44 protein-coding genes (2 of these 44 running past the window's edge) are annotated in these 57671 nt (G+C 70.5%); 23 read left to right on the top strand and 21 right to left on the bottom strand.

Annotation, left to right across the window (positions count from 1 at the left end; genetic code table 11):
- The 3 genes from AB0E24_RS37905 to AB0E24_RS37895 all read right to left on the bottom strand — a co-directional run.
- Positions 1 to 9436 carry part of the coding region annotated (locus tag AB0E24_RS37905) for an SDR family NAD(P)-dependent oxidoreductase (RefSeq protein ID WP_359384096.1) on the bottom strand (this coding region is incomplete at its 3' end). 1072 nt of the annotated region lie to the left of the window's left edge, so 9436 of the 10508 annotated nt are shown.
- A gap of 53 nt (positions 9437 to 9489) precedes the next feature.
- Positions 9490 to 14262 (bottom strand): non-ribosomal peptide synthetase, encoded by a 4773-nt coding sequence (locus AB0E24_RS37900; RefSeq protein ID WP_359384093.1) that lies wholly within the window; start codon positions 14260 to 14262, stop codon positions 9490 to 9492.
- A 185-nt stretch (positions 14263 to 14447) separates the two neighbouring features.
- Positions 14448 to 14894 (bottom strand): hypothetical protein, encoded by a 447-nt coding sequence (locus AB0E24_RS37895; RefSeq protein WP_359384090.1) that lies wholly within the window; start codon positions 14892 to 14894, stop codon positions 14448 to 14450.
- A 394-nt stretch (positions 14895 to 15288) separates the two neighbouring features.
- Between AB0E24_RS37895 and AB0E24_RS37890 the strand changes: the two genes are divergently transcribed.
- The 7 genes from AB0E24_RS37890 (at position 15289) to argG (ending at position 25241) form a co-directional block, all read left to right on the top strand.
- Entirely contained in the window at positions 15289 to 16299 is a 1011-nt protein-coding gene (locus AB0E24_RS37890; protein ID WP_359384087.1) for a LacI family DNA-binding transcriptional regulator, read from the top strand.
- Positions 16300 to 16524: 225 nt separating this feature from the next.
- Positions 16525 to 17868, top strand: coding sequence for an ABC transporter substrate-binding protein (locus AB0E24_RS37885; RefSeq protein ID WP_100808174.1), 1344 nt, complete (start codon positions 16525 to 16527; stop codon positions 17866 to 17868).
- A gap of 4 nt (positions 17869 to 17872) precedes the next feature.
- Positions 17873 to 18829, top strand: a complete 957-nt coding sequence (locus AB0E24_RS37880; protein WP_069873051.1) for a carbohydrate ABC transporter permease — start codon at positions 17873 to 17875, stop codon at positions 18827 to 18829.
- Positions 18826 to 19701, top strand: coding sequence for a carbohydrate ABC transporter permease (locus AB0E24_RS37875; RefSeq protein ID WP_359384082.1), 876 nt, complete (start codon positions 18826 to 18828; stop codon positions 19699 to 19701). Before AB0E24_RS37880 ends, AB0E24_RS37875 begins: the two co-directional genes overlap by 4 nt.
- 31 nt (positions 19702 to 19732) lie before the next feature.
- Entirely contained in the window at positions 19733 to 21331 is a 1599-nt protein-coding gene (locus AB0E24_RS37870; RefSeq protein WP_359384079.1) for a glycoside hydrolase family 13 protein, read from the top strand.
- Between the two features lie 75 nt (positions 21332 to 21406).
- Entirely contained in the window at positions 21407 to 23602 is a 2196-nt protein-coding gene (locus tag AB0E24_RS37865; RefSeq protein ID WP_359384076.1) for a discoidin domain-containing protein, read from the top strand.
- A gap of 190 nt (positions 23603 to 23792) precedes the next feature.
- A complete protein-coding gene (gene argG / locus AB0E24_RS37860; RefSeq protein ID WP_069873042.1) occupies positions 23793 to 25241 on the top strand; it encodes an argininosuccinate synthase in 1449 nt (482 codons plus the stop codon).
- Between the two features lie 162 nt (positions 25242 to 25403).
- Here argG and AB0E24_RS37855 read toward each other — a convergent pair whose 3' ends face one another.
- The 3 genes from AB0E24_RS37855 to AB0E24_RS37845 form a co-directional block, all read right to left on the bottom strand.
- Positions 25404 to 27278 carry a glycoside hydrolase family 9 protein gene (locus tag AB0E24_RS37855; RefSeq protein WP_359384116.1) on the bottom strand — a complete coding sequence of 625 codons (1875 nt, stop codon included), beginning with the start codon at positions 27276 to 27278 and terminating at the stop codon, positions 25404 to 25406.
- A 226-nt stretch (positions 27279 to 27504) separates the two neighbouring features.
- Positions 27505 to 28779 (bottom strand): glucarate dehydratase family protein, encoded by a 1275-nt coding sequence (locus AB0E24_RS37850; RefSeq protein WP_359384073.1) that lies wholly within the window; start codon positions 28777 to 28779, stop codon positions 27505 to 27507.
- 230 nt (positions 28780 to 29009) lie between these two features.
- Entirely contained in the window at positions 29010 to 29978 is a 969-nt protein-coding gene (locus tag AB0E24_RS37845) for an NADP-dependent oxidoreductase (protein WP_435865366.1), read from the bottom strand.
- 132 nt (positions 29979 to 30110) lie between these two features.
- Between AB0E24_RS37845 and AB0E24_RS37840 the strand changes: the two genes are divergently transcribed.
- Positions 30111 to 30485: a winged helix-turn-helix transcriptional regulator gene (locus AB0E24_RS37840; protein ID WP_093702624.1), complete on the top strand. Its 375-nt coding sequence runs from the start codon at positions 30111 to 30113 to the stop codon at positions 30483 to 30485.
- A gap of 106 nt (positions 30486 to 30591) precedes the next feature.
- Here the strand turns inward: AB0E24_RS37840 and AB0E24_RS37835 are convergent, their stop codons facing one another.
- Positions 30592 to 31251: a YceI family protein gene (locus AB0E24_RS37835; RefSeq protein ID WP_093702625.1), complete on the bottom strand. Its 660-nt coding sequence runs from the start codon at positions 31249 to 31251 to the stop codon at positions 30592 to 30594.
- 68 nt (positions 31252 to 31319) lie between these two features.
- Here AB0E24_RS37835 and AB0E24_RS37830 point away from each other — a divergent pair, with 68 nt between their 5' ends.
- The 3 genes from AB0E24_RS37830 to AB0E24_RS37820 all read left to right on the top strand — a co-directional run bounded on the left by AB0E24_RS37830 (position 31320) and on the right by AB0E24_RS37820 (position 33864).
- Positions 31320 to 31442 carry a hypothetical protein gene (locus AB0E24_RS37830; RefSeq protein ID WP_257788910.1) on the top strand — a complete coding sequence of 41 codons (123 nt, stop codon included), beginning with the start codon at positions 31320 to 31322 and terminating at the stop codon, positions 31440 to 31442.
- Between the two features lie 34 nt (positions 31443 to 31476).
- Positions 31477 to 32268, top strand: coding sequence for a thioesterase family protein (locus tag AB0E24_RS37825; protein WP_359384068.1), 792 nt, complete (start codon positions 31477 to 31479; stop codon positions 32266 to 32268).
- A gap of 237 nt (positions 32269 to 32505) precedes the next feature.
- Positions 32506 to 33864: an MFS transporter gene (locus AB0E24_RS37820; RefSeq protein ID WP_435865365.1), complete on the top strand. Its 1359-nt coding sequence runs from the start codon at positions 32506 to 32508 to the stop codon at positions 33862 to 33864.
- Positions 33865 to 33984: 120 nt separating this feature from the next.
- Here the strand turns inward: AB0E24_RS37820 and AB0E24_RS37815 are convergent, their stop codons facing one another.
- The gene (locus tag AB0E24_RS37815) at positions 33985 to 34353 is read right to left on the bottom strand and encodes an FAD-binding oxidoreductase (RefSeq protein ID WP_359384066.1); all 369 of its coding nucleotides are present in this window, start codon (positions 34351 to 34353) and stop codon (positions 33985 to 33987) included.
- Between the two features lie 222 nt (positions 34354 to 34575).
- Here AB0E24_RS37815 and AB0E24_RS37810 point away from each other — a divergent pair, with 222 nt between their 5' ends.
- Together AB0E24_RS37810 and AB0E24_RS37805 are read left to right on the top strand one after the other, a co-directional pair.
- On the top strand, positions 34576 to 35049 hold the full coding sequence (locus AB0E24_RS37810) for a nuclear transport factor 2 family protein (RefSeq protein WP_069873026.1): 474 nt from the start codon (positions 34576 to 34578) through the stop codon (positions 35047 to 35049).
- Positions 35050 to 35111: 62 nt separating this feature from the next.
- On the top strand, positions 35112 to 35666 hold the full coding sequence (locus tag AB0E24_RS37805; RefSeq protein ID WP_079256442.1) for a TetR/AcrR family transcriptional regulator: 555 nt from the start codon (positions 35112 to 35114) through the stop codon (positions 35664 to 35666).
- 137 nt (positions 35667 to 35803) lie between these two features.
- Here AB0E24_RS37805 and AB0E24_RS37800 read toward each other — a convergent pair whose 3' ends face one another.
- The 6 genes from AB0E24_RS37800 to AB0E24_RS37775 all read right to left on the bottom strand — a co-directional run bounded on the left by AB0E24_RS37800 (position 35804) and on the right by AB0E24_RS37775 (position 42557).
- Positions 35804 to 38335, bottom strand: coding sequence for an ABC transporter permease (locus AB0E24_RS37800; RefSeq protein WP_359384062.1), 2532 nt, complete (start codon positions 38333 to 38335; stop codon positions 35804 to 35806).
- A gap of 54 nt (positions 38336 to 38389) precedes the next feature.
- Positions 38390 to 39157, bottom strand: a complete 768-nt coding sequence (locus AB0E24_RS37795; protein WP_147966791.1) for an ABC transporter ATP-binding protein — start codon at positions 39155 to 39157, stop codon at positions 38390 to 38392.
- A gap of 156 nt (positions 39158 to 39313) precedes the next feature.
- On the bottom strand, positions 39314 to 39964 hold the full coding sequence (locus AB0E24_RS37790; RefSeq protein ID WP_069873017.1) for a response regulator: 651 nt from the start codon (positions 39962 to 39964) through the stop codon (positions 39314 to 39316).
- Complete coding sequence (locus AB0E24_RS37785) at positions 39961 to 41256, bottom strand: sensor histidine kinase (protein WP_141729740.1); 1296 nt, start codon at positions 41254 to 41256, stop codon at positions 39961 to 39963. The genes AB0E24_RS37790 and AB0E24_RS37785 overlap by 4 nt, the downstream gene beginning before the upstream one ends.
- Positions 41257 to 41274: 18 nt before the next feature.
- Complete coding sequence (locus tag AB0E24_RS37780) at positions 41275 to 41517, bottom strand: hypothetical protein (RefSeq protein ID WP_102933676.1); 243 nt, start codon at positions 41515 to 41517, stop codon at positions 41275 to 41277.
- Between the two features lie 68 nt (positions 41518 to 41585).
- Positions 41586 to 42557 (bottom strand): trypsin-like serine peptidase, encoded by a 972-nt coding sequence (locus tag AB0E24_RS37775; protein ID WP_141729741.1) that lies wholly within the window; start codon positions 42555 to 42557, stop codon positions 41586 to 41588.
- Between the two features lie 567 nt (positions 42558 to 43124).
- Between AB0E24_RS37775 and AB0E24_RS37770 the strand changes: the two genes are divergently transcribed.
- The 3 genes from AB0E24_RS37770 to AB0E24_RS37760 all read left to right on the top strand — a co-directional run bounded on the left by AB0E24_RS37770 (position 43125) and on the right by AB0E24_RS37760 (position 46245).
- Complete coding sequence (locus tag AB0E24_RS37770; RefSeq protein WP_359384056.1) at positions 43125 to 44411, top strand: cytochrome P450; 1287 nt, start codon at positions 43125 to 43127, stop codon at positions 44409 to 44411.
- An 80-nt stretch (positions 44412 to 44491) separates the two neighbouring features.
- Positions 44492 to 45607 carry an LLM class flavin-dependent oxidoreductase gene (locus AB0E24_RS37765; protein ID WP_359384053.1) on the top strand — a complete coding sequence of 372 codons (1116 nt, stop codon included), beginning with the start codon at positions 44492 to 44494 and terminating at the stop codon, positions 45605 to 45607.
- Positions 45604 to 46245: an FMN reductase gene (locus tag AB0E24_RS37760; RefSeq protein ID WP_102933679.1), complete on the top strand. Its 642-nt coding sequence runs from the start codon at positions 45604 to 45606 to the stop codon at positions 46243 to 46245. Before AB0E24_RS37765 ends, AB0E24_RS37760 begins: the two co-directional genes overlap by 4 nt.
- A gap of 8 nt (positions 46246 to 46253) precedes the next feature.
- Here AB0E24_RS37760 and AB0E24_RS37755 read toward each other — a convergent pair whose 3' ends face one another.
- Together AB0E24_RS37755 and AB0E24_RS37750 are read right to left on the bottom strand one after the other, a co-directional pair.
- On the bottom strand, positions 46254 to 46469 hold the full coding sequence (locus AB0E24_RS37755) for a tautomerase family protein (protein WP_069873003.1): 216 nt from the start codon (positions 46467 to 46469) through the stop codon (positions 46254 to 46256).
- Positions 46470 to 46505: 36 nt separating this feature from the next.
- Positions 46506 to 47273, bottom strand: a complete 768-nt coding sequence (locus AB0E24_RS37750) for an SDR family oxidoreductase (RefSeq protein ID WP_359384048.1) — start codon at positions 47271 to 47273, stop codon at positions 46506 to 46508.
- A 211-nt stretch (positions 47274 to 47484) separates the two neighbouring features.
- On the opposite strand from AB0E24_RS37750, the gene AB0E24_RS37745 reads away from it, so the two are divergent.
- Positions 47485 to 48348, top strand: coding sequence for a helix-turn-helix transcriptional regulator (locus tag AB0E24_RS37745; protein WP_069872999.1), 864 nt, complete (start codon positions 47485 to 47487; stop codon positions 48346 to 48348).
- A gap of 207 nt (positions 48349 to 48555) precedes the next feature.
- Positions 48556 to 49437 (top strand): aldo/keto reductase, encoded by an 882-nt coding sequence (locus AB0E24_RS37740; protein ID WP_079256450.1) that lies wholly within the window; start codon positions 48556 to 48558, stop codon positions 49435 to 49437.
- A 64-nt stretch (positions 49438 to 49501) separates the two neighbouring features.
- On the opposite strand, the gene AB0E24_RS37735 is transcribed toward AB0E24_RS37740, so the two are convergent.
- Together AB0E24_RS37735 and AB0E24_RS37730 are read right to left on the bottom strand one after the other, a co-directional pair.
- Positions 49502 to 50167: an SDR family NAD(P)-dependent oxidoreductase gene (locus AB0E24_RS37735; RefSeq protein WP_069872995.1), complete on the bottom strand. Its 666-nt coding sequence runs from the start codon at positions 50165 to 50167 to the stop codon at positions 49502 to 49504.
- Positions 50168 to 50197: 30 nt separating this feature from the next.
- Positions 50198 to 50575, bottom strand: a complete 378-nt coding sequence (locus AB0E24_RS37730; protein ID WP_079256451.1) for a DUF2255 family protein — start codon at positions 50573 to 50575, stop codon at positions 50198 to 50200.
- 300 nt (positions 50576 to 50875) lie between these two features.
- Here AB0E24_RS37730 and AB0E24_RS37725 point away from each other — a divergent pair, with 300 nt between their 5' ends.
- The 3 genes from AB0E24_RS37725 to AB0E24_RS37715 all read left to right on the top strand — a co-directional run bounded on the left by AB0E24_RS37725 (position 50876) and on the right by AB0E24_RS37715 (position 53509).
- On the top strand, positions 50876 to 51646 hold the full coding sequence (locus AB0E24_RS37725; protein ID WP_359384043.1) for an SDR family NAD(P)-dependent oxidoreductase: 771 nt from the start codon (positions 50876 to 50878) through the stop codon (positions 51644 to 51646).
- A 319-nt stretch (positions 51647 to 51965) separates the two neighbouring features.
- Positions 51966 to 52574: an exonuclease domain-containing protein gene (locus AB0E24_RS37720; protein WP_359384108.1), complete on the top strand. Its 609-nt coding sequence runs from the start codon at positions 51966 to 51968 to the stop codon at positions 52572 to 52574.
- 179 nt (positions 52575 to 52753) lie between these two features.
- The gene (locus AB0E24_RS37715) at positions 52754 to 53509 is read left to right on the top strand and encodes a dienelactone hydrolase family protein (protein WP_099012658.1); all 756 of its coding nucleotides are present in this window, start codon (positions 52754 to 52756) and stop codon (positions 53507 to 53509) included.
- 49 nt (positions 53510 to 53558) lie between these two features.
- Here AB0E24_RS37715 and AB0E24_RS37710 read toward each other — a convergent pair whose 3' ends face one another.
- Both AB0E24_RS37710 and AB0E24_RS37705 read right to left on the bottom strand, forming a co-directional pair.
- On the bottom strand, positions 53559 to 54461 hold the full coding sequence (locus tag AB0E24_RS37710; RefSeq protein ID WP_069872986.1) for a serine hydrolase: 903 nt from the start codon (positions 54459 to 54461) through the stop codon (positions 53559 to 53561).
- Positions 54458 to 55360, bottom strand: coding sequence for a LysR family transcriptional regulator (locus tag AB0E24_RS37705; protein ID WP_079256456.1), 903 nt, complete (start codon positions 55358 to 55360; stop codon positions 54458 to 54460). The genes AB0E24_RS37710 and AB0E24_RS37705 overlap by 4 nt, the downstream gene beginning before the upstream one ends.
- Before the next feature lie 168 nt (positions 55361 to 55528).
- Between AB0E24_RS37705 and bla the strand changes: the two genes are divergently transcribed.
- Entirely contained in the window at positions 55529 to 56494 is a 966-nt protein-coding gene (gene bla / locus AB0E24_RS37700) for a class A beta-lactamase (RefSeq protein ID WP_093701158.1), read from the top strand.
- 66 nt (positions 56495 to 56560) lie between these two features.
- Here bla and AB0E24_RS37695 read toward each other — a convergent pair whose 3' ends face one another.
- Positions 56561 to 57322 carry a sulfite exporter TauE/SafE family protein gene (locus tag AB0E24_RS37695; protein WP_283887769.1) on the bottom strand — a complete coding sequence of 254 codons (762 nt, stop codon included), beginning with the start codon at positions 57320 to 57322 and terminating at the stop codon, positions 56561 to 56563.
- Positions 57323 to 57406: 84 nt separating this feature from the next.
- Here AB0E24_RS37695 and AB0E24_RS37690 point away from each other — a divergent pair, with 84 nt between their 5' ends.
- Positions 57407 to 57671, top strand: partial view of a LysR family transcriptional regulator gene (locus AB0E24_RS37690; protein ID WP_079256459.1) — the beginning only. The gene runs 659 nt beyond the window's last position; 265 of the gene's 924 nt are visible here — the first part of the coding sequence; the start codon lies at positions 57407 to 57409; its stop codon lies off the right edge, out of view.

The raw sequence follows: 57671 nt of genomic DNA, 5'->3' as shown, positions 1-57671 counted from the left end.
ACGCCTTGCTCCGCAAGGCCACCACCCGCGCCCCATCCTCCAACGACAACGCACCCGCCACACACGCCGCCGCAATCTCACCCTGCGAATGCCCCACCACCGCCGACGGCACCACACCAAACGAACGCCACAACTCCGCCAACGACACCATCACCGCCCACAACACCGGCTGCACCACATCAACCCGCCCCAACGCCACCTCATCACCCAACACATCCCACAACGACCACTCAACAAACGGCCCCAACACATCCGCACACTCACCCAACCGCCCCGCAAACACCGAAGACGACTCCACCAACTCCAACGCCATCCCCACCCACTGCGACCCCTGACCCGGGAACACCAAAACCGCACCACGGTCCGGCTCGGCCGCGCCCACGACCTCCGCCGTGTCCAGCCCATGGCGCAGCTCGGCGAGGTCCGCGCCCACGACGACGGTGCGATACGGCAGAAGCGCACGCGTGGACGTCAGCGACCAGCCCACGTCCACTGGATCAAGGGTGGGGTTGTCGTCGACAAAGGCCCGCAACCGTTCGATCTGGCCGCGCAGAGCCGCCTCGTTCGCGCCCGACAGCACCCACGGCACCGCCACCGGCTCGTCACGCCCCTGCCGTCGCTGGGCCGCCACCTCCGGTGCCTGCTCCAGAATCACATGGGCGTTGGTGCCGCTCACCCCGAAAGCCGACACCCCGGCTCGACGCGGCCGGCCCTCCTGCGGCCACTCGGCCGGCTCTGTGAGCAATTCCACCGCGCCGGTGGTCCAATCCACCTTCGGTGTCGGCTCATCCACATGCAGCGTTCGCGGCAGCACCCCGTGCCGCATGGCCATCACCATCTTGATCACACCGGCCACACCCGCCGCAGCCTGCGTATGACCAATATTCGACTTCAGGGACCCCAACCACAGCGGCCGATCCGCATCCCGGTCCTGACCGTAGGTGGCCAACAACGCCTGCGCCTCGATCGGATCACCCAGCGTCGTACCCGTACCGTGCGCCTCTACCACATCCACGTCGACCGTGGACAACCGTGCGTTCGCCAGCGCCTGGCGAATCACCCGCTGCTGCGACGGACCGTTCGGTGCCGTCAAACCATTCGACGCACCATCCTGATTCACCGCACTACCCCGCACCACCGCCAACACCCGATGGCCGTTCCGCTCAGCATCGGACAACCGCTCCAACAGCAGCATGCCCACGCCCTCGCCCCACCCCGTGCCGTCCGCCGCCCCGGCGAACGCCTTGCAGCGCCCGTCCGGGGCCAGCCCGCGCTGGCGCGAGAACTCCACGAAGGTGCTGGGCGTCGCCATCACCGTCACGCCGCCCGCGAGCGCCAACGAGCACTCGCCCCGCCGTAGCGCCTCGCTCGCCAGATGCAGCGCCACCAGCGAGGACGAACATGCCGTGTCCACGGTCAGGGCGGGGCCCTCCAGCCCCAGCGCATAGGCGATACGACCGGACATCACGCTGGTCGCGGCGCCGGTCAGGGCATACCCCTCGTCCGATGCCGAGGGATAGCCCTGGGCCCAGCCACCGATGAAGACGCCGGTCCTACTGGACCGCACGGATGTCGGCGCCATCCTGGCGCGCTCCAACACCTGCCACGCCGACTCCAGCAGCAGCCGCTGCTGAGGGTCCATCGCCAGCGCCTCACGCGGGGAGATTCCGAAGAGTTCCGGGTCGAACTCCGCGGCGTCGTGGAGGAATGCGCCAGTACGCACATAGCTGGTGCGGGGCCGGTCCGGATCCGGGTCGTACAGCGCTTCCACGTCCCAGCCACGGTCGTCGGGGAAGTCGGAGAGCACTTCCCGGCCCTCGCTGACCACCCGCCACAAGTCCTCGGGGGATTCGATGCCTCCCGGGAAGCGGCAGCTCATCGCGACGATGGCGATCGGCTCGTCGGAGGCCACCGCGCCGACGGGGGCGGCCTCCGTGGCAGACGGCACCGCGAGGGGGCCCGAGCGGTCGCCGAGCAGTTCCGAGCGCAGCAAGTCGGCGACCGCCCGGCAGCTCGGGTGGTCGAACAGCAAGGTGGCCGGGAGACGCAGTCCGGTAGCCGCGTTCAGCCGGGTCCGCAGCTCGACCGCCGTCAGCGAGTCGAAGCCCAGTCGCCGGAATGGCACCGTGGGGTCGATCGCCGCCGAGCCGTGGTGTCCCAGGAGCTCGGCCGCATGCTCACGTACCAGATCCACCAGTGTCCGGTCCTGGTCGGCCGTGGACACTTCAGCCAGTCGCCTCCGCAGCCCGGAGCGTTCACCGGCCATGGCCATGGTGTCGGAGCTGTTTCGCAGCCGCGGCAGTGCGCTGAGCAGGGGGCTGGGCCGACCGGCCGTGAAGGCCGGGCCGAAGGTCTCCCAGTCGACGTCCGCGATGGCCGGGCAGGGCTCGGCCGACCCGACGACGTGGCGCAGCGCGGTCACGGCCACCTCCGGCCGCATCGGGCGCAGGCCGATACGGCTCAGCCGCTGCTCGTCCTCGGGCGCGAGGCTGCCGCCCCAGGTGCCCCATCCGATCGAGGTGGTCGGCAGACCGCGTGCCCGACGCCGCTGTGCCACCGCGTCGAGCAGGGCGTTCGCCGCCGCGTAACCGGCCTGGCCGACGCCGCCCCAGACGGCCGCTGCCGAGGAGAAGAGGACGAACGCCTCCAGTGACGCGTGGTCGAGAAGCTCGTCCAGGTGCAGGGCACCGGTGACCTTGGCGTCGAAGACGGCGGCGTACTCGTCGAGGTCCGCGTCGAGGGAACCCCCGAATCGCACGGTCCCCGCGAGATGGATCACGGCGGTGAGGTCCGGCACCGACGCCAGCACCCCGGCGAGAGCGGCCCGGTCGGTCACATCGCAGGCCGTCATGGTCACTCGTACGCCGAGCGCGGTCAGTTCGTCCTCGAGCGCGGCGGCCCCCGGAGCCTTCTGGCCACGGCGGCCGAGCAGCACCAGGTGTTCCGCGCCGGACTGCGCCAGCCACCGTGCCACATGTGCGCCCAGCGCGCCGGTGCCACCGGTGATCAGCACCGTGCCGTGTGGGCGCCATGCGTCGGCCGGTCCGGTCCTGGGCGCCGGTTCCAACCGTCGGCCCAGGACCGCCGATGGCCGTACCGCCACCTGGTCCTCACCGGTTGCCTGCGCGAGTACGGCGACGAACCGCCGCAGCACCTGTGCGTCGCAGTGAACGGGCAGGTCGATCAGGCCGCCCCAGCGCTCGGATCGTTCCAGCCCGGCCACCCGCCCGAACCCCCATACGGCTGCCTGGGCGGGGCTCGGCGCCGAGTCCGTCGGAAGTGCCATGACGGCCGCTCGGGTGACACACCACAGCGGGGCCTCGACATCAGCGGTGGTGAGCGCGCACAACAGCTCGACCGTGTGCGCCATCCCCCGGGACAGCGCGGGGTGAGTCGGATGCGCACCCTCGTCGGCGGCCAGGAACGAGACGACACCGGCGATGTCGTCGGATCCCGCCACATCCATCAGCAGCCCGGCCAGGGTCCGGCGGTCCGTGTCGCAGGGCACCTGGAGGGTACGGACGCTGGCCCTGCCCGGCTCGGCCAGCGCCCGTGCCCCCGCCATGGCCCACTCGTCGTCCCCTTCGGGGACCACAGCCAGCCATGTCCCGGAGAGGTCCGGGGTGTCCAGGTCCGGCAGCCGATTCCAGGAGATCTGGTATCGCCACGTGTCCACGGCGGACTCGGCGGTGTCCGCCCCAAGCCAGAACCGTTCCCGTTGGAAGGCATACGTTGGCAGCTCGACGGGCGAGACACCGGCGAAGAGCGGGCCCCAGTCGATCCGGACACCGCGCACGTGGAGCTCGGCCAGGGAGGTCAGAAACCGCTGAACAGTGCCATCGTCACGACGCAGCGACCCGGTGACGAGGATGTCGGTGTCAGTGTCGGTGGCGTCGGCGGTGTCCTGGATGCCGACGGTCAGCACCGGATGCGGACTGGCCTCGACAAACACCGTATGCCCCTCGCGCATAAGGTGTTCGACGGTGCTCTGGAACTCCACCGTCTCACGCAGATTCCGATACCAGTACTCCGCGTCCAGCTCGCTGGTGTCCATCAGCCGGCCGGTCACCGTCGAGTAGAAGGGCACCTCACCCGTACGCGGCCGGACCGACGCCAACGCCTCCGCCAGCCCCTCCCGGATCTCCTCCACCTGCACCGAATGCGAGGCATAGTCCACAGGGATCCGCTTGGCCTCCGGGAACTCCTCCAACACCGCATCCAGCACCTCAACCGGCCCGGACACCACCGTCGACACCGGACCATTCACCGCCGCCACCGACAGTCCGGGGCGGTCGCGGAGCCGGTCGGCGGACACCGGAACGGACACCATCCCGCCGCGGCCCGACAGAGCCAGCAACGCCTTGCTCCGCAACGCCACCACCCGCGCCCCATCCTCCAACGACAACGCACCCGCCACACACGCCGCCGCAATCTCACCCTGCGAATGCCCCACCACCACCGACGGCACCACACCAAACGAACGCCACAACTCCGCCAACGACACCATCACCGCCCACAACACCGGCTGCACCACATCCACCCGCCCCAACGCCACCTCATCACCCAACACATCCCACAACGACCACTCCACCAACGGCCCTAGCGCCTCCGCACACTCACCCAACCGCCCCGCAAACACCGAAGACGACTCCACCAACTCCAACGCCATCCCCACCCACTGCGACCCCTGACCAGGGAAAACGAACACCACGTCCCCGGGGGCTCCGGTGCCCCGTACCACTCCCGGAGCGGCCATCCCGTTCGCCACAGCGTCCACACCACGTAGCAACTCGTCGCGTCCAGCGCCCACGACCACCGCTCGGTGCGACAACGTCGTACGTGTCGATGCCAGTGACCATCCCACCTCCGCCGGGGCGGGACAGGGGCTTGCCGCCGTGAAGGCGCGCAGCCGCTCGGCCTGGGCCCGCAGCCCAGCCTCGCCCTGTCCCGACAGCACCCAGGCAACGGCCGCCACTTCGGTGTCGCCTTCCCCGATGGGCCTGGTCGGCTGGGCCGTCTCCGGGGCCTGTTCCAGGATGATGTGAGCGTTGGTGCCGCTCACTCCGAACGATGAGACGCCCGCTCTGCGCAGGCCGCCGGTCATGGGCCATGGCGTTGTCTCGGTGAGCAACTCCACCCGGCCGCCGGACCAGTCGACGTGGGGCGACGGCTCATCCACGTGCAGGGTTCGCGGCAGCACCCCATGCCGCATCGCCATCACCATCTTGATCACACCGGCCACACCCGCCGCGGCCTGCGTATGACCGATGTTCGACTTCACGGAGCCCAGCCACAGCGGCCGATCCGCATCCCGGTCCTGACCATAGGTGGCCAACAACGCCTGCGCCTCGATCGGATCACCCAACGTGGTCCCCGTACCGTGCGCCTCCACCGCATCCACATCCGACGCCATAAGACCCGCACTCACCAGCGCCTGGCGGATGACACGCTGCTGCGACGGACCATTCGGCGCCGTCAACCCATTCGACGCACCATCCTGATTCACCGCACTACCCCGCACCACCGCCAACACCCGATGCCCATTCCGCACAGCATCCGACAACCGCTCCACCACCAGCACCCCGACGCCTTCGGCCCACCCCGTGCCGTCCGCCGCCGCCGAGAACGCCTTGCACCGGCCGTCCGTGGCAAGCCCCCGCTGACGCGAGAACTCCACGAACATCGCCGGTGTGGCCATCACGGTCACACCGCCCGCCAATGCCAGCGAGCACTCGCCCGCCCTCAGCGACTGCACGGCCAAATGCAATGCCACCAGCGAGGACGAGCAGGCCGTGTCCACGGTGACCGCCGGGCCTTCGAGACCCAGCGTGTAGGACACCCGGCCCGAGGCCACGCTCGCGGCGGTGCCGGTCAGCTGATAGCCCTCGGCCTCCTCTCCGGCGTCCGCCGCGTAGCCGACCGACGCGGCGCCGATGAACACACCCGTGCTACTGCCCTTGATGTGCTCCGCGGGGATCCCCGCCCGTTCCAACGCCTCCCACGACGTTTCCAACAGCAGCCGCTGCTGCGGGTCCATCGCCGCGGCTTCCCGCGGCGAGATCCCGAAGAACCCCGCGTCGAACTCGGCCGCGTCGTACAGGAATCCGCCGTCGCGCGCGTATGACGTGCCGGAGCGGTCGGGGTCGGGGTGGTAGAGGCCATCGAGGTCCCAGCCCCGGTCGGACGGAAAGCCGGAGATGGCGTCCTCGCCGTCGACCACGATCCGCCAAAGGTCCTCCGGCGAATGCGCCCGGCCGGGGAACCGGCAGCCCATCCCCACGATCACCACCGGGTCGCCGCCGTCGGGTGTCGGCACGGTCGCGGGCACGGCCTGCTCATCCGTCCGGCCGTGGAGCCTGCGGTGCAGATGCTCGGCGAGCGCAGTGGGCGTCGGATAGTCGAACAGCAAGGTGCCGGGCAGCGGAAGGGCGGTCGCCTCACCGAGCCGTTCACACAGTTCGACGGCGGTGATCGAGTCGAACCCGAGTTGTTTGAAGGTGTGCTCGGCTCCGATGGCGTTCGCCGTTTCGTATCCGAGCACGACGGCCGCGTGCGCCCGGACCATGCCGAGCACCTCGCCGCCACTCAGGCCGGTGTCGAGCACCTCGCTGTTGCCCGGGTCCTCGTCGAGCGCCTCATCGGGGCTCAGGCCGGTGTCCGTGCGCTCGGGCCCTGATGTGACCCCATGGGCAGACGTGTCCCCGCCCTCGGGCCCGGGAGCGGAGAACCAGTACCGCTGCCGCTGGAAGGCATACGTGGGCAGTGGAATCCGCCGCCCACCGGACACCAGCGGGTCCCATGCCACCTCGACACCCGAGACATACAGCTCGGCCAGTGCGGTGACCAGGGCCTGTGGCTCGGGCCGGTCGCGACGGAGTGTGCCCACCAGCGTCCCGGGCCCGGTCAGGCAGTCGCGGGCCAGGGTGCTGAGCGCCTTGTCCGGGCCCAGTTCCACGATGGTGGTGACGCCTTCGCCCTCCAGACAGCGGACGCCGTCCAGGAACCGTACGGTCCGGCGGACATGCCGTACCCAGTACTCCGGGGAACACAGCTCTTCCGCCGTGGCACGTCGGCCGGTCACATTCGACACCAGCGGGATCCGGGGCGCCCGGTACGTGAGGCTCTCGGCGATGTGCCGAAGCTCGTCCAGTACGGGGTCCAGATGGGGCGAATGGAACGCGTGGCTCGTCCGGAGCCGCTTCGTCCGACGCCCGCGGCGGGTCCACTCCGCCGCCAGGTCGAGTACGGCGCGCTCATCCCCCGAGATCACCGTGGCGGTGGGGCCGTTGACCGCCGCCACACAGACCCGGACACCGTCGTCCGATGCCCCGCCCGCCATGAGCGTCCGGGTGACCTCGTCCTCGGTGGCTTCGAGCGACACCATGGCGCCCGGCTCCGTCACGGCCTGCATCAGCCGCCCACGGGCGGCGACGAAAGCGGCGGCGTCCGCCAACGACAGCACACCGGCGACATGGGCGGCGCTCACCTCGCCGAGGGAGTGGCCGATCAGCAGGTCCGGTACGAGGCCGAAGTCCTCCAGCAGCCGGAACAGCGCCACCTCCACCGCGAACAGTCCGGCCTGGGTGTACACCGTCCGGTCGAGCAGTTCGGCGTCGTCACCGTGGATCACGTCCCGAAGGGGCCGGTCCAAGTGTGCGTCCAGCGCCGTGCACACCACGTCGAAGGCTTGGGCGAACACGGGGAAGGCGGCACTAAGTTCACCTCCCATGCCGAGACGCTGTGAGCCCTGGCCCGCGAAGGCGAAGGCGAGCTTTCCCGCCGCCCGCGCCGTGCCCGTCACCAGACCCGCCGCCGTGCCACCTTCGGCGAACGTGTCCAGGCCATGTGCCGCGTCAGTCGCATGCCCGGTGATCAGCACCGCGCGGTGGTCGAAGGAGGTTCGTGTGGTGGCGAGGGAGAAGGCGAGGTCGGTGAGGTTCGGCGATCGCTCCAGATACGGCCGTAGCCGCATCGCCTGGCCGCGGAGCGCGGCAGCGGACGCCCCGGACAGCGGAAGCGGAAGCGGGGCCGGGGCGAGGGTCGGGGCCGGTACGGCCTCAGGCTCAGGGTGGTGTGCGGAGGCGTGGGAGGAGGCCCAGGCGGGTGGTTCGGCGAGTACGACGTGGCAGTTGGTGCCGCCCATCCCGAACGAGCTGACACCGGCGACCAGGCGGTTGTCCGGCTTCGGCCACTCCCCCGGGGCCAGGCGCATCTCCAGGTTGAGCTCGCCCATGGGGATACGGGGATTCGGCGTACGGTAATTGAGACCGGCCGGCAGCTGCCGGTGGTGGATGGCCAGCGCGGTCTTCAGAAGTCCGGCGATACCGGCGGCGGCTTCGAGGTGGCCGATGTTGGTCTTCACCGACCCCAGCTGCACCGGCCCCGCTCCGCTCCGGCCGAAGACCGCGCCCAGGGCCGCCGCTTCCGCCGGGTCGCCGAGTGCCGTTCCGGTGCCGTGCAGTTCCACGTACTGAACGGCAGCGGGGGAGATCGCGGCCCGCCGCTGGGCGAGCCGGAGCACCCGTCGCTGGCCGTCCGGGTCGGGTGCGGTGAGCGATACACCGCCGCCGTCGTTGTTGACCGCGCTGCCCTCGATCACGCAGTAGACGGTGTCGCCGTCGGCGAGTGCGTCGGAGAGCGGTTTCAGGACGACGAGTCCGCCGCCCTCACCCCGCACATAGCCATTGGCGCGGGCGTCGAAGGTGAAGCAGCGGCCGTCCGGGGAGAGCGCGCCGAACGCGGCGATATCGGCGGCGGTCTCCGCCGAGAGGTTCAGGTTGACCCCGCCCGCCAGCGCGAGCCGTGACTCGCCGCGGCGCAGGCTCTCCACGGCCATGTGCACCGCGACCAGGGAGGACGCCTGGGCCGCGTCCACGGTCAGGCTCGGGCCGCTCAGGCCGAACACATGGGAGAGCCGGTTCGCGAGCATGCCCCGCTGGGTGCCGGTCAGCGTGTGGTGTGAACGGCCGCGGGCGCGGATCAGCGAGGCGTAGTCGTCGGACCCGGCGCCGATGAACGCTCCGACCGTGGCGCCCCGCAGGGTGGCGGGCACGATGCCCGCGTCCTCCAGCCCTTCCCAGGCCAGCTCGAGTAGCAGCCGCTGCTGGGGGTCCATCGCCACGGCTTCCCGCGGTGAGATGCCGAAGAACGCCGGGTCGAAGCGGTCGACGTCGTCAATGAAGCCGCCGTGACGGACGGCGGGCGGCGTGGACGGGGCGTCGGCCGCAAGCGACGTGGACGGGGCATCGGTCCCGGGCGGCGTGGACGGGGCGTCGGTCCCGGGCGGCGTGGGCCGGTCGTCGGTCCACCGGCCCGCGGGCACCTCGCTGATGGCCGAGATGCCCTCGTTCAGCAGCCGCCAGAACGCCTCGGGGTCGGGTGCCTGCGGAAAGCGGCAGGACATTCCGACAACGGCGATGGCCTCGTCCGGTTCCATGCGTTTCCTCGGGGCGGGATCGTCTGCGGGACCGTTCTCGGGGTCGGGATGGTTCACTGGTCGCGACCTCGGCCCTGCCACACCTGTGAGACCGGCCGTCCGGGATCCGCGGCGGCTGCGGAGACGACCGCCACCACGTCGTCACAGAACCGCTCGATCGTGGCACGGTCGAAGAGGGACTTGCTGTACAGCACGGTGCCGGCGAGACCGCCGTCCTCCGCGCTCTCGTACAGGTCGATCTCCATGTCCACGTTGACGGTCACCGGCGGGTGGGTCATCAGGAACGGCTCGGCCGTCAGTCCGGTGAGCCGGAGTGGCCGCGGCGGGGTGTTGACGATCTGAAAGATCACCTTCACCGGTGGATCGTCCGACAGCCGCGTCCCGGCCCGGCCGCCGACGCGGTCATCGGTGTGCTCACCAGCGGGGCCGCCGACGAGGCCACCGGTGTGTTCGCCGATGTGCTTCAGAACGGACACGAAGGGCACGTCCTGGTGTGTATGGGCGTCGGACATCGCATCGCGCACCGTGGCCAGCAGCGTGCCGAAGTCCGTGGTGCCGGACACTTCGGTGCGCAGCGCGAGCATCTTGGAGACGAGGCCCACCGTGTTCTCCAGTTCGTCCCGGCCCCGGTTGGCCGTGGGCACACCGACGAGGACGTCCTGGTTGTCCGAGCGGGCGGACATGACCACCTTCAGGGCGGTCAGCAGCGTCATGTACAAGGTGGCGTTGGACGATTCGCCCAGCCGTCGGGCGGTCTCGACTGCGTCCTTCGGCAGTCGCCAGCGGAAGATGTCGCTCTCGTAGCGGGCCGATGCGGCGCGGGGCCGGTCGGTGGGCAGTTCGGCGGGGGCCATGCCCTCGAAATGCCGCTTCCAGAAGTCGAGTTGGCGTCGCAGCAGCGGACCGTGCAACCACTTCCGCTCCCAGCTCGCGACATCGGCGTACTGGACGGGTACGGGTGGCAGATCGGGTTCGCTGCCGCGCAGCAGTGCCGCGTACACGATGGACAGGTCGCGGACCAGCACTCCCTGGGACCAGCCGTCGGTGACCAGGTGGTGCAGGGTGAGCACCAGCACATGGTCGGACTCGGCCAGCCGCAGCACGCGCAGTCTCGCCAGCGGGCCGCGGGTGAGGTCGAAGGGGCGGGCCGCCTCCTGACCGGCCAGTACCGCGGCTTCGGCCTCGTCCCGCGCCTCGGCCACCTCCACCTGGACCGGCGCGCTCGGCCGGATCACCTGGACGTATCCGTCGGCTTCCCTGACGAAGGCGGTGCGCAGGGCCTCGTGGCGGTCGATCAGCAGGTCCATCGCCCGGCGCAGGCAGTCGAGGTCCAGTTCGCCCGACACCCGCACCGCCATGGGGATGTTCCAGTGCCCGGCGTCCAGGACATCGCCGAAGAAGAGGTCCGTCTGCTGCTGTGCGAAAGTGAGGGGGATGGGCCGGTCGCGCCGCGTGGGAATCAGCGGCGGCAGCTCGGGTTCGGGACCGGAGCGGGCCGCGGCGGTGAGCGTGGCCGCCAGCTGTCGGGGGGTGCGCTGCTGGAAGACGGCCTTCAGCGGTACGGCGATGCCGAGGGCGGACCTGAGCCTGGCGACCACCCTGGTGGCGATGAGGGAATGGCCGCCCAGTGCGAAGAAGTCGTCGTCGATGCCGACCCTGGTGGCGCCGAGCAGATCCGCGTAGACCCGACAGACGGCCTCTTCCTCGGGGGTGCGGGGGGCGACGTAGCCGACCTCGAGCACGGTGCGCAGATCGGGAGCGGGCAGCGCCTTCCGGTCGATCTTTCCGCCGGAGGTCACGGGCATGGTGTCCAGCAGCACGAACGCCGAGGGCACCATGTATTCGGGCACCGCGGACTCGACGTACCGACGCAGGTTCTCGGTCAGCCGGCCGGGCCGGTCCGCGGCGGTGGCGTCGGCCACCACATAGGCCACCAGCCTCTTGTCGGCGGGGGTGTCCTCGCGCACCATCACGGCCGTGTGCAGAACGTCCTGGTGGCGGGCGAGGATCGCCTCGATCTCGCCCGGTTCGATCCGGAAGCCACGAATCTTCACCTGGTCGTCGATCCGGCCGAGGAATTCCAGGTTGCCGTCGGGCAGCCAGCGCACCAGATCGCCGGAGCGGTACATACGCGATCCATCGCCGCGGAACGGGTCGGCCACGAACCGGGCGGCGGTCAGATCCGGGCGGCCGAGATAGCCCCTGGCCAGACCCTCTCCGGCCACGCACAGCTCGCCGGGCACCCCCACCGGGACGGGCCGGAGCCGTCGGTCGACCACATACACCCGGGTGTTGCCGATCGGGCGGCCGATGGGTGCGGTGAGCGGCCACTCGGCCACCTCGGCGGGGAGCGAGTACGACGTCACCACATGGGCTTCGCTGGGGCCGTAGTGGTTGTGCAGCCGCAGCTCGGGGCGGTGGGCGCACAGCTCGCGCAGATCGTGGTGGAGGGAGAGGGGTTCGCCTGCCTGTGAGAGGTGGCGCAGTGCGGCCAGCTCGGTGCCGTGCGGATCCACCTCCTCGGAGATCGCCCGCAGCATCACATTCGGGACGAAGAGCTGGTCGATCTCGTTGGTGTGGACCCATGTGGCGAACTCGACGGGGTCCATGCGCAGTTCCTCGCCGGGGACGACGATCGTCTCGCCGTACAGCAGCGCGGAGAAGATCTCCTGCAACGAGATGTCGAAGGTCAGCGTGGCGAACTGTGCCGTCTTGGCGTCGGGACCGATCGGCAGGGCCTTCTTCTGCCAGGCCACCAGGTTGAGCACACAGGTGGCGGGCATGAGGATGCCCTTGGGGACTCCGGTGGAGCCGGAGGTGTAAATGACATAGGCGAGGTTCTGGGCGCTGGGCCGTGCCATGGGCGGGGTCCGGTGCTGCCCGGCGAGCGGTTCGCGCTCGGCGTCGAGCAGGATGAGCCGGATCCCGGGCGCCCTGGGCGCATCGGGCGTCCCGGATGCCTCGGGCGCGTCGGGCGCCCCGGGTGCTGCTCCAGGCACCCCATGTGTCCCGGATACTTCCGGCTTCCCAGGTGCCTCCGGCGTTTCGAGCAGGCCGGTGAAGCGCTGCTGGGTGACGGCGACGGTCACCCCGGCGTCGGCCAGGACGAACTGGACACGGTCCCGGGGGTGGTTGGGATCGATCGGCACATAGGCCGCTCCCAGCTTGAGGATCGCGAGGATCGCCACGATCATCTCGATGCCGCGATCGACGCAGAGCCCGACCAGGGTCTCGGGGCCGACCCCCCGTCCCTCCAGCAGATGGGCGAGCTGGTTCGCCCGCTGATCCAGCTCGGCGTAGGTCACCCGGTCACCACCGCTGATCACGGCCACCGCATCGGGGCGGCGCTCGACCTGGGCGGTGAAGAGCGCGGGCAGGGATCCGGCGGGTACGGGGCCCGTGGTCGCGTTGAACTCCTCCAGGACCTTCGTCCGCTCCGCCTCGTCGAGCAGCGAGATCTCGGAGATGCGCCGGTCCGGCTCGGCCAGGACGCCCCGGAGGACGACGGTGACGTGGTGCAGCAGCCGTTCAATGGTGCTCGTGTCGAACAGGGCCTTGCTGAAGACGATGTGTCCGAGAACTCCGTCCTCGATCTCGACGAGATGGACCTCAAGATCCATTCGCGTGAGGATGCCGCCGTGGTCGTAGGGCTCGGTCCGCGCGCCGGGCAGGGCGAGCCGCTCCGCCGGTACGTTGATCATCTGGAAGAGCACCTGGACCAGCGGGTTGCGCGACAGGTCCCGCTCGGGGTGCACCTGCTCCACCAGATATTCGAAGGGCAGGTCGCCATGGGCGAAGGCACCGGCCGCCATGTCGCGGACCCGGCCCAGCAGTTGGCGGAAGGTGGGGTCGCCGGACAGATCGGTCCGCAGCACCACGGTGTTGACGAAGAACCCGATGAGGCCCTCGACCTCGGCGCGGCCCCGGTTGGCCACGGGGGTGCCCACCGTGATGTCGTCGCTGTCCACGTACCGGCCCAGCACCAGCTGGAAGGCGGCCAGCAGGGTCATATAGAGGGTCGCGTTCTCCCCGGCGCCCAGTCGGCGAGCCGCCCGGATCAGTTCGGCCGGCAACTCCCAGCGCACCGCGTCGCCTTCCTGGCGGGCGACCGAGGGCCTGGGTCGGTCGGTGGGCAGCTCCAGCGCGGGCGCCATGCCGTCCAGCCGCTTCGTCCAGTAGTCCAGCTGGCGGCGCAGGGTCGGGCCGGACAGCCAGTCGCGCTCCCACTCCGCATAGTCGGCGTACTGCACGGGCAGCGGGGGCAGTACCGGCTCGCGCCCGGCGTCCAGCGCCTCGTACGCGGCGGACAGCTCACGCACCACAATGCCCTGTGACCAGGCGTCGGTCGCCACATGGTGCAACGTCAGCAGCAGGACGTGGTCGTGTTCGTCCAGTCGCAGCGCCTTGGCTCGCAGCAGGGGTCCGGTGCTCAGGTCGAAGGGCTCGGTGATCTCGGCTCCGGCCAGCCGCCGGACCTCCGCCAGCCGCTCCTCCTCGGAGTCGCCGGGCACCGGTTCGAGGCGCACCGGGACGGGGGCGGGGGGCTGGATCCGCTGCACCGGCTGACCGCCGGCCTCGCCGAAGGTGGTGCGCAGCGCCTCGTGCCGGGCGACCACGAGCGAAAGGGCCCGGGAGAGATGAGGGATGTCCAGGCGGCCGCGCACCCGCACCGCGAAGGGGAGGTTGTACGAGGCGTTGCCGGGTTCCAACTGGTCGAGAAACCACAGCCGTTGCTGGGCGAACGACGCCCTCAGCTCCCGGCCCCGGTCGACCGGCACAATGCCGGTGGATTCGTTTCTCCTGGTCCGCTCGAAGAGATTGCTCATGGCCGCGCTGAGACCACGGGATTTGGGCGCGCCTGAATGCCCCACAACACAGCCTTCCCCGACGACTGATGGAAATTGCTTTTCGCGGTTATTGCGCTGGTGCTGTCGCTGTCGCTCGCCGACCGATGACGTAAGCCCACACGGCGGAGAGCCGCATATGGACACTTCTTAAAAGGCGGTACGGCTTAAAGGGTGATACAGCCGGGATTGCGTTCGGTGGCGGATCCGGGAAAGAGATCGAATGCGATGTGGTCTTCGAGTGTGAATCCCATGGCGGCGGTGGAGCCGAGAGAGTCGAGGGACTTGAATACGGTGGACTCGGCCGACTGTCGGCGCTCGCCCTCGACACGGGCCTGTTCGTTCCATGGCCCGAGGAAGCCCGCCCACTCACCGAGACTCGCCGTGTGACCGGCGCGGGCCTTATGACCGGCGTCGACCGCGGCGTCGGCTGTGCGTTGGGCGTCGATTTCGCCGATAAATCCGCCACGCCACGCCGGGTGGTCGTTTTCCCCGCGGCCCGAGGCGGCAATCCCGGAGGTCAACCGGGCGATGGTTCGGTCCGTTAACGCAGCACATCCGACCAGCCGCGCCGTCCGGGTGATATCGGACGCACGCAACTCCGAAACACTCACTACAGCCCCCGTCCCCCGTCCAACGAGCCCCCTCGAAGGGAACCTAGATCGTTGGCTGATCCGCTGTCAACCCATACTTTTGGGGCGGCAATTAGGGCGAGTTGCCGACCTGCGCGAACTCACCAGCCCACCTGATCCGCACGTCAGCGGCGCCGCGGCGATTTTCCACTCGGCCCGCCCGTACGCGATGGGCGGCCCTCCGTACGCGGTGGGCCACCGCCTCGCCAAGGCCATACCCGCCGACGTCGGCGGGCATGGGCATCCCATCGGTCCGGCATCATCGACGCCCAGCACCCGGGCAACGGCGATGAGGCCGGGGGCCAGCCGCCGGAGTCACACGTTCTACACCCCTCTTACGCAAGCCACTTGCAGTACTTGCGCTACGCTTGCGTGCATGACGCGACGACTTGCTGAAGTGGCCAAGAAGGTCGGTGTCAGCGAGGCCACGGTCAGCCGGGTACTCAACGGCAAGCCCGGGGTCTCCGAAGCCACCCGGCAGGCGGTGCTGTCCGCGCTGGACGTCCTCGGCTACGAGCGGCCCACACAGCTGCGGGGCAACCGGGCCCGGCTGGTGGGGCTGGTCCTGCCCGAGTTGCAGAACCCCATATTCCCGGCCTTCGCCGAGGTCATCGGCGGGGCGCTGGCACAGCTGGGGCTGACTCCGGTGCTGTGCACCCAGACCAAGGGCGGGGTATCCGAGGCCGATTACGTGGCACTGCTGCTGCAACAGCAGGTCTCCGGGGTGGTGTTCGCGGGCGGGCTGTACGCGCAGGCCGACGCGCCGCATGAGCACTACCGGCTGCTCGCCGAGCGCAACATTCCGGTGGTGCTGGTCAACGCGGCCATCGAACATCTCGGCTTCCCCGGCGTCTCCTGTGACGACGCCGTGGCCCTGGAGCAGGCGTGGCGGCATCTGGCCTCGCTGGGCCATGAGCGGATCGGGCTGGTGCTCGGGCCCGGTGACCATATGCCGTCGGCACGCAAGCTGGCCGCCGCGCGGGCGGTCGCAGGCGATCTCCCGGACGAGTGCGTGGCCCGGGCGATCTTCTCCATCGAGGGCGGTCACGCCGCGGCCTCCCGGCTGATCGACCGGGGGGTCACGGGGATCATCTGCGCCAGCGACCCACTAGCTCTGGGGGCGATCCGGGCGGCGCGCCGCAAGGGGTTCGGCGTGCCGTCGCGGGTGTCCGTGGTCGGCTACGACGACTCCGCGTTCATGAACTGCACCGAGCCGCCGCTGACCACCGTCAGGCAGCCCATCGAGGCCATGGGCCGGGCGGCGGTCGAGCTGCTGAACGCGCAGATCGGCGGGGCGGCCGTACCGGCCGAGGAGCTGCTGTTCGAACCGGAGCTGGTGGTGCGCGGCTCCACCGCCCAGGCGCCCCGGGGTGGGACAGGGGAGTGAGAGCGGGCCCGTCGGGAGGCGGCCGCCGGGCGGTCGACGCACCGGCCGAAAGGCAGCCGACGGGCTCAATCCACGGGATTCACAGCGCAGTTGAATAATTACAGAATCTACGCGACATCTTGCGACCTCATGTCGACGGTGCTTGAGTGTGCGGCGCACTCACGGTTGTGTGCGCCCCGCTCGCGGCCGTGGGGCTTCCCTGCTCCTGTACAGAGGGGTCCACCCATGAGAAGCACCGGGTTCCGCCGTTCTCTCATCGCGCTCAGCGCCTGTTCCCTCGTCCTCACCGCGTGCGGCGGGTCGAACGACGGCTCATCGGGCGGCAAGACGCGTATCACGGTCAACTGCATGCCGCCCAAGAGCGCCAAGGTCGACCGCGAGTTCTTCGAGGAGGACATCGCCTCCTTCGAGAAGCAGAACCCGGACATCGACGTCGTCGCGCATGACGCGTTCCCCTGCCAGGACCCGAAGACCTTCGACGCCAAGCTGGCCGGCGGCCAGATGGAGAACGTCTTCTACACGTACTTCACCGACGCCAGGCACGTCGTCGACATCAACCAGGCGGCCGATCTCACTCCGTACATCAAGGAGCTGAAGAGCTACTCCACCCTCCAGAAGCAGCTACGCGACATCTACACGGCCGACGGCAAGGTCTACGGCATCCCGCGCACCGGCTACTCGATGGGCCTGATCTACAACCGCAAGCTCTTCGAGAAGGCCGGACTCGACCCCGACAAGCCGCCGCTGACCTGGGAGGAGGTCCGCGCCGACGCCAAGAGGATCGCCGCGCTGGGCGGCGGCACGGTCGGCTACGCGGACTACAGCGCACAGAACCAGGGCGGCTGGCACTTCACGGCCGAGCTGTACTCACAGGGCGGCGACGTGGTCGGCCCCGACGGCAAGAAGGCCACCATCGACACCCCCGAGGCGCGCGCCGTCCTGCGGAACCTGCACGACATGCGCTGGACGGACAACTCGATGGGCAGCAAGCAGCTCCTCGTCATCAACGACGCCCAGCAGATGATGGGTTCGGGCAAGCTGGGCATGTACCTCGCCGCGCCCGACAACCTCCCGATCCTGGTGAAGGAGAAGGGCGGCAACTACAAGGACCTCGCCATCGCCCCCATGCCCGGTGGCGAGGGCACGCTCATCGGCGGCGACGGCTATATGTTCCACAAGAACGACACGCCCGCCCAGATCCGGGCCGGCCTCAAGTGGCTCGACCACATGTTCCTCACCCCGGGCAAGGGTTTCCTGGGCGACTACGTCCGCGCCAAGAAGAAGGACGCCCCGGTGGGCCTGCCCGAGCCGCGGCTGTTCACCGGCGCCGCCGACGCCAAGGACCAGCAGATCAAGAAGGCCAACGCCAATGTCCCGGTGGACAACTACCAGACCTTCCTGGACGGCAACCAGAAGCTGCGGATGAAGATCGAGCCGCCGCATGCCCAGCAGATCTACTCCGTGCTCGACGGAGCCGTCTCCGCCGTCCTGACCAAGAAGGACGCCGATATCGACAAGCTCATCGAGGAAGCCTCCGACAAGATCGACAACATCCTGGCCCGGGGCTGACCCGATGACCGAAACCACTGCGCGGCCGCCCGCCGAGGCGATCGCCGTGCCCCCGGTACAGGCGCCGCCCCCGGCGGGGGGTCGGGGGCGGCGCCGCCTCGCCGACCAGGCCCGTGCCTATGGCTTCCTCCTCGGCGGCCTGCTCTGCTTCGCGCTGTTCTCCTGGTATCCGGCGATCCGCGCGGTGGTGATCGCCTTCCAGAAGTACACCCCCGGCTCCTCACCCGAATGGGTCGGCACCGCCAACTTCACCCGGGTGCTGGACGATCCGGAGTTCACCGCGGCCTGGCGGAACACCCTCACCTTCACCCTGCTGGCGCTGCTCATCGGCTTCGCGATCCCGTTCCTGCTCGCGCTCGTGCTCAATGAACTCCGGCACGCCAAGGCGTTCTTCAGGGTCGTGGTCTATCTGCCGGTGATGATCCCGCCGGTGGTCAGCGCCCTGCTGTGGAAGTGGTTCTACGACCCCGGTGCCGGGCTGGCCAACGAGGCGCTGCGCTTTGCCCATCTGCCCACCTCGAACTGGTCCAACGGCGCCGACACCGCCCTGATCTCCCTCGTCATCGTCGCCACCTGGGCCAATATGGGCGGCACCGTCCTGATCTATCTGGCGGCGCTCCAGTCCATCCCCGGTGAGCTGTACGAGGCGGCCGAACTGGACGGCGCGGGACTGCTCCAGCGCATCCGGCATGTCACGATCCCCCAGACCCGGTTCGTGATCCTCATGCTGATGCTGTTGCAGATCATCGCGACCATGCAGGTCTTCACCGAGCCCTTCGTGATCACCGGCGGTGGCCCGGAAAACGCCACGGTCACCGTCCTGTACCTGATCTACAAGTACGCCTTCCTCTACAACGACTTCGGTGGCGCCTGTGCGCTGAGCGTCATGCTGCTCGTGCTGCTCGGTGCCTTCTCCGCCCTCTATCTGTGGCTGACCCGCTCCGGGGAGGACGACGTATGAGCACCCGGACCCTCGTCTCCCCCGCCGCCCTGGCCCGCCCCCGCGGCAGGGCCGTCTACTGGACGGTCTTCACCGCCGTGCTGGTGCTGTTCGTGATCGCCTTCCTCTTCCCGGTCTACTGGATGGTGACCGGTGCGATGAAGTCGCCGGACGAGGTGGCGAAGACCCCGCCCACCCTCGTCCCCGAGCAGTGGCGCTTCAGCGGCTACACCGACGCCTGGGACCTGATGCAGCTTCCGCAGCATCTGTGGAACACGGTGGTCCAGGCGGCCGGCGCCTGGCTGTTCCAGCTGGTCCTCTGCACGGCCGCCGCCTACGCCCTGTCCAAGCTGAGGCCCGCCTTCGGCAAGGTGATCCTCGGCGGCATCCTGGCCACGCTGATGGTCCCGGCCCAGGCGCTGGTCGTGCCGAAGTACCTGACCGTCGCCGACCTGCCGCTGATCCACACCAGTCTGCTCAACGACCCGCTCGCGATCTGGCTGCCGGCCGTCGCCAACGCCTTCAACCTCTATCTCCTCAAGCGGTTCTTCGACCAGATCCCGCGCGATGTCCTGGAGGCCGCCGAGATCGACGGCGCCGGGAAGCTGCGCACCCTGTGGTCGATCGTGCTGCCCATGTCGCGTCCGGTGCTCGGCGTTGTGTCGATCTTCGCGCTGGTCGCGGTGTGGCAGGACTTCCTGTGGCCGCTGATGGTCTTCTCCGACACCGGCAAGCAGCCGATCAGCGTGGCACTCGTCCAGCTGTCGCAGAACATCCAGCTGACCGTGCTCATCGCCGCGATGGTCATCGCCAGCATCCCGATGGTCGCGCTGTTCCTCCTCTTCCAGCGGCACATCATCGCCGGGATCAGCGCGGGCAGCACAAAGGGCTGACACCGCTCCCCTCGACAGAAAGGCACCCACCGTGGCCCAGCGCACCCCTGCCCGGACACCCCACGACTGGTGGCGCTCCGCCGTCATCTACCAGGTGTATGTGCGCAGCTTCGCCGACGGGGACGGCGATGGCACCGGCGACCTCGCGGGCGTCCGCGCCAGGCTGCCGTACCTCGCCGAACTCGGCGTCCACGCACTGTGGTTCAGCCCCTGGTACCAGTCGCCCATGAAGGACGGCGGCTATGACGTCGCCGACTACCGTGCCATCGACCCGGCCTTCGGCACCCTGGCCGAGGCGGAGAAGGTCATCGCCGAGGCCCGGGAGCTGGGCATCCGCACGATCGTCGACATCGTGCCCAACCATGTCTCCGATCAGCACCCGTGGTGGCGCGCCGCGCTCACCGGCGGCCCCGAGCGCGAGCTCTTCCACTTCCGTCCGGGCCGCGGCGACCACGGTGAACTGCCCCCCAACGACTGGAAGTCGGAGTTCGGCGGCCCGGCGTGGTCCCGGCTGCCCGACGGCGACTGGTATCTGCATCTGTTCGCCCCCGAACAGCCGGACCTCAACTGGGCCCATCCGGCGGTGCGCCAGGAGCACGAGGACATCCTGCGCTTCTGGTTCGAGCGGGGTGTCGCGGGCGTCCGCATCGACTCGGCCGCCCTGCTGGCCAAGGACCCCCGGCTGCCCGACTTCGTCGAGGGCCGCGATCCGCATCCGTACGTCGACCGCGATGAGCTCCATGACGTCTACCGCTCCTGGCGCGGAGTGGCCGATGAGTACGGCGGCGTCTTCGTGGGCGAGGTGTGGCTGCCCGACAGCGAGCGCTTCGCCCGCTATCTGCGCCCCGACGAGCTGCACACCGCCTTCAACTTCTCCTTTCTGGCCTGCCCCTGGGACGCCCGGCGGCTGCGGACATCGATCGACGAGACGCTCGCCGAACACGCCCCCGTGGGCGCGCCCGCCACCTGGGTGCTGTGCAACCACGATGTGACCCGCACCGTGACCCGCTACGGGCGCGAGGACACCGGGTTCGACTTCGCCACCAAGGTCTTCGGCACCCCCACCGACCTCGCCCTGGGCACCCGGCGGGCGCGGGCCGCCGCGCTGCTGTCGCTGGCCCTGCCCGGCGCCGTCTACGTCTACCAGGGGGAGGAGCTGGGCCTGCCCGAGGCCGATATCCCGCGCGACCGTATCGAGGACCCGATGCACTTCCGCTCCGGCGGCACCGACCCGGGCCGCGACGGCTGCCGGGTGCCGCTGCCGTGGGTGGCGGAGGCGCCGTACGCCGGATTCGGCTCGCGGGAGGAGCCGTGGCTGCCGCAGCCCGCGGACTGGCCGGCGTACGCGGCCGGTCTCCAGGCGGAGGACCCGGGTTCGATGCTCAGCCTCTACCGCGAGGCCATTCGCATCCGCCGCACCACCCCCGGTTTCGGCGACGGGGCGCTGACCTGGCTCCCCTCGGCCGACGGTGTTCTGGCCTTCGCCCGTACCGAGGGCCTGGTCTGCATGGTCAACCTCGCGGAGACCCCCGCCGAGCTGCACCGCGACTCCCGGCTCCTGCTCAGCAGCGGCCCCCTGGACGACCATGGCCGACTTCCCCAGGACACGGCGGCCTGGCTGCGCATCTGAGCCGCCACCACCGCACCGCACCACCCCCCACCGCACCGCGCTATCCCACCACCCCCACCACGAAGGGATCAGCACATGCACAGCAACAGCACGGCATCGGCATCGGCATCGGCCAGGCGCTTGTCCGCGATCGGCGTGGCCGTCGCCCTGGCCGCCGGCATGCTCGTGACCCTGACCCCCACGGCCGCCCACGCGGCGGCGGGCGCCTCCCTCCCGTTCACCTCGGTGGAGGCCGAGTCGGCCACCACCACGGGTACGAAGATCGGCCCCGACTTCACCCAGGGCACACTCGCCTCCGAGGCGTCCGGTCGCCAGGCCGTCCGCCTCGCCTCGGGCCAGCGCGTCGAGTTCACCGCACCGCGCGCCGCCAACGCGGTGAACGTCGCCTACAGCGTGCCCGACGGCCAGTCGGGCACCCTCAACGTCTATGTCAACGGCACCAAGCTGGCCAAGACCCTCGCGGTCACGTCCAAGTACTCGTATGTGGACACCGGCTGGATCATGGGGTCGAAGACCCACCACCTCTACGACAACGCCCGGCTGCTGCTCGGCCAGAACGTCCAGGCCGGTGACAAGATCGCCTTTGAGGCGGCGAACACCCAGGTCGCCGTCGATGTGGCCGATTTCGAGCAGGTGGCGGCGGCCGCCACCCAGCCGTCCGGATCGGTCTCCGTCACCTCCAAGGGCGCCGACCCCAGCGGGCAGGGCGACTCCACCCAGGCGTTCCGGGACGCCATCTCCGCCGCCCAGGGCGGAGTGGTCTGGATCCCGCCGGGTGACTACAAGCTGACCTCCTCCCTGAGCGGTGTCCAGAACGTCACCCTCCAGGGCGCCGGCGGCTGGCACTCCGTCGTGCACACCTCGCGGTTCATCGACCAGACCGGCTCCTCAGGCAACGTCCACATCAAGGACTTCGCGGTCATCGGCGAGGTCACCGAGCGTGTCGACTCCAACCCCGACAACTTCGTCAACGGCTCGCTCGGCCCGGGCTCCAGCGTGTCGGGCATGTGGATCCAGCATCTGAAGGTCGGTCTCTGGCTGACCGGCAACAACGACAACCTCGTGATCGAGAACAACCGCATCCTCGACACCACCGCCGACGGCCTCAACCTCAACGGCTCCGCCAAGGGCGTACGGGTCCGCGAAAACTTCCTGCGCAACCAGGGCGACGACTCGCTCGCCATGTGGTCGCTGAACTCCCCGGACACCAACAGCAGCTTCGAGAACAACACCATCTCGCAGCCGAACCTCGCCAATGGCATCGCGATCTACGGCGGTACGGACATCACGGTCAAGAACAACCTGATCTCCGACACCAACGCCCTCGGCAGCGGTATCGCCATCTCCAACCAGAAGTTCCTCGACCCGTTCCATCCGCTGGCCGGCACGATCACGGTCGACGGCAACACGCTCGTCCGCGCGGGGGCCATGAACCCCAACTGGAGCCATCCGATGGGCGCCCTGCGCGTCGACTCCTACGACAGCGCCATCGAGGCCACCGTCAACATCACCAACACGACCATCACGGACAGCCCGTACAGCGCCTTCGAGTTCGTCTCCGGCGGCGGCAGGGGCTACGCGGTCAAAAACGTCAATGTGACCGGCGCGACCGTGACCAACCCCGGAACGGTCGTCGTCCAGGCCGAGGCGCAGGGGGCCGCGAAGTTCAGCAATGTCACCGCCTCCAGCGTCGGCGTCGCGGGCATCTACAACTGCCCCTTCCCGGCCGGCTCGGGCACCTTCAGCCTCAGCGAAGGCGGCGGCAACTCCGGCTGGAGCAGCACCTGGTCGGACTGTTCCGCCTGGCCCCAGCCCGGCCAGGGCAACCCGGAGCCCGACCCGGGCCGCAACCTCGCCAAGGGCCGTCCGGCCACCGCGACCGGCTCACAGGACGTCTACACCCCCGGCAAGGCGGTCGACGGCGATGCCAACACCTACTGGGAGTCGGCCAACAATGCCTTTCCGCAGGCCCTGACCGTGGACCTGGGCTCCAGTCAGGCCGTGCGCCGGCTGGTGCTGAAGCTGCCGCCCTCCGCGGCCTGGGGCGCCCGTACCCAGACCCTGTCGGTACTGGGCAGCACCGACGGCTCGTCGTACTCGACGGTGGTGGGCTCGCAGGGCTACCGCTTCGACCCGGCGAGCGGCAACAAGGTCACCGTCACCCTGCCCGGCGGCACCAATGTGCGCTACCTGAGGCTGAATGTCACCGGGAACACGGGCTGGCCGGCGGCCCAGGTCAGTGAGGTGGAGGCGTATCTGACCTCCTCATGATCCCCACCCCCCGCGCTTCGCCGTCGCCCCGGACCAAGCGGACACCTCGGGTCCCCGGCCCGGCGGAGCGCGGGACGGGATGTGGTCCGGAGCCGGTACGGATCGGACGGGTGCGGACCGCATGAGGGGCTCGTCAAGGCCACCACCAGCAAGCCTTGCATGATCATGCGGAAGACTGCATACTCCTGCTGTGTCCAAAGTTCTCACCTCCCTCCCTGTCGGCGAACGCGTCGGGATCGCCTTCTCCGGCGGCCTCGACACCTCGGTAGCGGTCGCGTGGATGCGCGACAAGGGCGCTGTGCCCTGCACCTACACCGCCGACATCGGCCAGTACGACGAGCCCGATATCGCCTCGGTCCCCGGGCGCGCCACGACGTACGGCGCGGAGGTCGCCCGCCTGGTGGACTGCCGGGCGGCCCTGGTGGAGGAGGGGCTCGCGGCCCTGTCCTGCGGGGCGTTCCACATCCGCTCCGGCGGCCGCAGCTACTTCAACACCACCCCGCTCGGGCGGGCGGTCACCGGCACCCTGCTGGTGCGCGCCATGCTCGAGGACAATGTGCAGATCTGGGGCGACGGCTCCACCTTCAAGGGCAATGACATCGAGCGGTTCTACCGCTACGGCCTGCTGGCCAACCCCTCCCTGCGGATCTACAAGCCCTGGCTGGACGCCGACTTCGTCAGCGAGCTCGGCGGCCGCAAGGAGATGTCGGAGTGGCTGGTCGCCCATGACCTGCCCTACCGGGACAGCACGGAGAAGGCGTACTCCACCGACGCCAACATCTGGGGCGCGACCCATGAGGCCAAGTCGCTCGAGCACCTCGACACGGGCATCGAGATCGTCGAGCCGATCATGGGCGTGCGGTTCTGGGACCCGACGGTCGAGATAGCGGCCGAGGATGTCACGGTCGGCTTCGAGCAGGGCCGGCCGGTGACGATCAACGGCAAGGAGTTCGCCTCCGCCGTCGATCTGGTGCTGGAGGCCAATGCCATCGGCGGCCGCCACGGCATGGGCATGTCCGACCAGATCGAGAACCGCGTCATCGAGGCCAAGAGCCGGGGCATCTACGAGGCGCCGGGCATGGCGCTGCTGCACGCGGCGTACGAGCGGCTGGTCAACGCGATCCACAACGAGGACACCCTCGCCACCTACCACAACGAGGGGCGGCGGCTCGGCCGGCTGATGTACGAGGGCCGCTGGCTGGACCCGCAGGCGCTGATGGTGCGCGAGTCGCTCCAGCGCTGGGTGGGCGCGGCGATCACCGGCGAGGTGACCCTGCGGCTGCGGCGCGGTGAGGACTACTCCATCCTGGACACCTCCGGACCGGCGTTCAGCTACCACCCGGACAAGCTCTCGATGGAGCGGACCGAGGACTCCGCCTTCGGGCCGGTGGACCGGATCGGCCAGCTGACCATGCGCAACCTCGACATCGCCGACTCGCGCGCCAAGCTGGAGCAGTACGCCGGTCTCGGCATGGTCGGCAGTTCGCATCCGGCGCTGATCGGCGCCGCGCAGGCGGCCTCCACCGGGCTGATCGGCGCGATGCCGCAGGGTGCCTCCGAGGCGATCGCCTCGGGCGGCCAGGCGTCGGGGGAGGACACGCTGCTCGACCGGGCCGCGATGGAGTTCGGCGCCGACTGACGCTCCGTCCGACCCGTGACAACGGCCAGGGTGCCCCGCTCCGGGGCGCCCTGGCCGTACCCGTTCGACGTCACCCGTCGACCGCCCCTGACGCCAAGCGGCGCGGCACCCCCATGCGGGGGCGCCGCGCCGCCGTGCGGACCGGGCAGCGGCCGGGCCGGGTCAGCCCGCGGGCCGCCCTGCCGTGCCGCCGCCCAGGCCGTCGACGTAGGTGGCGATCCAGGCCAGCGGCGCGTTCCAGTTGATGGTGATCTCGTTGGTGGAGAACGCCATGATGTCGTCGATGTAGCACATCGCCGGGGCGCAGCCGTTCAGCTTCTCCTTGGCGACCGGGTCCTGGAGCCCGGAGTTCGGGCCGCCCGCCAGCGAACCGGGTGCCGGATGCGGCAGCTTGTGGTCGAGCTGGTGGGCCCAGAAGCGGTGGTGCTGGTTGTGCGAGTTCCGTTCGCCGTAGCCGGTGACGTAGGACTGGTTGAGCGGATTCGCGCCCAGCAGGTAGTCCATGCCGCGGAGCACCGCGTCGCGGTAGCGGGGCTTGTCCGTCAGGTCGTGCGCGGTGGCGAGCACGATCATGTTGTTCAGCACCTGGCTGTTGGAGCCCCATTCGTATTTGCCGTCCTTCGGCGCGTACGGAACGCCGTAGGCCGACTTCGCGGAGTCCGCGGCGTAGCGGTCGGCGGCCTTCGTCACCATCGAGCGCACCTCGGCGCGCTGCTGTGCGGTGAGCTTGTTGGGGACGGTGGCCAGGTCCAGCGCTCCCAGCCCCGCGGTCGAGGCCCAGGACATGCCGCCGCCGCGCGGGAAGAGCGCGCCGACGTCGCGGTGCAGCGGCGAGTCGAACACCGCCTTGGCGTAGGTGTGGTCGCCGGTGGTGATGAACAGCTCGGCCGCGGCCCAGTAGAACTCGTCACCGACGGACTGGTCGCCGTAGGCGCCGCCGCCCGTGGAGTCGCTGTCACTCGCGAGGATCTTCGGATGTGCCTTGGCCGCGGCCCACGCGGTCCGGGCCGCGTGCAGCGAGCGGGCGGCGAACTCCGGGTCGTAGGACTTGAACAGGCGGGCGCTCTGCGCGGCGGCGGCCGCCAGGTTGAGCGTGGCAGCGGTGGACGGCTTATGCAGCTCACGCTGTTGCTGGTCCTGGTCCGGCCGGGTCGGGAAGCCGGTCCACTCCTTGTCGTGCACCTTATGGAAGGCCATACCGGCGAGCGGCTTGCCCTTGGGCACCTGCATGCGCAGCAGGAACTCCATCTCCCAGCGGGCCTCGTCCAGGATGTCCGGGACGCCGTTGCCGCGCTCGGGCACCCGGAGCCGGCCGTCGCCCAGCGACGCGCCGTCGGCGCCCTTGGTGGTGCGGGTGCGCTCGTACGCGGACATCAGCTGGGCCACGGAGATACCGCCGTTGACGACGTACTTGCCCTGGTCACCGGCGTCGTACCAGCCACCGGAGACATCGCGGCGGTAGTCGCACACACCGTCCTGGCACGGGACGTCGGTGTCGCCCCGGTGCGGGGCGGCCTTGTCATGGCCCGCGGGACGGGCGTACTTCGGCCCCACGAGATCCGCGTCGATCTTGATGCCGCTGCGGTTGTGGTAGAAGTACGCCAGCGCGTCGCTCCGCAGTGAGCTGTAGAGGTGGTCACCAATGGTGAACGGCTCGCTCTTCTTGCCGTCGACGGTGACGGTGTACCCCTTGCCCTCGTTTGTGACCTTGCTGAAGTCGAAGGTCTGGACGTTCTGCCGGGAGCTCGGGTCGACACCGGCGGGGGTGGTGGTCCCGCTCGCCCGCTCGGTGCCGTCGGCGGCCCGGAGCGTCCAGGTCAGGGGCTTGGTGGCGCTGGTGACGACCGTGCCCTTCTTGGGGCCGTCGGTCAGATAGCCGACCTGGTTCACCCGCACCGGCGAGCCGGTGTCGGGCTTGGGAGCGGCCTGGGGCAGGGTCGTCCCGGCGCCGTGCCGTGCGTGGTGGCCCACGGCACCCGCGGCGGGTGCGGTCAGGGCGCCGAGGGTCAGCCCGGCGGCGACCGCCGCGCACACCATGCGCCGGCGGCGGCGGTCGGTCCGGTCAGGGGCGGTCCGTACACGAGGAGCAGGAGACACGACTCAGCACTTCCGGGGTTCGGCGTCTTTTCCGTCCCCCAGAGGCTATGAACCCGCCCTGGCCTGCGGCTTCGTACGCTTAGCCGAAATCCGGGTACACCAGGTGACCGAGGCCGGCCTCCTTCGATCGAGGTATCGCGCGAGGTGAGGGGCGGTGGCGGCGGGGCTACCAGCGGGCGAGGTCCGGCTGGAAGGACGGGTCGAAGCGCCGCATGTACCCGGTGTCATCGCGGTTGCGCTGTCCGCAGCGCACGTACTGCTCATGCAGGCGCGCCAGCGCGTCGGGGTCCAGCTCCACACCGAGGCCGGGGGCGCCCGGGACGGGCACCGCGCCGTCCGTGAAGGCCAGCGCGCCGTCCACGATCACGTCCTCGGTCTTCCACGGCCAGTGGGTGTCACAGGCGTAGCTGAGATTCGGGGTGGCCGCGGCCAGGTGGACCATCGCGGCCAGGCTGATCCCCAGATGCGAGTTCGAGTGCATGGACAGGCCCATGCCGAAGGTGTCGCAGATGCCGGAGAGCAGCTTGGAGCGGCGCAGTCCGCCCCAGTAGTGGTGATCGGAGAGGACGACCTGGACGGCGTCGGCGGCCACCGCGGGGGCCAGCTCGTCGAAGGCCACCACACACATGTTGGTGGCCAGCGGCATGGGGACCTCGCGGGCGACCGCGGCCATGCCCTCGATCCCGGGGGTGGGGTCTTCCAGGTACTCCAGCACACCGTCGAGCGCGCGCCCGACCTTCACCGATGTCCGCGTCGTCCAGACGGCATTGGGGTCCAGGCGCAGCGGATGGTCGGGGAAGGCGCGGCGCAGCGCCCGTATCGCCTCGATCTCCTCCTCCGGGGGCCTGACGCCGCCCTTCAGCTTGATCGCGGTGAAGCCGTAGTCGTCCACCATCCGCCGGGCCTGCGCCACGATGGCATCGGGGTCGAGGGCCTCGCCCCAGGAGTCCGGCTCCCGGCCGGGGTGACCGGCCCACTTGTAGAAGAGGTACGCGCTGAACGGGACCGCGGACCGCACGGCGCCGCCGAGGAGGTCGCAGACCGGGCGTCCGATGGCCTTGCCCTGGATGTCCAGCAGCGCCACCTCGAACGGGGAGGCGACGCGGTCGACGGTGCTGCTGGTGGTGATCATGCCGGTGAGCCCGGAGCCGCCCGCGCCGCCCACGCGGTCGATGACCCGCTGGACGCGCTGGTTCAGTTCCTCGGTGGCGAAGGCGTCCAGCCCGACGATCTCGTGTCCGACGGCCGTGAGGCGCTCCAGGTGGAGTTCGTCCGCGTAGGTCTCGCCGAGCCCGGTCGGACCCGCGTCGGTGTGGATCTGCACGATCGAGCGGAGCGCGAAGGGCTCATGGACGCCGACGGAGTTGAGCAGGGCCGGGTCGTGGAAGGCGACGGGGGTGATGGTGACATCCGTGATGCGCGGGGCTGCTCCGTCAGACATCGACGTCCATTCATATGATTGAACGGGTGGTAGATGGGTGAACCATACCAAGGTGCCGCCCCGACGAGGAGGGGGCGAACACACCCGTCGCAACTCATGTGATTCCGCATGGAATTATCGCTTCCGGAGCCATTGACCTGGGCGAACGGGCGATCGTAAGGTCTGCGCACACCCAGCCCCGCATTCATGTGTGTGAACTCTGTGCGCGTACGCCGTCCGCGCGGAGCGGATCAGGCGCCGACGCGGAGGACCAGCTTGCCGCGGGTGTGGCCGTCCTCGCCCTTGCGGTGGGCGCGGGCGGCCTCCTCCAGCGGGAAGACCTCCTCGACCTCGACCACGACCTCCCCCTTGTCGATCAGCCCGGCGATCGTGGTGAGGGCGGCGCCGTCCGGCTCGACGAGGAAGCCAGTGGTACGCATCCCGGCGGCGTCCGCGGCCTGTCGCACCTCGGGGGCGACGCCACCGGGGACGGCCACCAGCAGTCCCCCCTTCTTCAGCACCTTCAGGGAACGGCTGCTGGTGGCGTCGTGGTCCTCGCCCAGAAGGTCGATCACCACATCGATGTCCTCGACCACGTCCTCGAAGCGCCGCTCGGTGTAGTCGACCAGCTCCGCCGCTCCGAGCCGGCCGAGCCATTCGTGCCGGCTCCCCCGGGCGGTCCCCACCACCCGCGCCCCCAGGTGCCGGGCGAACTGGACGGCGAAGTGCCCGACACCGCCCGCGGCGGCGTGCACGAGAACCCGCTGACCCGCCGTCACCCGTGCGGTGTCCACGATGATCTGCCAGGCCGTCAGCGCCGCCAGCGGCACGGCTGCCGCCTCCTCATGGCTCAAGGTGCCGGGCTTGCGGGCGAACTGACGAGAGGGAGCCGTGACGAACTCGGCGTAGCCGCCGGCCTGGCGGGGGAACCACGGCATGCCGTACACCTCGTCGCCGGGGGCCAGGGTGGTCACCCCGAACCCGACCTCCTCGACCACGCCGGAGACATCCCAGCCCAGGGTGAACGGCGGGTCGCCGAGCACACCGGCCATACCGCCGCCCTGGCGGGTCTTCCAGTCGACCGGGTTGACACCGGCGGCGCGCACCCGCACCAGCACCTCGGTGGGCAGCGGCTCCGGCCGCGGGACCTCCGCGACGCGCAGCACCTCCGGGCCGCCGAGCGCATCCTGCACCACCGCACGCATCATGGACCTGGCCACGTGTGCCTCCTGAGCTCATCCGTTCTCTCGCGCCCGCTCTCCGGACGCGTTCGCACGCTATCCGCCGGGCTCTGGTTACCCACAAGGGACACTGCTACCTTTTGGGTAGTACCAGCATTCGGAGGTCGCTCCATGAGCACGCGATGTCACACCGGCCAGCACGACCATCATGATGTGTACGAGGCCCAGTGCCCGTGCCGCGCCATGCTGGACCTGCTGGCGAACAAATGGTCGGCGCTCGCCATCGGGGCCCTGGAGGACGGCCCGCTGCGGTTCGGCGCGCTCCAGCGCCGCCTTCAGGGCATCAGCCCGAAGGTGCTCACCCAGACGCTGCGCCGCATCGAGGGCGCCGGGCTCGTCGAGCGCACCGTTTACCCGGCCGTCCCGCTCCATGTGGAGTACGAACTCACTCCCCTGGGCCGCAGCGCGTCCATCCCGCTGCGGAATCTGCGCATATGGGTCGAGGACAACCTGGACCTCACCACCGCGCCCGCGACGCCCGCGTGACGGCGCCGGTCCCCCGTCACCGCCGCCCGTCCCCCGCAGCACCCTCCCCACGGACGAGAGGGCGCCCTTTTCGAACCCCGCGGCTCCCTGCGAGCCCGGGGCCCCGTCAGAACGCGGGGGCGGTGCGGATGGCCGCGATGTCGAACTGGAGGCGGACCTTCTCACTCACCAGGGCGCCGCCCTCGGCCAGTCTGGCGTTGTAGGTCAGGCCCCATTCGGAGCGGTTGATGGTGGTCGTACCGTCGAAGCCCGCCCGCTGGTAGCCGAAGGGGTCCGTGACCTGCCCGATATAGGTGAGCTCCAGGATCACGGGGCGGGTGATGTCTCTGATCGTGAGGTCCCCGGTCATCCGGTAGACGTCCGTGCCCACGACCTCCACGGCGGTGCTGGCGAACCGGATGTGCGGGTAGGTTCTGGCGTCCAGGAAATCCCGGCCCATCAGGTGGTCGTCGCGCTGCTCGACACCGGTCTGGACACTCGCGGTGGACATCAGGACCTCGGCCCGGGAGCGGCGCGGATCGCGGCCGTCGAAGTAGAGGCGGCTCTGGAACTCCGCGAAGGCGCCACGCACCGTGGTCACCATGGCGTGCCGGACGGAGAAACCGATCCGGCTGTGCGCCGGGTCGACGATCCACTCTCCGGTGAGAGCCGCGAGATCGGGATCCGGCAGAGCGACGGCACCGGCGGACGTCGCCCGGGTAGGGGGGACCGCCGGCGCGGCGTTGGGGACCGCACGACGGGGGGTACTGCGGCTGAACAGGTTCATGCCACCCGTTGTTACTTTCAACCTAGGGGGTGACGCAACCCTTGATCAAGAGCAGATACACAAGAATCTTGAGTAAGTGCCTCCGGGACCCCGCGAGCATGCCCGCCGGTGCCCGCCCACACGCCTGGCGCGACCAAGGTGCGGGCGGCGTGCGCACCGCCGGATACGTCATCCTGGTCAACGCCCTTTGATCACCGCGATGTTCCCGCCGAGGAGAAGCACCCGTTGACGACCGACAGCTACTACGAGCCGATCGACGAACACCGCTACAAGCCCACCCCCCACGTCAGTGGCGCCTGGAGCACCGATGAGCAGCACTTCAGCCCGCTCGGCGGTCTCATCGTCCATGCCATCGACCGCCATCTCGCCACCCGTCCGGACACCGGACTGCTCCTCAGCCGGATCAGCTTCGACATCCTCGGGCGCCTCGCCCTCGACGAGTGCGAGATCCGAGTGGAGACCATCCGGCCCGGCCGCACCATCGAGCTCCTCGAAGCCGTCGTGCTCATCGCCGACCGCCCGGTGGTCCGGGCCCGAGCCTGGCTCCTCGCCGCCGTGGACACCGCCGCCGTCGCCGGTGGCGCCGGGGACCGGCTCACCCCTCCCGAGCGGCTCGCCCCCTGGGCGATGGCCTCGCTGTGGCCCGGCGGGTACATCGCCTCCCTGGACTCCCGTCCGCTCGCACCGCCCCGGCCGGGCCGCGCCACCGTATGGGTCTCCACCCCGCTCGACCTCGTGGCCGGGCAGACCAGCACCCCGCTGGCCTCGTACATCACGCTGATCGACACCGCCAACGGCATCGCCGTACGGCAGTCGCCCACCGCCTGGATGTTCCCCAACGTCGATCTGACCATCCACCTCCACCGCCGGCCGGAGGGCCGCTGGGCCGGGCTGGACACCACGGTCACCTTCGGCGACACCGGCCAGGGCATCACCAGCACCGTGCTGCACGATCTGCGCGGTCCGGTCGGCCACGCCCAGCAGATCCTCACCGTCCGCCCCCTGCCCGGCACCTGACCGCGTACGGGACCCGCCGCCACCGGTGGGGTGGCGGCTCGCCTGTACGATGACGCCGCAAGCAACGAACCACTCTGCCTGACGCAGAGCTGGCGCGACCGCTCGGCGGCCGCGGTCTTCTGCCCCCTGCTCGGCGCGGACCCGGTATCTACCCCGGTCCAGCGCGAGAGGACAGCTCTCGGCGCACTCCGCCATGCCGGCCCGGGTGCGCTACCAGGCGGCGGAAAGGCGTCGGCCGTGGCATCCGCGGTCTCCAGCACCACCCCTCCTCCCGTAGAGCCCCCTCCCGCACCGCGCGCGGGCTACGGGCAACTGCTCCGCACACCGGGCGCGTGGAGCTTCCTGCTGCCCGGTTTCGCCGCCCGGCAGCCGTTCGCGATGCTGACGATCAGCATCGTGCTGCTGCTGCGCCACACCACCGGGTCGTACGGTGTCGCCGGTGTGGTCGCGGCCGTCACCGGCGTCTCCATGGCGCTGTTCGCGCCGCGGAGCGGCAAGCTGGCCGACCGCCACGGGCAGAGCGCGGTTCTGGTGCCGGGGGTGCTGATCCACGCGGCGGCCGCGGCCCTGCTGACCGCGCTCGCGCTGGTGCACGCGCCCCTGTGGGCGCTGATCGCCGCCGCGGTGCCGACGGGCGCCTCCGTCCCGCAGGTCGGACCCATGGTGCGGGCCCGCTGGGCGGCCGTACTCGGGGACGGCGCCGCGGGCGGACCCGGCCCGCGTTCGGGGCGCCATCCGCTGCCGGCGACCGCGGCCGCGTTCGAGTCCGTGACGGACGAGCTCACATTTGTCATCGGCCCCGTGCTCGCGACCGGTCTGAGCACCGGTGTGCACCCGGCCTCCGGCCTGATCGCGGAGGCGGCGCTGACCCTCGCGGGCGGACTGCTCTTCGCGGCCCAGCGCCGTACCGCGCCGCGGCCGGGCCCCGCTCGGGCAGACACGCGGGAGCGGCACGCCTCGGCCCTGTCGGTGCCGGGTGTGCGTGTCCTGGCCGTGGCCTTCCTGGGCATCGGTTCGGTCTTCGGCGGTATGCAGGTGGCACTGACCGCCTTCACCCAGGAGCACGGTCAGCCCGGCCTGAACGGTGTGCTGTACGGCGTCTTCGCGGCGGGCAACATGTTCGCGGGCGTGGCCTGCGGCGCCATCGCCTGGCGCACCTCCCCGCGGCGGCGGCTGCTGACCTCCTACGCCGCGCTGACCCTGGTCTGCTCGACGCTGTGGGCGGTGCCCACGCCACTGCCGCTGGGCGGGCTTGGACTGCTCGCGGGGCTGTGCGTCGCACCGGCGCTGATCACCGGCTACACCCTGGTGGAGGCCCTGGTCCCGGCCACGTCCCGGACGGAGGCGTTCACCTGGCTGACCGGCTCGGTCGCGCTGGGGCAGGCCGCGGCGGTGACGGCGGGCGGACAGCTGGCGGACGGCTTCGGCGCGAGCGCCGCCTTCACGGTGCCGCTCATGGGCACGGCCCTCGCTTTGCTGACGGTGGTGTCCCTGCGCGCCCGGATCGCACCGCGCGGCGCCACGAAAGAGATACGCCACGAGCGGGGCCCCGCCGCCCCTCGCCCCGAGTCGCTCCGGGCGGCGGACACCTCCTGAGCGACATTCCGCTCCGGGGGCGGCACCGAGCCGGGCGGCGGCCGTACGGTCGCCGCCCGGCTCGGTGCTCCGAACGCGGGGTCCGGGGTGTGAGCAGCCATGCCCCGGAGCAGGTCCCGGTCAGCCGCGGGCGATGACCTTGCCCGGGTTGAGGATCCCGTGCGGGTCGAGGGCCGCCTTGACGGCGCGGTGCATGTCCAGGACGGCCGGTGTGAGCTCCCGCTCCAGACCGTCCCGCTTCAGCAGCCCCACACCGTGTTCGCCACCGGAGAGGCCGGTGCCGGCGCCCCGGGTGACCAGCGGCACGCCGTGCCGTACACAGGCACGCACCACCGAGCGCACCTCCCGCGCCGTCCGTGGCCGCACCACGACGCGAGGGGTGCCGTAGGGCGCCCACTCCGCCTCGTCGTGGACGAAACCGGCGGCGACGTCGGGGTCCTCGACCAGCCGGCCGTCCGGCAGCGCCTGCCGCAGATCGTCGATCAACACGTGCGGTCCCCTGCCTTGTCGTCGAGCACGGTGCTTTCCGTTCGCACGGTACCCATCGCCAGGAGAAAGCAAGCTCGTCGCCCCCTGCCGCCGCTGCCGCCCCCTGTCACCCGGAAGGCGGCCCTGCCGCACTTGCGCGAGAACCGCCGTTCTCCTACCGTCGTACCCGACGCGGAGAATACCCGTTCTCCCCGCCCCCTCCCCCATGCTCAAGGAGACGACGTGGCCGACGCTCCCCGCCCTCCCTTCCCGCCGTTCACCCGCGAGACCGCGATCCAGAAGGTCCGGCTGGCCGAAGACGGCTGGAACTCCCGTGACCCGGAGAAGGTCGCCCTGGCCTACACCGTCGACTCGCGCTGGCGGAACCGCGCGGAGTTCGCCACCGGACGCGACGAGATCGTCGCCTTCCTCACCCGCAAATGGGCGAGGGAGCTGGACTACCGGCTCATCAAGGAGCTGTGGGCCTTCGACGGCAACCGCATCGCCGTGCGCTTCGCCTACGAAAGCCACGACGACTCCGGCAACTGGTTCCGCTCCTACGGCAACGAGAACTGGGAGTTCGACGACAACGGCCTGATGCGCCTGCGCTACGCCTGCATCAACGACCTCCCCATCAAGGAGTCGGAGCGCCTGTACCACTGGCCGCTCGGGCGCCGCCCCGATGACCACCCCGGGCTGAGCGACCTCGGCCTCTGACCGACCGGCGCCACCCCACCGACCGGCACCATCCGACCGACCGGCACCAGGAGATCGGCGAAATGATCAGTCCAGAAACCGCGGAGCTCCGGATCCTCGACGCGGCCGAGAGCCTTTTCTACGGACGGGGGCTCCAAGCGGTGGGCATGGACGAGATCCGCTCCGCGTCAGGCGTCTCCCTCAAAAGGCTCTACCAGCTCTTCCCCTCCAAGGGCGAGCTGATACAGGCGTATCTGCGGCGGCGCGACGTCCGCTGGCGCCAGAAGCTGGCCGCGTACGCCGATGCCCGGACCACACCCGAGGAGAGCATCCTGGCGGTCTTCGACTGGCTCTACGAGTGGTTCGGCGAGCCGGACTACCGCGGCTGCGCGTTCAGCAACTCCTTCGGAGAGCTCGGCGCCACCTCGTCGGCCGTCGCCGAGACGGCACGCGCCCACAAGGAGGCGTTCTTCGGATACCTCACCGATCTGACGGCGGCCGCGGGCAAACCGGCCCCGCTGGCCGACCACTTGGCCCTCCTGGCCGAAGGAGCCATCACCACCGCGGCGATCACCGGCAGCGCCGAACCCGCGCACCAGGCCAAAGAGGCCGCACGCGTCCTGCTGGCGGCGGCGTAGCGATCACCGTCCTGTCCCGTACGGGGTGGCGGGAGCGGGGCCGGGCGCCGGGAGCAGCCCGGACGATGCGGCCGGACGAGGGCAGGACCGGTCCGCCTCATGTGTCACCGCCCCCGCCCCGCCACCCGTGACGCTGCTCAGTCCGCCTTGAGGGCCGTGAGGATGTTCAGCCGGGCCGCCCGGCGGGCGGGCCAGAGTCCGGCGACCACCCCGACCAGCACGGCGCCCGCAAGGGCCACGGCGATGCGGCCCCAGGGGATGACCATCTCGTACCCCTGGATGCTGTCGGAGGCCAGCCGGCCCGCGGCCCAGCCGAGGAAGATGCCCGCGCTGATGCCCAGCACGGCCCCGAACAGCGAGATGAGGACGGACTCCAGACGGATCATCCGCTTGGTCTGCTCGGGCTGGAGCCCCACCGCGCGCAGCATCCCGATCTCACGGGTGCGCTCGAACACGGACATCGCGAGGGTGTTGACGACTCCCAGGACGGCGATCACCACCGCCATGGCCAGCAGCCCGTAGAGGACATTGACGAGCAGTGTGATGGACTCGCCACCGGCCGCCTCGGCCAGGTCGTCGGTGTTCCGCACCCGGATGAGCGGGTTCTGGTCGAGGGCGCGCTCGAGGGAGTGCCGTGCCGTCTCGCCGTCACCGGCCTTGGTGCGCACCAGGACCGAGGCGTCCTCGATCTCCTTCAGATGGGGCTGGAGGGTGGCCAGCGGCATCATGGTGGGCGGCAGGAATTCGTCGTCGTGGTAGATGCCGCCGATCCGCAGGGTGGCGCGGGCGCCGTCGTCGTAGACCACCGGGACACGCTGCCCCATGGTCCATCCGTAGATGTCGGCGGTGGAGGTGTCGATCAGCAGGTCCTTGCCCCCACCCGCGCCCAGTGCCGCGAGCGACCCGGAGACGAAGCCGGGGTCGAGGAGGTCGCCGATGGTGCGGGGGTCCACACCGGTCAGGGTGACTTCGTCGCCGCCGATCCGCACGGCGCTCTGGCGCCGCGGGCTGGAGGAGGTCACGTCCGCGGACTTCGCCAGGGTGCGGTGGACCGACGCGGGCAGGCCGCCGCCGTTCTTCGACGTGATCTCGAAGTCGGCCCTGACGGTGTTCTCGGCCCGCTGGTGCAGCGCCGTCGTGGCGGACACCGCGACCACCGTGAGGCCGGTGACCAGGGACAGCCCGATCATCAGGGCCGAGGCCGTGGAGGCGGTGCGCCGGGGGTTGCGGCGGGCGTTGCGCGGGGCCAGTGTGCCGGGGACGCCGAAGCGGCGCAGCAGGGGTGAGGCGAGCGCGATGGCCGGGCCGGAGAGCGCCGGTGTCACCACGATGATGCCGATGAGCAGCAGGGCGGCCGGGAGGAGCACGATGGTGCTGCCCGACTCGCCGCTGGACGCCGTGAGCACCACGCCGAGCACACCGATCGCGATCAGGGCGACGCCGATCGCGTTGCGCCTGCGGAGGCTGCGGGCCGGCGGGGGCGTGTGGACCGCGGACATGGCCGCCACCGGAGGCACGGCGGCGGCGCGGCGGGCGGGCAGATAGGCGGCGAGCATGGTGACGACGACGCCCACCAGGAACGAGATCAGTACGGTGCCGGGCGAGATGACCAGCGGCCCGTCGGGGAGGCCGGATCCGGTGGACGCGAACAGCTGCCGGATGCCCATGGCCACGCCGATGCCGAGGAGGAACCCCGCGACGCCCGCGCACAGCCCCAGCAGACCGGCCTCGACGAGCACGGAGCGGGTCACCTGGCGGCGTTCGGCGCCGACGGCCCGCATCAGGGCCATCTCCTGCGAACGCTGGGTGACGAGCATGGTGAAGGTGTTGCCGATGACGAAGACACCGACGAACAGGGCGATGGCCGCGAAGACGAGCAGCACCTGGCTGAGCCCCCTCGTCCCCTCGGCGGCGTCCGCCCGCTCCCGTTCGCGCAACTGCGCGCCCGTGCTGATCTCGGAGTCCTCGGGCAGCAGTTCGCGTGCCTCGGCCGCGAGCCGCTCCTCGGAGGTGCCGCGGTCGGCCTCGAGGGTGATCCCGTCGTACTGGCCGGGCTTCAGGAGCAGCTGCTGCGCGGTCGTGTCGTCGAAGAGGACCAGGGTGCCGCCGGAGCCGTAGGTGTCGTCGGTGCGGACGATGCCGACGAGTTTCTTGTGCAGCACCGGTCCGTCGACGGCCAGCCGGACGGTGTCGCCGACCTCGTAGCCGCCCCGGTCGGCGGTGCTGGTGTCGAGCAGCACCTCGTCGGGCCCGGTGGGGGCGCGTCCGGCGGTCAGGGGGTGGCGGTCGTCCCTGCCGTCGGCCTGGGGGAAGTAGTTGCCGGCCGCGGTCGAGTGGTCCCCGCCGAGGGGGTGGCCGTCCTTCGCGGCCACGGCGGCGAACCCCTCGACGGAGCCGGTGACGGACGCCACGCCGGGCAGCCGGCGCAGGCTCCGCAGCGTGTCCTCCCCCACGGTGCCGGGCTCACCGGTCTTCTCGTCGAACGGCGGTGTGGCCTGGACCGAGATACTGCGCAGAGTGGTGAGGAAGCGCTCCTTGTAGGCGTTGCCGACGGTGTCGGTGAAGACGAGGGTGCCCACGACGAAGGCCACGCCGAGCAGTACGGCGAGCATGGTCATCAGCAGGCGGGCCTTGTGCGCGAGGACGTTGCGCAGGGCGGTACGGAACACGGGACGGCCTTCCGGAAGGGTGCCGGGCGTGAGGTGCCTGGGTGGGTGCGGGCGTCAGACCTGGTGCGCGGGCGTCAGGCGGCCCATGCGCTCCAGGACGGCCTCGGCGGTGGGCGCGTGGAGTTCGTCGACGATGCGGCCGTCGGCGAGGAAGACGACGCGGTCCGCGTAGGAGGCGGCGACGGGGTCGTGGGTGACCATGACGACGGTCTGGCCCAGCGCGCTCACCGAGCCGCGCAGGAATTCGAGGATCTCGGCGCCGCTGCGGGAGTCGAGGTTGCCGGTGGGCTCGTCGGCGAAGACGATGTCGGGCCGGCCGGCCAGCGCGCGGGCGACGGCGACGCGCTGCTGCTGGCCGCCGGAGAGCTGGGCGGGCCGGTGGCCGAGCCGGTCGGCCAGGCCGACGGTCTGGATGATGCTCTCCAGCCAGGCCCGCTCCGGTTCGCGACCGGCGATGTCCATGGGGAGGGTGATGTTCTCCAGGGCGTTCAGGGTGGGCAGCAGGTTGAACGCCTGGAAGACGAAGCCGATGCGGTCGCGGCGCAGCCGGGTGAGCTGACGGTCATTCAGGGAGCCGGTCTCCGTGTCACCGAGGCGGATCGATCCGAAGGACGGCGAGTCCAGACCGGCCATGCAGTGCATCAGTGTGGACTTCCCCGACCCGGACGGCCCCATGATCGCGGTGAACTGCCCCCTGACGAAGCCGACGGTGACCGCGTCGAGGGCCACGACACGGGTGTCCCCCGTGCCGTACACCTTCGTCAGATCGGTGGCGTGGGCCGCGTAGCTGTCCGGGGCGGAAAGGGGCTGGTGTGGGTGCATGCCGGTCCTCGGTGGGCGCTCGGTGGATACCCCTCGTGGCAGAGGGCGTCGCCGCTGATGGCGACGTCTCCGAGCCTCCCGCCCGGCCACCGGCCGGCGGATCCCCCGAACATCCGGATCCGCCTCCCCCGATCGGGGGAGATCGCCGCGGGACCGCTATTCGGCACGCCCCGTACGGAAGGCCCAGGCCGCGACCTCGACCCTGTTGCGCAGGCCCAGCTTCGCCTGGACCGACCCCAGATGCGTCTTGACCGTGCTGGGCGCGATGTACAGCTCGGCGGCGATCTCCGGGTTGGTCAGCCCGCGGGCGATGCCCTGGATGACCTCCTCCTCACGGTCCGTCAGCGGGTCGGCCGGCTCATGTGTGCCGCGTCGCCGGGCCTTGGTGAAGTGCTGGAGCAGACGGAGGGTGATCTGCGGGGCCACCATGGCGTCCCCGCGGACGGCCGCCCGGACGGCCTCGGTCAGCAGCGCCGGACCGGCATCCTTCAGGAGGAAGCCCGACGCTCCGTTCGACAGCGCCGTGTACACATATTCGTCGAGGTCGAAGGTGGTGACCACGACCACTTTCGGTGCTCCGGGCAGACCGCCGCCGGCCAGCCGGCGGGTGACCTCCAGACCGTCGGGCGGGGGCATCCGGATGTCCACCAGGCATACGTCCGGCCGTGTCTCGCGGGCCAGCGAGAGCGCCGAGGCCCCGTCGGCGGCCTCGGCCACCACCTCCATGTCGGACTCGGCCGACAGCACCATGCGGAACCCGGCCCGCACCAGATGCTGATCGTCCGCCACCAGGATGCGTATGGTCATGCCGTTCTGCCCTCCCGTAGCCCCAGCCCGGATCGTACGGCGTGGCGCCCGCGCGCACGCGTGCTCCGTGCGGCCTCGTCGGGACGCAGCGGTACGGAGGCGTGGACCCGCCATCCGCCTTCGGCGCGGTGCCCCGCCTCGAAGGCGCCGCCGAGCAGCTCGATCCGCTCCCGCATGCCGATGATGCCGAAGCCGCCGCCGAGCCGGCCGAGGCTGCCGCGGTGTCCGGACTGGGAGCTGTGTCCGTCGTCCTCGACGACCAGTTCGGCATGGTCCGCCGCCACCCGCGCGGACACGTCCACCGACCGCACCCCGCGCGCATAGCGGTGGGCGTTGGTCAGGGCCTCCTGGAGCACGCGGCCCAGCCCTCCGGTGATCTCCGCGGGGATGTCCTCCGGCAGGTCCCGCCCGAGGTCCAGCCGGACCGGCAGCCCCGTCGCCCGTGACTCCTCGACGATGCGGGTGAGGACCTCGCCGAGGTTCTCCGGATGCCGCGGCGTCTCGTCGCCGCGCATCGAACCCACCAGGCGCCGCATCGACGTCAGCGCCTCGCCACCCGCGTGCTCGACAGCTTCGAGCATCTCGTTCAGCGCCTGTGGGTCGGGGGTGCCCCGCCCGGCGACATGGCGCACGGCCTGGAGCTGCACCACGATCGCGGTCACCTGGTGGGCCACGGTGTCATGCAGGTCCCGGGCCAGCGCGAGCCGTTCCTCCTGGCGCACCAGCTGGCCCATGCGATCCTGCTGGGCGTCGTACAGCCGCAGCACCAGGCCGCAGACGAAGGCCAGTGCCAGCAGGAGCAGCAGATTCTCGGCGGCGTCGCCGGGATCCGCATCCCTCAGCACCGGTACGGAGAACACGCTGACGCTCAGCACCGACACGGCCACCAGGGCCGGCCGGGGTGCGCAGCGGCGCGCCGCCACGGCGAGGAGGACCAGCTGGCCCATGAGTTCGCCGCTGCTGGTCTCGCTGGTCACCATGTTCACCGGCAGCAGGTGGTAGGCCACCGTGGCCGCGAAGGTGCCGGCACCGGCCACCAGCGCGGCCCGCGGAACCCATCGGGGATCGCGTACGACGGCCAGCACGGCCATCGCCCCGGCCAGGGCTCCGGAACACACCGGCGCCCAATCCCCGGTGAACGCGGGGGTGTCCGAGGCGGGGTCGAAGACGATCCGTTCCTCGATGTCCTGGTAGACGGAGAGGAGGAACAACAGCGCAAGCGCGGATCGCGCGGCCCACACCGGCCAACGTCGATAACCGGCGCGCCGGCCGGAGGACACAGCTATTCGCACCCGCGCCACCCTACGCACCTACGGCGACGATCGCCGCCCGCCGGTCGCGTCCGGGTCGGTGGGCATGGGCGCGGGCCGTGCGTCGCGCACCCGCTCCGGTGTCCAGTACGAGGGGTCCGGCGGCTCCGCGCGGTGGGTCCGCGGGGTGTCGGGGGCGGGTGGATCTCCGGTGTCCTCGCCCCGGGCGGTGGCGGCGAGGGCCGCGACGACGCCGGTTCCCACGATCGCCGTGGTGAGGAGGGCTGCGGTGAGCGGACGCATGACGTTCTCTCCCGATGCTGGAGGCCGGGACCCCTGGTTCGGGGCCCCGGCCGAATGCGGTGTGGTGCTCAGCCGTTGGCGGTGTTGTTGTAAATCGTTTGGATCTTGCTGTCGAAGTAGGGGCTGTCGATATAGGCGGGCGGATCGGTCCGGGTGCTGGTGACCCCGATCTCGGTCCCCAGGCCCGTGGTCTCGTTGTAGTCCCGCAGCCAGGGGCCGCCGCTGGCGCCCTCGACCATGGTGCACCCGTTCTGCACCCGCGAGCCGTCCTGCCATGTGCCGATGTTCTGGCAGACGTAGGGCACCTCACCGTCGTAGCCGAAGGCGGCCGGATAGCCCCAGACGGTGACGGTGTTGACGTACCCGTAGTTGTAGCCGAGCCCCATGCCGCCGACGGTGTTGACCAGCTTGCTGGAGCCGTTGTCCCAGACGTTGGCCACGCCGATGTCGTAGTTCAGATCGCTGCTGTTGATCCAGCCGTTGAACGAGGTCAGCGTCTTGGCGGACCAGGTGCCGTACGGCCGCGAGCCGTTGTAGTAGGCGGGTACGAACACCCAGTTGGTCGCCCAGGTGCCGCCGGCGCCACCGTGGACGCAGTGGCCGGCGGTGAACACCATGTTCTTCGTGGGGTTGTTGACCGCCGCGGCGGAGCAGGCGTAGTCGCCGCCGTTGGTCGGGTTGTGGAAGAAGACCTTGCCCTGCACGATCGAGGTGGCGATCCGGATACCGGGCGCCTTCTTCGATGTGGTGGCCTTCTGGGGTCTCGCGAGCTGTGCGGGCTTGGCCGCCGCGTCGATGGCCGCCTTCCGGGACGCCTTGGCGTCGGCGGGCGTGTCGGCCTCGACGGCTCTGCGCATGCGCTGCGGCGTCCAGTAATTCTCGGCGGACACGCGGGACGCGGCACTCTTCTCCGTGGACACCGCGTGATCCGCGGCCTGTGCGACGGTGACATGCGAATCGGCGGACGCGGCCGCCGGAATCATCAGGGCGAACGCGAAAACCGCTCCGCTCGCCGCTAAAACGACCTTACGTATCTGCATCGATCCCCCCACATTTTGATCGGGACGGGGAGCGGACGCTCCCGGCGAAATCCCGGGCGCACCGTATCGCGCTATGAAGTGCCCACGCCAAGGGCCTGTTGGCCGGGAGAACGGTATCTGGTCAGGCATTACACCCCCGGCCCGGTACGGAAAATGGCACCCCGGCCCCTGGGCTGCCCTTTCCGGCAAAAGTGGAACGGGTCTTGTCCGCGATGAACGAGGAATTCCGAGGTGTCAACGCGCGTCAACGCCCGGCACCGTCCACGTGACGGCGGCCGCCCGACCCCCCACAGTGTCCGGAACCCGCAATCACATTTCTCCGCGCGAATTCCTGGAAGAGCATTTACGCATTCACAGCAGTCCCGCACAACGTGATGGGCACCGCCCGCCGCAGCGGATGCTGGGGCACGTTGGACCGCTCACCGTCCCACCGCGCCCACGACCGATCCGGCGCACCGGACCCCCTCGCCGCGGGATTCGTTCACGGCGGGGAAGTTGGCCAGAGGCGATCACTTCGTTAGCCTCCCGGCAGCCCAGCAGACCCGCCGCTCCGAGGAAGTCAACACAGTGACGAACCCCCAGGACGACCAGGACCCGCAGGCCCCGGACCATTCGCCGGACACGCCGCCCCCGGGCTGCCCCGCACACGCCGCACGGCTGTACGGGCCGGAGTTCCGGCGCCACCCGGCCGAGACCTACCAGCGGATACGGCGTGACGGCGGACAGGTGGCCCCCGTCCTGCTCGAAGGCGATATCGACGCCTGGTTCGTCCTCGGCTACCGCGAGACACGCCATGTGCTGTCCGACACCGACACCTTCGGCCGGGACCCGCGCCGCTGGAACGGATGGGACGGCGTGCCGCCGGACTGGCCGCTGATGCCATGGGTGGCGTACAGCCCGATGATGACCTTCACGGAGGGGGATGAGCACCGGCGGCGCTCCACGGCCGCCAGCGAGGCCCTCGCCACCGTCGACCCCTTCGTGCTGCGCGGCCACTGTGAGCGCTTCGCCGACCAGCTGATCGACAAGTTCACCCCGAACGGCAGGGCGGACCTGGTGTACGACTACATCTACTCGGTGCCCGCCCTCGCCACGGCCGAGCTGTTCGGCCTGTCCGAGGACGAGGCCGGGCTGGGGGCCCTGGCGCAGGGGCTGACCGTCTCGTTCCTCTCCGGCGAGGAGGCCATCGCCGGACAGCAGCGGGTCGCCGCGTACGTGGCGGAGCTGGTGAAGGCCAAGCGCGAGGCGCCGGGCCCCGATCTCACCTCGCAGTTCGTCCTGAACACCCCGGAGCTCACCGAGGAGCAGCAGACCGCGGACGTGATGGTGCTGATGGCCGCGGCGCTGCCGCTCACCTCGTACTGGATCGGCAACACCCTGCGGCTGATGCTCACCGACGAGCGGTTCGCCATGACGCTCTCGGGCAACCGCCGCAGCATCGGCGAGGCCATGAACGAGGTGCTGTGGGCGGACTCCCCGCTCCAGAACCTCATCGGGCGCTACGCCACCCGCGACACCAGCCTCGGCGGCCAGCGTATCCGCGCCGGCGACCTCGTCGTCCTCGGCCTCGCCGCCGCCAACGCCGATCCGCTGCTGTGGCCGGACACCCCCGTCGGCCACGCCGGGAACCACTCCCACGTCGCGTTCAGCGGTGGCGAGTACGGCTGCCCGGTGGGCGGTCCCGAGACGGCCAGGGTCATCGCGGAAACGGCGATCGAAGTGCTGCTGGACCGCGTACCCGACCTGACGCTGGCGGTCGAGCCCGAGGAGCTGTCGTGGGTGGACTCCTTCTGGTACCGCTGCCTGGACTCCCTGCCGGTCACCTTCAGCCCCACCCCGGTCACCGCGGGTTAGCACACGGGGGGCCGGAATAGACACGGGAGGTACCCTGGTTATGTAGTTCAACAATCAACTACTTCAGGAGGATGAGTCCGGTGCAGTTCGGGATCTTCACAGTCGGGGATGTGACGGAGGACCCCACCACGGGCACGACGCCGAGCGAGCATGAGCGGATCAAGGCCATGGTCACGATCGCGCTCAAGGCCGAGGAGGTGGGCCTCGACGTCTTCGCGACCGGCGAACACCACAACCCGCCGTTCGTGCCGTCCTCCCCCACCACCCTGCTCGGCTACGTCGCGGCGCGCACCGAGCGCCTGATCCTCTCGACCTCCACCACGCTGATCACGACGAACGACCCGGTGAAGATCGCCGAGGACTTCGCCATGCTCCAGCACCTGTCCGGCGGACGGGTCGATGTGATGATGGGGCGCGGAAACACCGGTCCGGTGTATCCGTGGTTCGGTCAGGACATCCGCCAGGGCATTCCGCTCGCCATCGAGAACTACGCACTGCTGCACCGGCTGTGGCGCGAGGACGTGGTGAACTGGGCGGGGAAGTTCCGCACCCCGCTCCAGAGCTTCACCTCCACTCCGCGGCCGCTGGACGGCGTGCCGCCGTTCGTCTGGCACGGCTCGATCCGCTCGCCGGAGATCGCCGAACAGGCCGCCTACTACGGCGACGGCTTCTTCGCCAACAACATCTTCTGGCCCAAGGACCACTACCAGCGGCTCATCGACCTCTACCGGCGGCGCTACGCCCACTACGGCCACGGCACGCCCGAGCAGGCGATCGTCGGCCTCGGTGGCCAGGTGTTCATCCGCCCCAACTCCCAGGATGCGGTCCGTGAGTTCCGCCCGTACTTCGACAACGCCCCGGTCTACGGCCACGGCCCGTCCCTGGAGGACTTCACCCGTGACACCCCGCTGACCGTGGGCAGCCCGCAGGAAGTGATCGAGAAGACCCTCACCTTCCGGGACTCCTTCGGCGACTACCAGCGCCAGCTGTTCCTCATGGACCATGCCGGGCTGCCGCTGAAGACCGTCCTGGACCAGCTCGACCAGCTCGGCGAGGTCGTCCGGGTCCTGCGCACCGAGTTCGCCGAGGACCGCCCCGCCACCGTTCCCGACGCCCCGACCCATGCCTCGCTCGTCGCCCGGCGCGACGCCGAGGCGGCGGGTGCGGACACCGATCTCCAGGAGGTGACGCCATGAACCCCGGACGTCCGCTGCGGCTCGCGGTCGTATCGGCCGGACTGAGCACCCCCTCCGCCACCCGGCTGCTCGCCGACCGGCTCGCCGACGCCACCCGCCGGCAGCTGGCCGACGAGAACCGGGAGGTGGAGGTCCAGGCCGTCGAGGTGCGGGACCTGGCCGTCGACATCGCCAACCACCTGGTGACCGGTTTCCCGGCACCTCCCCTGGCGGAGGCCATCGAGACCGTCACCGCCGCCGATGGGCTGATCGCCGTCACCCCGGTCTTCTCGGCCTCCTACAGCGGGCTGTTCAAGTCGTTCTTCGACGTCATCGACAATGACGCGCTGACCGGCAAGCCCGTGCTGGCCGGGGCCACCGGGGGCACCGCACGCCACTCACTGGTCCTGGAACACGCGCTGCGCCCGCTCTTCGCGTATCTGCGTACGGTCGTCGTGCCCACCGCGGTGTACGCGGCGTCCGAGGACTGGGGCGGCAGCGGCGATCCCCTCACCGACACCCTGCCCACGCGCATCGTGCGCGCGGCGGGCGAGCTGGCCGAGCTCATGCGGCAGCGCCCGGGCGGGAGTGCCGTAGGGCCCGCCGAGGAGACGGTCGTCCCCTTCGAGCAGCAGCTGGCGGCACTCCGGCCCGAGTAGCCGCCGGCTCAGTGGCCCGGCGGCTGCTGGAGCATGGCGAGGGTCAGGACCTGGCCGCCGATGCCCCAGCCGCCGTCGGTCACCTCCTCGACCAGGACCAGGGTGGTGGCACGGGCGCGCTCACCGTAGATGTCGACGTACAGCTCGGTGGCACGGGTGACGATCTCCTGCTTCTGCTTCTCGTCGAGCGATCCGGCAGGGACCTTGAAGTTCGCGAAGGGCATGGTGTCGCTCTCTCTCGTCGGGTGTAGTGGTGACGGTCAGACGATGCCGCCGTTGGCGCGGACGACCTGGCCGTTGACCCAGTGGCCGGCCGGGGAGGCGAGGAAGGCCACGACCTCGGCGATATCGGTGGGGGTGCCGAGGCGCTCCAGCGGGGGCTGGGCCGCCAGCCGGGCGACGGTCTCCTCGTCCTTGCCGTCGAGGAACAGATCGGTGGCGGTGGGGCCGGGGGCGACGGCGTTGACGGTGATGTCCCGGCCGCGCAGCTCGCGCGCCAGGATCATGGTGAGGGCCTCGACCGCTCCCTTGCCGGCGCTGTAGGCGCCGTAGGCGGGGAGGGCCAGGCCCACGACGGACGTGGAGAAGGTGATGAGCGCCCCGCCGCCGCGGATCCTGCGGGCGGCCTGCTGGGCGACGACGAACGTGCCGCGGATGTTGGTGCGGTGCAGCGCGTCCAGCTCCGCCAGGTCCAGCTCGGCGATGGGGGCCAGGTGCAGCCGGCCGGCCGCGTGGACGACGACGTCGACCCCGCCGTACTCGGACTCCGCGGTGTCGAAGAGCGCGGCCACCTGCCCCTCGTCGGCGACGTCGGCCCGGACCGCGACGGCCCGGCCACCGGCGGCCGTGATGTCCTTGGCGACGGCCTCGGCCGGGTCACGGTTGCCCGCGTATCCGGCCACGACGGCGTATCCGTCGGCGGCCAGCCGCTTCACCGCCTCGTGGCCGATGCCACGCGAGCCTCCGGTGACGACGGCGACGCGGGGCCGGTCGATGGGGTGGTGAGGCGCGGTTTCCTGAGCTGACATGGAGACTCCAGGGACTGGTGGGACTGGTGGGACTGGTGCGGCCGACGGATGCCACGAGATGTGGCGTGGCCCGGGGTCTCGGCGCTGTTCGCCGCCGGGCCCCGTCGGTGGCACCAGCCTGGGCCGGAGTCCCCGGGCCGGCCAGGGCTGTCCCCACCCTGGGGTTGTCAGCCCCTGGCTCGGCCCACCGGCACACGCGACCATGGAGGGTGTGAACCACTCCGCCCTCGCCGCGTTCCTGAAGTCCCGCCGCGACCGCATCCGCCCGGCCGACGTCGGTCTGCCCACCGGTCCACGACGCCGCGTGCCCGGTCTGCGGCGCGAGGAGGTCTCCCAGCTGGCCGGGCTGTCCGCGGACTACTACACCGAGCTGGAGCGCGGACGCGGCGCCCAGCCCTCGGCCCAGGTGCTGACCGCCCTGGCCCGGGCGCTGCGGCTGACCGGCGATGAGCGCGACCATCTGTTCCACCTCGCCGACCGCCCCGTTCCCCCGGCCACACACGGCCCGACCGCGCAGGTCCAGCCCGCCCTGCTCGGCCTGCTGGACCGGCTGGGCACCACCCCCGCCCAGGTCATCACCGATCTGCACCAGACCCTGGTGCAGAACGAGCCGGCCGCCGCGCTGGTCGGCCGTCCCCCGGCGGTCGGTGGCCCCGCGGCGAGCTTCGTCTACCGCTGGTTCACCGATCCGGACGCCCGTGCGCTCTACCCGCCCGAGGACCACCCCCACCACTCCCGGGTCTTCGTCGCCGACCTCCAGGCCGTCGCCGCCCGGCGCGGCGACGACACCGAGGTACGGCGGATGGTGGCCGCGCTCCGGCGCCGCAACGAGGAGTTCGCCACCCTCTGGGACACCCATGACGTCGCCCTCCGGCGGACCGACCACAAGCGCATCGTCCACCCCGCGCTGGGCGTCATCGAACTGGACTGCCACTCGCTGTTCAGCGAGGACGGCCGCCAGCGCCTGCTGTGGTTCAGCGCCCCGCCCGGCAGCGAAGGCGCCGCCCAGCTGGAACTTCTCTCGGTCATCGGCACCCAGGACATGACGAGCAGCGAGAACCGAGCGTCACCCTGATCCCCTGCCACGTGTGATCCGCTGCCGACGGGGCCCGCGGGGCCGGGTACGGCCCCCTGATCGCGCCAACGTGGTGACGTTCGGCGTGCGGAGCGAGCGCACGGCCCGTCATCGGGAACCCCTGTCGCAGTACGAGCGGGCTCCGCCGGTGCCGGGCACGGCATCGGTGGCGGGCCCGCCGGTCCGCGACTCACACAAGGATCCCGTATGAATGGACCAGCCCCGCTTCTGACCCTGAACAACGGCGTGCGGATGCCCGCTCTGGGCCTCGGTGTCTACCAGAGCCCGCGCGACGAGACCGTCCCCGCGGTGACGACCGCGATCGAGAACGGCTACCGCCTGATCGACACCGCGGCCGCCTACGGCAACGAGAAGGAGGTCGGTGAGGGCATCGCCCGCTCGGGTATCGGCCGCGAGGACATCTTCGTCATCACCAAGCTGTGGCTGACCGACTACGGCTACGACTCCGCCCTCCGCGCCTTCGACACCAGCCTCACCAAGCTGGGCCTCGACCACCTCGACCTGTATCTGCTGCACTGGCCGCTGCCGTCCGCGTACGACACCACGGTGGCCTCGTACAAGGCGGCCGAGAAGCTGCTGGCCGACGGCCGGGTGCGCGCCATCGGCGTATGCAACCACACCCCCGAACACCTGACCGGCCTCATGGCGCGGACCGACGTCGTGCCCGCGGTGAACCAGGTCGAACTGCACCCGTACTTCAGCCAGCCCGAGCTGCGTGCCTTCGATGTCCGCCACGGGATCGTCACCCAGTCCTGGTCGCCCATCGGCGGTGTGACCCGCTACGGGGGCGAGCGCCCGGACAAGGCCAAGGACCCGCTCCAGGAACCCGCCATCACCGGACTCGCCGAGCGATACGGCAAGACCCCGGCCCAGATCATCCTGCGCTGGCAGATCGAGCACGACCTGTGCGCGATCCCGAAGTCCGTCAAACCCCATCGCATCGCGGAGAACATCGGCGTCTTCGACTTCTCCCTGACCCCCCACGAGGTGGCCGCCATCGACGCGCTCGACACCGGAGCGCGCGGCGGGCCGGACCCCGACCGCGTCGGGCCCGACACCTTCTCCTGAGACGGGTGCGGGGCGGCCACCGGGCCGCCCCGCACAGCTCATCGGACACCTTCTCCGGACCGGGTCAGGAGTCCAGGTCGTCAGCGAAGTGGCGGAAGCCGTTCCGATCCTGGTGCAGGGTCCACAGCGTGTCCGCGAGCACGGCCGGGTCCTTCCTGTCGTGCCCGGGGACGATCGCGCCCGGGATCACCAACTGCGCCACATGGATGCCCTCGGCGGCGAGGGTGTCGTGCAGCAGCTGGCCGTACGCACTCTCGGCGGCGAAGGCGATGGAGGTGCCCGCGCGCTCGGGGTGCGGCACCACGGCGGTGCCCCCGTTGACGAAGAGCACCGTGCCACGGCCCAGGCCACGCATCCCGGGGAGCACCTGCTGTACGGCCGTGACCGGGCCGTACACCGAGAACTCCACCGGGCCCGCGAGATCGTCGGCGGTGGTGTCCAGGACCGGCAGCATGAACTCCCGCTGCGGCACCGGGCTGTATTGCAGGACCTCGATCGGCCCCAGGGCCGTGGCCGCGGCGTCCAGGGCCCCGGTGAGGGTCTTCGGATCGCGTACGTCGGCGGCGAAGCCGCGCGCGGTCACGCCCTCGTCGGCGAGGCCGGCGGCCAAGGCGTCGAGCCGGCCCTGGTCGCGGGCGATGAGGGCGGTGTCATAGCCCTCACGGCCGAAGCGCCGCGCGACGGCGGCGCCGAGACCGGGGCCGGCTCCGATGATGGCGAGGGTGGTCATGGCTTCTCCGGGTGCTCGAGCGCGTCATGGTCATCTCGGCACGAGCCTCAGCGTCGTGGCACGCGCCGTGTCCGCGACCATGGGCTCGACGTAAGTGCCGCTGTAGCGGCCGTACTTGGAGCGGTAGGCGTTGTCGAGCCGGTCGTTGAGACCGGGGTCGCCCTCCTCGATGAAGGTGACGTCCTTGTCCACCCCGCCGGAGCGGATATGGCCCTCGTGGCTTCCCCGGGCGGTGCGCCACCAGGATCCGTCGATGCCCCGGAAGGAACGTACGTAGAGGTCGTCGCCCTCACGGACGACCCAGATCGGCACCGCCGTACGCGGTGTGCCATCGTCGCGCAGCGGCGCCATTTCCAGCTCGTCCGTCGTCGCGATCCGGTTGAGCTCGTCGCTCGTCCATGTCGTCATCGTCTGCCTCCTTCACGAGTGAGCGAACGGGGAGAATTCCATCTCGGGAGGAAAGCAACCAGGGAGCGGAAAACCTCCTCCGGGGGCCGACGAACGATGTCACTTCGACCAGTATGCCCAGCGACGCGCGTCGCAACGAGCGGAGAGTCACCCGGCGAGGGCGGCGAACGCCTCGTCCGATCCTCCCGCCCAGGCTGAGCCGTGATTGCAGCTATGAGAGCCGATTACTACCATGACACCAAGTTCCATAGATGGAATGGTGATTCTTCGGTTCCGGACCTCTGTGGGCGGGAGACGGGCATGAGGGGACTTCAGGGCAAGAGGATCGTCATCGCGGGCGGCGCCACCGGGATCGGCGCCGCCACGGCCGAGCGGCTCGCCGAGGAGGGCGCCTCGGTCGTCATCGGCGACATCGACCTCATGGGCGCGAAGGCCACCGCCCGGCGCATCGCCGAGGCCGGCGGCACCGCGGTCGCCGTCGCGTTCGACCTCGCGGACGAGGAGTCGATCCGCACACTGGTCGACCGCGCCGCCGCCGAACTCGGCGGGGTCGACGGGCTCTACAACGTCGGCGCCGACCTCTCGGACGACCACCTGGGCCGGGACACCGATCTGCTGGAGATGGACCCGGCGGTGTGGCGGCGCACCCATGAGGTGAATCTGCTCGGCTACGCCCTCACCTGCCGGGAGGTCATCCCGCGGCTGCTGGCCCAGGGTGGCGGCGTGATCGTCAACACCTCCTCCGGCGCGGCCTGGGGAGGGGAGTCCCGGCGTCCCGCGTACGCCGCCTCCAAGGCCGGTATCAACGCGCTGACCCGCCATATCGCCTCCCGCTGGGGCAAGGAGGGCATCCGCTGCAACGCCGTGGCACCCGGGCTGGTCATGGGCGACACCCAGAAGCAGCGGGACGACCAGCGGCTCCAGACCCTGGCGCTGAAGATCGCCCGCAGTCCGCGGCTGGGCGAGCCCACGGATGTGGCGGGCACCGTGGCCTTTCTGCTCTCGGACGACGCCGAGTGGGTCAACGGCCAGGTGTGGTCGGTCTGCGGCGGTATGAGTCTGCGCGACTGAGGCTCCCCTCCGGACTCTCCGCACCCTCGCCGGGCTCGGCCGAGACGTCCTGCGGCGCCCTACGGCGCTCCTGCTTGGCCATCCGGTGTGGGGCGCGCGTGGGTACCGCCCCGGGGGAAATGTTTCCGTGCCGCCTTTTCACCCGGCGTTCGAACGCCGTTGGACGGCAATCCCGCCGCCGTCCTCGATTTGGGCATTGCCCGGCGGCCCACCGGGATCCCGGCCCGGGAAAGGCATTCGGACAGGAGTAGTCTCCTGCGCGGCGGCCCGTACGGTTCGTTCGCCCCATACCAAAACGAGGAGAGACCGCTTGTCGGGATTGTCGAGTTTTATCGTGTTCGACCTTGAGTTCACTTCATGGTCGGGAGCGCTCGAGCAGGATTGGGCGGGGCCGGGGCGGCTCCGCGAAATCGTCCAGATCGGCGCGTTACGCATCAGCACCGGCCGTTCCGCTGCCGACTACTCCGTTGTCGAGGAATACGAAGCCCTGGTCAGACCGGTGGTCAACCCGCGGCTGTCCCCGTTCTTCACCGGCCTCACGGGCATCGACCAGGAAACCGTGGACCGCGAGGGAGTCGCCCCCGCCGAGGCCATCAGCGACTTCCTGGCGTTCTGCAAGGGGCAGTCCGTGCTCTCCTACGGCAACGACATGGTCGTCCTCGGGGAGAACGTGGGATGGGCCCGAGCCCGCGGCGAGGAGATCAAGAACAGTTTCCTCACCGCCGCCTTCCTGAATATCCGCCCATGGCTGAATACCATCGCACCGAAAACGGCTTCGGCCAATTCCGGCCGGCTATGGGAAGCGCTCGGCCTGCCCAAACCCATGGCGGGCAGTGAGCATTCGGCGCTCTTCGACTGCTATTCGATCGCCGCGGCGATCGGACACCTCCGCGCCGGTGGGGCCGCCCTGCCCGAGGGGTGCCTCTAGGGCGGCCAGGGCGAGCGCCGTGCCGCCCCATGCCCGCCGCCACGGCGAGGACCACCGCCCGCGCCCGGGACGCGCCGACGGCGAGTGGCACGATGGGCCGAAGATCTTGCCCGGCGGCGCTCACGCGCCGTCCGGTACGCACGGAAGTCCGGTACGCACGGAGGAAAGGAAACCCCCACATGACCGCAGTGCGCGGAACAGCCGTGGACATCCCCACCCAGGACGGCATCGCCGATGCCTACCTGGTCCATCCCGACGACACCGACCGCCACCCGGCCGTTCTGCTGTACATGGACGCGTTCGGCCTCCGGCCCCATCTGCGGGGGATGGCCGACCGGCTGGCCGCGGCCGGTTACACCGTGCTGGTGCCCAACATCTTCTACCGTCACGGGCGCGCTCCCGTGGTGGAGCTGCCCGACTTCATCGACCCGGCGGCGCGTCCGCAGCTCTTCGAGCACATCATGCCGATCGTGCGGGAGCTCACTCCCGAGCGCGCGATGAGCGACGCCGGTGCCTATCTCGACTGGCTGGCCTCCTGCCCGCAGGCCACCGACGGGCCCGTGGGGCTCACCGGCTACTGCATGGGTGCCGGGCTGGCGTTGCGCACCGCCGGAACCTACCCCGACCGCGTCGCCGCGGCGGGCGGATTCCACGGTGGCAATTTGGCCACGGAGGCGCCGGACAGCCCGCACACGGTGGCCGGGCGGATCACCGCCGAGCTGTACTTCGGCCACGCGGACCAGGACCGCTCCCTCCCGCCCGAGCAGATCGAGCGCCTGGACAAGGCCCTCACCGAGGCCGGTGTCCGCCACCACGCCGAGGTCTACGCGGGCGCCCAGCACGGCTACACCCAGGCGGACACGGTCGCCTACAACGCCGAGGCCGCGGAACGCCACTGGGAGGCCCTGCTCGGCCTCTTCGGCCGCACCCTCTGACCACGGCGCCGGACGATCAACGGCAGCTCCGTGCGCTTCAGCGGAGCGCTCAGAGCTGCCGGAGGTGGTCACGCAGGGTGCGGGCCACCTGTGCCATGAGGGCTTCGGCGCCGGGCTGGGAGTTGGCGGGCACCAGTGACTCGGTGAGCACGGCGATGGCGAACGCCTGACCGTCGGAGTGCTCGACGATGCCGATCTCATGGCGGAGGTTGAGAAGGGTGCCGGTCTTGGAGGACCAGGTGGTGGCGTCGGAGCTGAAGTCCGGGGCGAGCCGGTGCCGCAGCACGTTATGCGCCATCAAGTCGCGCACCCGCAGCGCCACTTCGGGGTGGATGGCCGATGGTGTCCACAGGGCCTGGAGCAGCTCCACATAGGCACGTGCGCTGCCGGTGTTGGCACGGGTGGTGTCCAGTTGCGGCACCCGGTGGCCGCGGCCGCCGGTACCGGCGTCGATGGCGAGGGCGTGGGCCAGATGCGCCTGTGCGGCGTCGAAGCGTTCCACGGGGGTTTCGGACAGTTCGCGCATGCCGTGCCGGACGGTGATGCCACGCAGCCCGAGCTCGTGGAGGATCTCGGCGACCCGGGCGGGCGGGGTGAGGTCGAACAGCGCGTCGGCCGACGTTCCGTCGCTCACACAGGTGCTCAGATAGAGCAGATCGTCGATCGCGATCCGGGCGGGGTGGCGGAACCGGCTCAGTCCGGTGGGGCCCGGTGTGGTGATCCGTCCGGGCGGCACATCGAGCATCGTCGCGCCGTCGAGTTCACCGCGCCGGATGCGCTCCACCGTCGCCAGTGCGAGCGGAACCTTGACCAGGGAGGCGGAGGGCAGCTGGGTGTCCGGGTCGATCCCCAGCTCGTCCCCCGTGTGGAGGTCCCGTACGAGCAGACAGCCGTGCAGACCGCCGTCGCGCAGCTGCCCGCGCAGATCGCGCAGCAGTGCCTCGGTGTTCACGCCCCGCCCCCTTCCGCGGTGTCCGTCCCCGTGCCCGCGCCGAGACAGCGGGCGATGGCGCCGCCCAGGCGCCCTTCGATGTGCTGCGGATTGCCGTCCGCGGCGGCGGTGAGCGCGAACCCGCGGCTGAGTGTGATCTCACCGATGGGCCGCCACGTCAGGGCGAGTTCATCCGCCTGCGCGGGAGAGCACAGCAACAGGTCCCGGGTGCAGAGGACTTCGGCGGCCGCGGTGGTCAGATCGGTGGCGGCCACGAGCTGTGCGGGCCGCAGGCCGACCGCGTCGCGCAGCCGGGTCAGCGGGTCGCGGATATGCGGCACATCGTCCTCCGGCTGGATCCAGATACGGCGGGCCGGGGCCGGCGAGGCCCGGCCGACCCGCAGTGTCTCGAGATAGACCCGCCGCACACCGGGGTCCTGGACTCCGGCGAGCCCGAGCGGCACGGACCATGTGGCCTCGTCCGCGGGCACCGCGAGCAGGGCGGCCCGCACCTGCTGCGCATGGATGAGCTCCAGGCGCCGGGCGGGCGCCGCCACGCGGAGATCGAGGGTGACGCCGTGCCCACGCGCCTCGGCGACCAGATGGGCGAGCCCGGACGTGGAGCAGATACCGGGCACCGCGAGCCGCCACGGCTTGCGCTTGGCGGCCTCCGCCTCGTCCAGCAGCACATCGGCCGCCTGTACGAGCTGTCTGGCCACCGGGAGCATCTCCCGCCCGAACGGGGTGAGTACGGCCCGCCGTGAGGTGCGCTCGAAGAGCTGCTCCCCGAAGCGCTCCTCCAGCGCGGCCACCCGACGGCTGGCCACCGACTGGGACATCCGGGCGGCGGCCGCCCCGACGGTGAAACTTCCGCGCTCGCTCACGCTGACGAACGCCCGGCACACTCCCACCAGATCCACATCCGCACCCTATGCCAGATCCGCATGAAGAAGCGCATGAGCGTATTGGACCGCATAACCGTCCGAAGGCGAGGGTGGCTCCGACGCCCACGACCACGCCCCCGCGGGGGCCGGGTCGTCTCATCCCCTGTGCGCTCCGCGTGATGGGGTCAACCGGAGGTTCTGCCCATGCGATTCACCCGTGCCCGGCACACCGCTGTCGGCGCGCTCGCCGCGCTCGCGCTGCTCGCCCCGCTGACGGCCTGCGGCCAGGACGAGTCCTCGGACACATCGGGGGCCTCGAACGCGTCGGCCTCGTCGTCCACATCCGCGGAGAGGGCGAGTACGAGGAGTCCTGGCGCGGACGCGAAGGCGTTCACCGGTGAGTTCAAGAAGCTGGAGCGCGCCCACGACGCGCGGCTGGGGGTCTACGCCATCGACACCGGCACCGGCCACGAGGTGGCGTATCGCGATGGCGAACGGTTCGCCTACGCCTCCACGTTCAAGGCGCTGGCCGCCGGTGCCGTACTGCGGAAGTACTCGCTGAGCGGACTGGACCGGGTGATCAAGTATTCCAAGGACGACCTGGTCGACAACTCCCCCGTGACCGAGAAGCACGTGGACACCGGGATGAGCCTGGGCGCGCTGTGCGACGCCGCCGTGCGCTACAGCGACAACACCGCGGCCAATCTGCTCTTCGACGAGCTCGGCGGGCCGGGGGGTCTGGACGCCATCCTCGAGAAGATGGGCGACGACGTCATCCAAATGGAGCACTACGAGCCGGAGTTGAGCCGATGGGTGCCCGGCGCCACAGCCGACACGAGCACCCCGCGGGCGATGGCCGAGGACCTGCGCGCGTTCGTCCTCGGTGACGTCCTCGGCAAGGGAGAGCGCGCGCAGCTCACGAAGTGGCTGCGGACCAACACCACCGGGGACGAGCTCATCAGGGCCGGGGTGCCCAAGGGCTGGGTGGTCGGCGACAAGACCGGAAGCGGCAGCTACTACGGCGCCCGCAACGACATCGCCGTGGTGTGGCCTCCCGACGCCGCTCCCATCGTCATGTCGATCATGTCGTACCGCGGCGACAAGGACGCCGACTACGACGAGAAGCTGATCGCGGAAGCGGCGTCCGTGGTGGCCGACACGCTGTCGTAGCACGTCTGCCCCGCGTGGCCGCTCCGTCGGCCACCCGGGCGGCCGACCGAGGGGCCGGCCGAGAGGTCAGCCGCGGAGGAAGTACAGGACGGTCATCGTCGCCGCGGTGGCCAGAATGACACTCCGCAGCAGCCACGCGGGGAGCCGACGGGCGACATGCGCCCCGGCCACACCACCGGCCACCGCGCCGACCAGCATGGTGGTGAGCAGAAGCGGTGCGCTCAGCGCGTCCGAGGCGAAGAGGAACAGCCCGGTCGCGCTGAGATAGATGGCCGCGATCTGGGCGACCCGCATCGGGTTGCCGGCCGAGGTGTCCAGGCCGAGCCCGATGCTCCACACGGCCAGCATCATGATGCCTACGGCACCGCCGAAGTATCCGCCGTACACGGCGAGGAGCAGCTGGCCGAGCAGCACGGCCCGGGGACTCATCCCCACCGTATGGCCCCTCGCGTCGCTCACCGCACGGGACACCCGGCGCCCGAAGGCCAGGACCACCGTGGCGAAGGCGAGCAGCCAGGGCAGCGCGGCGTCGAAGGACACCGCGGGCAGCACCAGCAGCAGACCGGCGCCGAGCAGGCCACCGATCACACTGACCGCTGTCAGCGCCCGTGTGGACGTGTCGCCGACCGGGGTGAGGTCGCGCCGGTACACCCACGCGCTCGCCACGGTCCCGGGCACGAGGGCCACGGTCGAGGACGCGTTGGCCGTCACGGGGGACAGACCGGCCGCGACCAGGGCGGGGAGCGCCACGAACGTGCCCCCGCCCCCGACGGCGTTCAACGCCCCGGCGGCCACACCCGCCAGCAGAACCAGCAATATCTCGGACACCCGCAGAGCATCGCGCCATCGCCCGCGGGCCCACAATGCGTGATCCACGTAGCCGGCGCAAGGCTGTGCCATAGGCTCATCAGAGTGCGTTATGACCTGGATGATCTGCGGCTCTTCCGTCACATCGTGGCGGAGGGCTCGATCACGGCGGGCGCCCGCCGGATGCATCTGAGCCTGCCGTCGGCCAGCGCGAGGGTGCGCGCGCTGGAACACCACGCGGGCGTGGCCCTGCTGATCCGCGAACGGCGGGGGGTGCGTCCCACCCCGGCGGGCACGGCGCTGGCCCGCCACGCACGGGACGTTCTCGCCCAGACGGCACGCCTGGAGAGCGCCGTGGCGAGCTACGCCC

It is taken from the genome of Streptomyces malaysiensis subsp. malaysiensis (assembly GCF_040653035.1).
GTDB classification, from domain to species: domain Bacteria; phylum Actinomycetota; class Actinomycetes; order Streptomycetales; family Streptomycetaceae; genus Streptomyces; species Streptomyces malaysiensis.
This window is presented reverse-complemented; position numbering and strand designations above follow the sequence as displayed.

What these genes read in the sequence shown, in the direction of transcription:
- AB0E24_RS37900 (WP_359384093.1), bottom strand. Translation starts at nt 14,262, where the DNA reads ATGAGCAATCTCTTCGAGCGGACCAGGAGAAACGAATCCACCGGCATT.
- AB0E24_RS37890 (WP_359384087.1), top strand. Translation starts at nt 15,289, where the DNA reads ATGACGCGACGACTTGCTGAAGTGGCCAAGAAGGTCGGTGTCAGCGAG.
- AB0E24_RS37885 (WP_100808174.1), top strand. Translation starts at nt 16,525, where the DNA reads ATGAGAAGCACCGGGTTCCGCCGTTCTCTCATCGCGCTCAGCGCCTGT.
- AB0E24_RS37880 (WP_069873051.1), top strand. Translation starts at nt 17,873, where the DNA reads ATGACCGAAACCACTGCGCGGCCGCCCGCCGAGGCGATCGCCGTGCCC.
- AB0E24_RS37875 (WP_359384082.1), top strand. Translation starts at nt 18,826, where the DNA reads ATGAGCACCCGGACCCTCGTCTCCCCCGCCGCCCTGGCCCGCCCCCGC.
- AB0E24_RS37865 (WP_359384076.1), top strand. Translation starts at nt 21,407, where the DNA reads ATGCACAGCAACAGCACGGCATCGGCATCGGCATCGGCCAGGCGCTTG.
- AB0E24_RS37855 (WP_359384116.1), bottom strand. Translation starts at nt 27,278, where the DNA reads ATGGTGTGCGCGGCGGTCGCCGCCGGGCTGACCCTCGGCGCCCTGACC.
- AB0E24_RS37850 (WP_359384073.1), bottom strand. Translation starts at nt 28,779, where the DNA reads ATGTCTGACGGAGCAGCCCCGCGCATCACGGATGTCACCATCACCCCC.
- AB0E24_RS37840 (WP_093702624.1), top strand. Translation starts at nt 30,111, where the DNA reads ATGAGCACGCGATGTCACACCGGCCAGCACGACCATCATGATGTGTAC.
- AB0E24_RS37835 (WP_093702625.1), bottom strand. Translation starts at nt 31,251, where the DNA reads ATGAACCTGTTCAGCCGCAGTACCCCCCGTCGTGCGGTCCCCAACGCC.
- AB0E24_RS37805 (WP_079256442.1), top strand. Translation starts at nt 35,112, where the DNA reads ATGATCAGTCCAGAAACCGCGGAGCTCCGGATCCTCGACGCGGCCGAG.
- AB0E24_RS37795 (WP_147966791.1), bottom strand. Translation starts at nt 39,157, where the DNA reads ATGCACCCACACCAGCCCCTTTCCGCCCCGGACAGCTACGCGGCCCAC.
- AB0E24_RS37790 (WP_069873017.1), bottom strand. Translation starts at nt 39,964, where the DNA reads ATGACCATACGCATCCTGGTGGCGGACGATCAGCATCTGGTGCGGGCC.
- AB0E24_RS37780 (WP_102933676.1), bottom strand. Translation starts at nt 41,517, where the DNA reads ATGCGTCCGCTCACCGCAGCCCTCCTCACCACGGCGATCGTGGGAACC.
- AB0E24_RS37775 (WP_141729741.1), bottom strand. Translation starts at nt 42,557, where the DNA reads ATGCAGATACGTAAGGTCGTTTTAGCGGCGAGCGGAGCGGTTTTCGCG.
- AB0E24_RS37760 (WP_102933679.1), top strand. Translation starts at nt 45,604, where the DNA reads ATGAACCCCGGACGTCCGCTGCGGCTCGCGGTCGTATCGGCCGGACTG.
- AB0E24_RS37755 (WP_069873003.1), bottom strand. Translation starts at nt 46,469, where the DNA reads ATGCCCTTCGCGAACTTCAAGGTCCCTGCCGGATCGCTCGACGAGAAG.
- AB0E24_RS37750 (WP_359384048.1), bottom strand. Translation starts at nt 47,273, where the DNA reads ATGTCAGCTCAGGAAACCGCGCCTCACCACCCCATCGACCGGCCCCGC.
- AB0E24_RS37740 (WP_079256450.1), top strand. Translation starts at nt 48,556, where the DNA reads ATGAATGGACCAGCCCCGCTTCTGACCCTGAACAACGGCGTGCGGATG.
- AB0E24_RS37735 (WP_069872995.1), bottom strand. Translation starts at nt 50,167, where the DNA reads ATGACCACCCTCGCCATCATCGGAGCCGGCCCCGGTCTCGGCGCCGCC.
- AB0E24_RS37730 (WP_079256451.1), bottom strand. Translation starts at nt 50,575, where the DNA reads ATGACGACATGGACGAGCGACGAGCTCAACCGGATCGCGACGACGGAC.
- AB0E24_RS37725 (WP_359384043.1), top strand. Translation starts at nt 50,876, where the DNA reads ATGAGGGGACTTCAGGGCAAGAGGATCGTCATCGCGGGCGGCGCCACC.
- AB0E24_RS37715 (WP_099012658.1), top strand. Translation starts at nt 52,754, where the DNA reads ATGACCGCAGTGCGCGGAACAGCCGTGGACATCCCCACCCAGGACGGC.
- bla (WP_093701158.1), top strand. Translation starts at nt 55,529, where the DNA reads ATGCGATTCACCCGTGCCCGGCACACCGCTGTCGGCGCGCTCGCCGCG.